Origin of the sequence: Paenibacillus sp. NPDC056933, assembly GCF_042674385.1 — a bacterium.
In the GTDB taxonomy this organism is placed as follows: domain Bacteria; phylum Bacillota; class Bacilli; order Paenibacillales; family Paenibacillaceae; genus Paenibacillus.
Map to the genome: position 1 here is coordinate 679,748 of NZ_JBHUQN010000003.1, position 57,671 is coordinate 737,418.

The 57,671-nt window shown below is 49.1% G+C and carries 56 protein-coding genes and 1 riboswitch (2 of these 57 running past the window's edge); of the genes, 42 read left to right on the forward strand and 14 right to left on the reverse strand.

The window, feature by feature from the left end; translation table 11 throughout:
• The 3 genes from ACFTRD_RS23175 to ACFTRD_RS23185 all read left to right on the forward strand — a co-directional run.
• Window positions 1-1,177 carry the 3' portion of an ABC transporter substrate-binding protein gene (locus ACFTRD_RS23175; RefSeq protein WP_379384145.1) on the forward strand. It extends 104 nt beyond the left edge of the window, so 1,177 of the gene's 1,281 nt are visible here — the last part of the coding sequence; its start codon lies off the left edge, out of view; it ends in the stop codon at window positions 1,175-1,177.
• A gap of 78 nt (window positions 1,178-1,255) precedes the next feature.
• Window positions 1,256-2,140: a carbohydrate ABC transporter permease gene (locus ACFTRD_RS23180; protein ID WP_379384147.1), complete on the forward strand. Its 885-nt coding sequence runs from the start codon at window positions 1,256-1,258 to the stop codon at window positions 2,138-2,140.
• Window positions 2,137-2,964 carry a carbohydrate ABC transporter permease gene (locus ACFTRD_RS23185; RefSeq protein ID WP_379384149.1) on the forward strand — a complete coding sequence of 276 codons (828 nt, stop codon included), beginning with the start codon at window positions 2,137-2,139 and terminating at the stop codon, window positions 2,962-2,964. Before ACFTRD_RS23180 ends, ACFTRD_RS23185 begins: the two co-directional genes overlap by 4 nt.
• A 99-nt stretch (window positions 2,965-3,063) precedes the next feature.
• On the opposite strand, the gene ACFTRD_RS23190 is transcribed toward ACFTRD_RS23185, so the two are convergent.
• Complete coding sequence (locus tag ACFTRD_RS23190; RefSeq protein WP_379384151.1) at window positions 3,064-4,557, reverse strand: aminotransferase-like domain-containing protein; 1,494 nt, start codon at window positions 4,555-4,557, stop codon at window positions 3,064-3,066.
• A 171-nt stretch (window positions 4,558-4,728) separates the two neighbouring features.
• On the opposite strand from ACFTRD_RS23190, the gene ACFTRD_RS23195 reads away from it, so the two are divergent.
• Entirely contained in the window at window positions 4,729-5,337 is a 609-nt protein-coding gene (locus tag ACFTRD_RS23195; protein WP_379384153.1) for a LysE/ArgO family amino acid transporter, read from the forward strand.
• A gap of 121 nt (window positions 5,338-5,458) precedes the next feature.
• Here ACFTRD_RS23195 and ACFTRD_RS23200 read toward each other — a convergent pair whose 3' ends face one another.
• The 3 genes from ACFTRD_RS23200 to ACFTRD_RS23210 form a co-directional block, all read right to left on the reverse strand.
• Complete coding sequence (locus ACFTRD_RS23200) at window positions 5,459-6,295, reverse strand: methyl-accepting chemotaxis protein (protein WP_379384155.1); 837 nt, start codon at window positions 6,293-6,295, stop codon at window positions 5,459-5,461.
• Between the two features lie 320 nt (window positions 6,296-6,615).
• Window positions 6,616-7,617, reverse strand: a complete 1,002-nt coding sequence (moaA, locus tag ACFTRD_RS23205) for a GTP 3',8-cyclase MoaA (RefSeq protein WP_379384157.1) — start codon at window positions 7,615-7,617, stop codon at window positions 6,616-6,618.
• 118 nt (window positions 7,618-7,735) lie between these two features.
• Window positions 7,736-9,958, reverse strand: coding sequence for a methyl-accepting chemotaxis protein (locus tag ACFTRD_RS23210; protein ID WP_379384159.1), 2,223 nt, complete (start codon window positions 9,956-9,958; stop codon window positions 7,736-7,738).
• A 684-nt stretch (window positions 9,959-10,642) separates the two neighbouring features.
• On the opposite strand from ACFTRD_RS23210, the gene ACFTRD_RS23215 reads away from it, so the two are divergent.
• The 12 genes from ACFTRD_RS23215 to ACFTRD_RS23270 all read left to right on the forward strand — a co-directional run bounded on the left by ACFTRD_RS23215 (window position 10,643) and on the right by ACFTRD_RS23270 (window position 23,174).
• On the forward strand, window positions 10,643-11,458 hold the full coding sequence (locus ACFTRD_RS23215; RefSeq protein WP_379384161.1) for an ABC transporter ATP-binding protein: 816 nt from the start codon (window positions 10,643-10,645) through the stop codon (window positions 11,456-11,458).
• A complete protein-coding gene (locus tag ACFTRD_RS23220) occupies window positions 11,439-12,005 on the forward strand; it encodes an ABC transporter permease (RefSeq protein ID WP_379384163.1) in 567 nt (188 codons plus the stop codon). The genes ACFTRD_RS23215 and ACFTRD_RS23220 overlap by 20 nt, the downstream gene beginning before the upstream one ends.
• Window positions 12,002-12,250, forward strand: coding sequence for a hypothetical protein (locus ACFTRD_RS23225; RefSeq protein ID WP_379384165.1), 249 nt, complete (start codon window positions 12,002-12,004; stop codon window positions 12,248-12,250). Before ACFTRD_RS23220 ends, ACFTRD_RS23225 begins: the two co-directional genes overlap by 4 nt.
• Entirely contained in the window at window positions 12,247-13,197 is a 951-nt protein-coding gene (locus ACFTRD_RS23230) for an ABC transporter permease (RefSeq protein WP_379384167.1), read from the forward strand. Before ACFTRD_RS23225 ends, ACFTRD_RS23230 begins: the two co-directional genes overlap by 4 nt.
• A gap of 103 nt (window positions 13,198-13,300) precedes the next feature.
• Complete coding sequence (locus ACFTRD_RS23235; RefSeq protein ID WP_379384169.1) at window positions 13,301-14,377, forward strand: ABC transporter substrate-binding protein; 1,077 nt, start codon at window positions 13,301-13,303, stop codon at window positions 14,375-14,377.
• Between the two features lie 86 nt (window positions 14,378-14,463).
• Window positions 14,464-15,837: an aspartate aminotransferase family protein gene (locus ACFTRD_RS23240; protein ID WP_379384171.1), complete on the forward strand. Its 1,374-nt coding sequence runs from the start codon at window positions 14,464-14,466 to the stop codon at window positions 15,835-15,837.
• A gap of 107 nt (window positions 15,838-15,944) precedes the next feature.
• Window positions 15,945-17,231: a M20 family metallo-hydrolase gene (locus ACFTRD_RS23245; RefSeq protein ID WP_379384173.1), complete on the forward strand. Its 1,287-nt coding sequence runs from the start codon at window positions 15,945-15,947 to the stop codon at window positions 17,229-17,231.
• 30 nt (window positions 17,232-17,261) lie between these two features.
• A complete protein-coding gene (locus tag ACFTRD_RS23250) occupies window positions 17,262-18,143 on the forward strand; it encodes a nitrilase-related carbon-nitrogen hydrolase (RefSeq protein ID WP_379384175.1) in 882 nt (293 codons plus the stop codon).
• A gap of 164 nt (window positions 18,144-18,307) precedes the next feature.
• Window positions 18,308-19,675: an NAD(P)-dependent oxidoreductase gene (locus ACFTRD_RS23255; RefSeq protein ID WP_379384458.1), complete on the forward strand. Its 1,368-nt coding sequence runs from the start codon at window positions 18,308-18,310 to the stop codon at window positions 19,673-19,675.
• A gap of 534 nt (window positions 19,676-20,209) precedes the next feature.
• Window positions 20,210-21,505 (forward strand): NAD-dependent dihydropyrimidine dehydrogenase subunit PreA, encoded by a 1,296-nt coding sequence (gene preA, locus ACFTRD_RS23260; protein ID WP_379384177.1) that lies wholly within the window; start codon window positions 20,210-20,212, stop codon window positions 21,503-21,505.
• Window positions 21,502-22,941, forward strand: a complete 1,440-nt coding sequence (gene hydA / locus ACFTRD_RS23265; RefSeq protein ID WP_379384179.1) for a dihydropyrimidinase — start codon at window positions 21,502-21,504, stop codon at window positions 22,939-22,941. Before preA ends, hydA begins: the two co-directional genes overlap by 4 nt.
• A gap of 5 nt (window positions 22,942-22,946) precedes the next feature.
• A complete protein-coding gene (locus tag ACFTRD_RS23270; protein ID WP_379384181.1) occupies window positions 22,947-23,174 on the forward strand; it encodes a hypothetical protein in 228 nt (75 codons plus the stop codon).
• A gap of 4 nt (window positions 23,175-23,178) precedes the next feature.
• Here ACFTRD_RS23270 and ACFTRD_RS23275 read toward each other — a convergent pair whose 3' ends face one another.
• The 8 genes from ACFTRD_RS23275 to ACFTRD_RS23310 form a co-directional block, all read right to left on the reverse strand.
• Window positions 23,179-24,855 (reverse strand): PucR family transcriptional regulator, encoded by a 1,677-nt coding sequence (locus ACFTRD_RS23275; RefSeq protein WP_379384183.1) that lies wholly within the window; start codon window positions 24,853-24,855, stop codon window positions 23,179-23,181.
• 431 nt (window positions 24,856-25,286) lie between these two features.
• Window positions 25,287-28,532 carry an efflux RND transporter permease subunit gene (locus ACFTRD_RS23280; RefSeq protein WP_379384185.1) on the reverse strand — a complete coding sequence of 1,082 codons (3,246 nt, stop codon included), beginning with the start codon at window positions 28,530-28,532 and terminating at the stop codon, window positions 25,287-25,289.
• 39 nt (window positions 28,533-28,571) lie between these two features.
• Window positions 28,572-29,519 carry a TetR/AcrR family transcriptional regulator gene (locus ACFTRD_RS23285; RefSeq protein WP_379384187.1) on the reverse strand — a complete coding sequence of 316 codons (948 nt, stop codon included), beginning with the start codon at window positions 29,517-29,519 and terminating at the stop codon, window positions 28,572-28,574.
• A 277-nt stretch (window positions 29,520-29,796) separates the two neighbouring features.
• Window positions 29,797-29,928: a hypothetical protein gene (locus ACFTRD_RS23290; protein ID WP_379384189.1), complete on the reverse strand. Its 132-nt coding sequence runs from the start codon at window positions 29,926-29,928 to the stop codon at window positions 29,797-29,799.
• 378 nt (window positions 29,929-30,306) lie between these two features.
• Window positions 30,307-30,621, reverse strand: coding sequence for a DMT family transporter (locus tag ACFTRD_RS23295; protein ID WP_053782822.1), 315 nt, complete (start codon window positions 30,619-30,621; stop codon window positions 30,307-30,309).
• Window positions 30,621-30,962 (reverse strand): DMT family transporter, encoded by a 342-nt coding sequence (locus tag ACFTRD_RS23300; RefSeq protein WP_379384191.1) that lies wholly within the window; start codon window positions 30,960-30,962, stop codon window positions 30,621-30,623. Before ACFTRD_RS23300 ends, ACFTRD_RS23295 begins: the two co-directional genes overlap by 1 nt.
• Window positions 30,959-31,582 carry a TetR/AcrR family transcriptional regulator gene (locus ACFTRD_RS23305; protein WP_379384193.1) on the reverse strand — a complete coding sequence of 208 codons (624 nt, stop codon included), beginning with the start codon at window positions 31,580-31,582 and terminating at the stop codon, window positions 30,959-30,961. The genes ACFTRD_RS23300 and ACFTRD_RS23305 overlap by 4 nt, the downstream gene beginning before the upstream one ends.
• Window positions 31,583-31,705: 123 nt before the next feature.
• A complete protein-coding gene (locus ACFTRD_RS23310; protein ID WP_379384195.1) occupies window positions 31,706-33,181 on the reverse strand; it encodes a phospholipase D family protein in 1,476 nt (491 codons plus the stop codon).
• A gap of 341 nt (window positions 33,182-33,522) precedes the next feature.
• Here ACFTRD_RS23310 and ACFTRD_RS23315 point away from each other — a divergent pair, with 341 nt between their 5' ends.
• The 3 genes from ACFTRD_RS23315 to fni all read left to right on the forward strand — a co-directional run bounded on the left by ACFTRD_RS23315 (window position 33,523) and on the right by fni (window position 35,449).
• Window positions 33,523-33,882: a hypothetical protein gene (locus ACFTRD_RS23315; protein WP_379384196.1), complete on the forward strand. Its 360-nt coding sequence runs from the start codon at window positions 33,523-33,525 to the stop codon at window positions 33,880-33,882.
• Between the two features lie 72 nt (window positions 33,883-33,954).
• Window positions 33,955-34,113, forward strand: coding sequence for a hypothetical protein (locus tag ACFTRD_RS23320; RefSeq protein ID WP_379384197.1), 159 nt, complete (start codon window positions 33,955-33,957; stop codon window positions 34,111-34,113).
• A gap of 268 nt (window positions 34,114-34,381) precedes the next feature.
• Window positions 34,382-35,449, forward strand: coding sequence for a type 2 isopentenyl-diphosphate Delta-isomerase (gene fni, locus ACFTRD_RS23325; protein ID WP_379384199.1), 1,068 nt, complete (start codon window positions 34,382-34,384; stop codon window positions 35,447-35,449).
• A 683-nt stretch (window positions 35,450-36,132) separates the two neighbouring features.
• On the opposite strand, the gene ACFTRD_RS23330 is transcribed toward fni, so the two are convergent.
• Window positions 36,133-36,369 (reverse strand): helix-turn-helix domain-containing protein, encoded by a 237-nt coding sequence (locus ACFTRD_RS23330; protein WP_379384201.1) that lies wholly within the window; start codon window positions 36,367-36,369, stop codon window positions 36,133-36,135.
• A 247-nt stretch (window positions 36,370-36,616) separates the two neighbouring features.
• On the opposite strand from ACFTRD_RS23330, the gene ACFTRD_RS23335 reads away from it, so the two are divergent.
• The 3 genes from ACFTRD_RS23335 (at window position 36,617) to ACFTRD_RS23345 (ending at window position 38,962) form a co-directional block, all read left to right on the forward strand.
• On the forward strand, window positions 36,617-36,973 hold the full coding sequence (locus tag ACFTRD_RS23335) for a hypothetical protein (RefSeq protein ID WP_379384203.1): 357 nt from the start codon (window positions 36,617-36,619) through the stop codon (window positions 36,971-36,973).
• A 172-nt stretch (window positions 36,974-37,145) separates the two neighbouring features.
• Entirely contained in the window at window positions 37,146-38,528 is a 1,383-nt protein-coding gene (locus ACFTRD_RS23340) for a transcriptional regulator (protein WP_379384205.1), read from the forward strand.
• A gap of 260 nt (window positions 38,529-38,788) precedes the next feature.
• Window positions 38,789-38,962 (forward strand): aspartyl-phosphate phosphatase Spo0E family protein, encoded by a 174-nt coding sequence (locus ACFTRD_RS23345; protein WP_379384207.1) that lies wholly within the window; start codon window positions 38,789-38,791, stop codon window positions 38,960-38,962.
• A 79-nt stretch (window positions 38,963-39,041) separates the two neighbouring features.
• Here ACFTRD_RS23345 and ACFTRD_RS23350 read toward each other — a convergent pair whose 3' ends face one another.
• On the reverse strand, window positions 39,042-39,473 hold the full coding sequence (locus ACFTRD_RS23350) for a hypothetical protein (protein ID WP_379384209.1): 432 nt from the start codon (window positions 39,471-39,473) through the stop codon (window positions 39,042-39,044).
• 166 nt (window positions 39,474-39,639) lie between these two features.
• Between ACFTRD_RS23350 and ACFTRD_RS23355 the strand changes: the two genes are divergently transcribed.
• From ACFTRD_RS23355 to ACFTRD_RS23450, 20 genes are all read left to right on the forward strand, one after another.
• Window positions 39,640-40,110 carry a GNAT family N-acetyltransferase gene (locus tag ACFTRD_RS23355; RefSeq protein WP_379384211.1) on the forward strand — a complete coding sequence of 157 codons (471 nt, stop codon included), beginning with the start codon at window positions 39,640-39,642 and terminating at the stop codon, window positions 40,108-40,110.
• Between the two features lie 191 nt (window positions 40,111-40,301).
• Window positions 40,302-41,402 (forward strand): redox-regulated ATPase YchF, encoded by a 1,101-nt coding sequence (gene ychF, locus ACFTRD_RS23360; protein ID WP_024632737.1) that lies wholly within the window; start codon window positions 40,302-40,304, stop codon window positions 41,400-41,402.
• A gap of 550 nt (window positions 41,403-41,952) precedes the next feature.
• Complete coding sequence (gene prfA / locus ACFTRD_RS23365; RefSeq protein WP_024632736.1) at window positions 41,953-43,020, forward strand: peptide chain release factor 1; 1,068 nt, start codon at window positions 41,953-41,955, stop codon at window positions 43,018-43,020.
• A 24-nt stretch (window positions 43,021-43,044) separates the two neighbouring features.
• A complete protein-coding gene (gene prmC / locus ACFTRD_RS23370; RefSeq protein ID WP_379384460.1) occupies window positions 43,045-43,929 on the forward strand; it encodes a peptide chain release factor N(5)-glutamine methyltransferase in 885 nt (294 codons plus the stop codon).
• A gap of 85 nt (window positions 43,930-44,014) precedes the next feature.
• A complete protein-coding gene (locus ACFTRD_RS23375) occupies window positions 44,015-45,235 on the forward strand; it encodes an FtsW/RodA/SpoVE family cell cycle protein (protein ID WP_379384214.1) in 1,221 nt (406 codons plus the stop codon).
• Window positions 45,236-45,571: 336 nt separating this feature from the next.
• Window positions 45,572-46,792 carry an FtsW/RodA/SpoVE family cell cycle protein gene (locus ACFTRD_RS23380; protein WP_379384216.1) on the forward strand — a complete coding sequence of 407 codons (1,221 nt, stop codon included), beginning with the start codon at window positions 45,572-45,574 and terminating at the stop codon, window positions 46,790-46,792.
• A gap of 322 nt (window positions 46,793-47,114) precedes the next feature.
• The gene (gene spoIIR, locus ACFTRD_RS23385) at window positions 47,115-47,774 is read left to right on the forward strand and encodes a stage II sporulation protein R (protein WP_379384218.1); all 660 of its coding nucleotides are present in this window, start codon (window positions 47,115-47,117) and stop codon (window positions 47,772-47,774) included.
• A 236-nt stretch (window positions 47,775-48,010) separates the two neighbouring features.
• Window positions 48,011-49,204 carry an L-threonylcarbamoyladenylate synthase gene (locus tag ACFTRD_RS23390; RefSeq protein ID WP_379384220.1) on the forward strand — a complete coding sequence of 398 codons (1,194 nt, stop codon included), beginning with the start codon at window positions 48,011-48,013 and terminating at the stop codon, window positions 49,202-49,204.
• A 173-nt stretch (window positions 49,205-49,377) separates the two neighbouring features.
• Window positions 49,378-49,938: a manganese efflux pump MntP gene (locus ACFTRD_RS23395; RefSeq protein ID WP_192271297.1), complete on the forward strand. Its 561-nt coding sequence runs from the start codon at window positions 49,378-49,380 to the stop codon at window positions 49,936-49,938.
• Window positions 49,939-50,059: 121 nt separating this feature from the next.
• A complete protein-coding gene (locus tag ACFTRD_RS23400) occupies window positions 50,060-50,632 on the forward strand; it encodes a low molecular weight protein arginine phosphatase (protein ID WP_379384222.1) in 573 nt (190 codons plus the stop codon).
• 89 nt (window positions 50,633-50,721) lie between these two features.
• Window positions 50,722-50,803, forward strand: a riboswitch (ZMP/ZTP riboswitch).
• A gap of 139 nt (window positions 50,804-50,942) precedes the next feature.
• Window positions 50,943-51,536, forward strand: coding sequence for a TIGR01440 family protein (locus tag ACFTRD_RS23405; RefSeq protein ID WP_379384224.1), 594 nt, complete (start codon window positions 50,943-50,945; stop codon window positions 51,534-51,536).
• A 43-nt stretch (window positions 51,537-51,579) separates the two neighbouring features.
• The gene (locus ACFTRD_RS23410; protein ID WP_175381407.1) at window positions 51,580-52,827 is read left to right on the forward strand and encodes a serine hydroxymethyltransferase; all 1,248 of its coding nucleotides are present in this window, start codon (window positions 51,580-51,582) and stop codon (window positions 52,825-52,827) included.
• Between the two features lie 424 nt (window positions 52,828-53,251).
• On the forward strand, window positions 53,252-53,881 hold the full coding sequence (upp, locus tag ACFTRD_RS23415; protein WP_017691929.1) for a uracil phosphoribosyltransferase: 630 nt from the start codon (window positions 53,252-53,254) through the stop codon (window positions 53,879-53,881).
• Between the two features lie 38 nt (window positions 53,882-53,919).
• On the forward strand, window positions 53,920-55,077 hold the full coding sequence (wecB, locus tag ACFTRD_RS23420) for a non-hydrolyzing UDP-N-acetylglucosamine 2-epimerase (protein ID WP_192271289.1): 1,158 nt from the start codon (window positions 53,920-53,922) through the stop codon (window positions 55,075-55,077).
• Between the two features lie 186 nt (window positions 55,078-55,263).
• Entirely contained in the window at window positions 55,264-55,518 is a 255-nt protein-coding gene (locus ACFTRD_RS23425) for an AtpZ/AtpI family protein (protein ID WP_379384228.1), read from the forward strand.
• Window positions 55,511-55,891, forward strand: a complete 381-nt coding sequence (locus ACFTRD_RS23430) for an ATP synthase subunit I (protein ID WP_090903511.1) — start codon at window positions 55,511-55,513, stop codon at window positions 55,889-55,891. The genes ACFTRD_RS23425 and ACFTRD_RS23430 overlap by 8 nt, the downstream gene beginning before the upstream one ends.
• Before the next feature lie 41 nt (window positions 55,892-55,932).
• Window positions 55,933-56,751 carry a F0F1 ATP synthase subunit A gene (gene atpB, locus ACFTRD_RS23435; RefSeq protein ID WP_090903512.1) on the forward strand — a complete coding sequence of 273 codons (819 nt, stop codon included), beginning with the start codon at window positions 55,933-55,935 and terminating at the stop codon, window positions 56,749-56,751.
• Window positions 56,752-56,827: 76 nt separating this feature from the next.
• Window positions 56,828-57,052: a F0F1 ATP synthase subunit C gene (gene atpE, locus ACFTRD_RS23440; protein ID WP_090903513.1), complete on the forward strand. Its 225-nt coding sequence runs from the start codon at window positions 56,828-56,830 to the stop codon at window positions 57,050-57,052.
• 115 nt (window positions 57,053-57,167) lie between these two features.
• On the forward strand, window positions 57,168-57,656 hold the full coding sequence (atpF, locus tag ACFTRD_RS23445; RefSeq protein ID WP_063568355.1) for a F0F1 ATP synthase subunit B: 489 nt from the start codon (window positions 57,168-57,170) through the stop codon (window positions 57,654-57,656).
• Window positions 57,653-57,671 carry the 5' end (the start) of a F0F1 ATP synthase subunit delta gene (locus tag ACFTRD_RS23450; RefSeq protein WP_379384232.1) on the forward strand. Its footprint extends 530 nt past the window's final position, so only the first 19 of its 549 coding nucleotides appear in the window; it begins with the start codon at window positions 57,653-57,655; the stop codon falls past the right edge of the window. Before atpF ends, ACFTRD_RS23450 begins: the two co-directional genes overlap by 4 nt.

Genomic DNA, 57,671 nt, shown 5'->3' on the forward strand with positions numbered 1-57,671 from the left:
GGGCAGCACGGTGTCCCTCAAAATATTCATTGCGCAGCCGAGGCTGAAAGAACATTACGATAAATATATAGAACAGTTCAAAGCCAAGGAGAAAGCCGAAAAGAATATTGAGGTCAACGTACAGCTGGAGATGCCGCCAGCAGATAATGCGCCGCAGATTCTGAAAACACGACTTGCCTCCAATGATGCACCAGACGTGTTCGCCCTTCATGCGGTGAATGAGATTCCACCGTTCAGCAAAGCGGGTTATCTGGAAGACCTGTCGGGTCAACCTTTTGTCGATAAATTACTCGATTCCGTTAAACCTTCCGTAACGGATGCAGCGGGCAAAGTCGTGGCAGTTCCGCTGGAAACGTTATCATGGGGATTCCTGTACAATAAGGATATTTTCAAAGAACAGGGGCTGGAAGTTCCTACGACTTTGACGGAAATGAAAGCGGTCGTGGAGAAGCTGAAAGCGGCGAACATTACACCGTTCGAACTGTCCTACAAAGAAGCCTGGATTCCACAACTCTTCCTGCCACTCACGGTGGGTGCACTGACCCAGTCAGAACATAAAGACTTCATCGACAAGATGAATCAGGATCAAGGGTCCTTCGCGGATATGAAATCGTTGTTCGACATCTTCGATCTCGTTAATGCCAATGGAACGGAGAAAGCGCTGGAAGTGGGCGGCGATGATGGATCAGCAGCCTTTGCAACAGGCAAAGCAGCGATGTGGATTCAAGGACCGTGGTTCGCGGAGACTATCCTGAAGTCCAATCCGGACATCAACTTCGGTGTGGCACCACTGCCGATCAATGACAACCCGGATGATACCAAAATCAATTTGAGCACATCGACGTCGCTGGCCGTATCTTCTACCAGTAAAAACAAGGAAGTGGCACTCGACTTCGTAAACTATGTTCTCGATGACAAGGATTCAAGTGCCTTCTATGAAGCACTCAAATTCAATCCGGTGGCGAAAATCCATGATTTCAAAAGTTTCCCTTGGGTAGACGATGCCCTGAAATATGTCAATGAAGGCAAAGCCTATCAGGATCCATCCATTCCTCAAGCGGTTAAAGATGAATCAGGCAAAGCGCTGCAAGGATACTACTCCGGACAACTGAATCAACAGCAGGTAATTGATGCGCTCGACAAAGCGTGGAAATCCTACAACAAAGTCAACAAGTAAGCAGATGAAACGGCTGGCAGAACGGTCATCGTTCCCCCGTTTACACGAGTCTGCTTATAGTGAAAAGGGGGAGAACCTATGGCTACGAATGTGTTCAAAAAGTATCTGTCGCTGCTCGCGTTCACTGCGCCTGCCTTTGTCATCTATGCCATTTTCCTGCTGTATCCCACATTTAGCGGCTTGTTCTACAGTTTGACAGACTGGAATGGTCTGAACCGGGATTACAGTTTTATCGGTCTGGGGAACTTCGTGGAACTGTTCAAGGAAGATCCCGACTTTCTGAATTCCCTGTGGTTCACGTTGAAATATGTGGTGTTTATGCTGATTCTGCAAAATGGAATTGCCTTGCTGCTCGCCGTGTTTATTGAGACTCGGACGCGCAGCAAGGGGTTATTCCGAACTCTGTTTTTCATGCCGAACATGATCAGTACGATCATCAGCGCTTTTATGTGGACGTTCATCTTCTCCCAGGTGCTGCCGCAGCTGGCCGAGAAGTTGGCCGTGTCTTTTCTGGACCAGCAGTGGCTGGGTGATCCGAAATTTTCATTCTACTCCATCCTGATCGTATCGCTCTGGAATGGTGTGGGGTATATGATGATCATCTATCTGGCTGCACTTCAGGGTGTACCGAAGAGCCTGAAGGAAGCGGCTGTCATTGATGGAGCCAATCCGTTCCAGGTACTGCGTAATGTCGTATTGCCGATGATTACACATGCTGTGACGATCTGTTTCTTCCTGACACTGAACGGAGCCTTCAAAGTATTCGAAGTTGTGTACGGTCTGACCGGTGGCGGTCCGGGCAGAGCTACTCAGGTGATTACGATGAATATCTATGAAGAGGCATTCTCCAACAATTTTAGATACGGATATGCCAGTGCCAAGTCGGTTGTGTTGTTCGTCATCGTTCTCATCTTCACGCTCATTCAGATTACGGTGATGAAGAAGAAAGAGGTGGAAGCATGAGGATGCAACGAATCAACAGCTACCTGATCCGACTGCTGCTGGTGCTGGGCTCTCTTGTCGCAATGCTGCCCATCTACATGGCAATTGTGAACTCGTTCAAAACACAAGGGGAGATGTTCCAGTCCTTTATCGCTCTGCCAACGACACTGCATTGGGAAAACTATTCGGATGCGTTTAACAAAATCAACCTGCTGGGCAGCTCGATGAACTCGGCGATCGTGTCCTTCCTGGGCATTGGCGGTATTGTGTTCTGCGCTTCATTGGCCGGATACAAGCTGTCGCGTACCTCAGGCAGATTGAGCAACCTGATCTTCTTCCTGTTCGTCGCTTCCATGCTCGTTCCTTTTCACTCGATCATGATTCCGCTGACACGGGTTGCCAAAGGATTTCACGTCCAAGGAAGCACTTACGGACTGGCCCTGATCTATATCGGACTTGGTGTGAACATGGCCATCTTCCTGTATCACGGGTTTGTCAAGTCCATCCCGCGTGAATTGGAAGAGTCGGCACAGATGGATGGATGTAATGAGTTCCAGACGTTCTTCCGGATTATCTTCCCGTTGTTGCTGCCGATTACGGTCACCATCGCGATCTTGGACTTCCTGTGGATCTGGAATGACTTCCTGTTGCCACTGCTCATGCTGACGGATGTGAACCGTTATACGCTGATTTTGTCCACCAACATGCTGTTTGGCGAGTACAACAAGGAATGGCCGCTGATTCTGTCTTCCCTGGTACTTACCGCGATTCCGGTTGTTCTCATCTATGCGTTTTTCCAAAAATTCATTATGGAGGGCATTGCAGAAGGTGCGGTAAAAGGGTAAGGAAACCTCTAACCTAGACGCATCGGCCTCATGTATACCAAAATTCGAAAGAACCGCCTTGCTCTGAGGGATCTTATTCCTTCTGATCAAGGCGGTTTTTCATTTCATTGATGTCATCAGCTTTGTGACGGCCTGTGCCAGTACGTGAAGACCACGTTCCATCTCATCCGGTGAAGCATAGGCGTAGGACAGACGAATGTGGTCTGTATCCAGACGGTCATAGAGATAACCCGGATGAATCAGCACATTCTTTTCCAGACAGGCATGGAACAGTTCACGAATGGAAAGAGGACTGTCGATAAATCGGAGCCAGATATAAAAGCCTCCGGCAGGTACGCTCCACTCGGCAAGTTCGCTGAAATCGCGTTGCAGGAGCTCCAGCATCACGTCTCTGCGTCTTCGAAGTTCCGGCCGCAGACGATCCATATGCTGCGCATGGTATCCATCGGCAAACCAGAGCGCAGCAGCCTCCTGGGCGAGGGAGCTGGTGCCATAATCCGTCTGCATCTTGATGTCAGCGAGGCGACGGATGACCGGCTCCGGCCCAACCAGCCAGCCGAGGCGCAGACCGGGGCTGACCGCTTTGGACAGGGTGCCCATATGCAGCACCCGTCCTTCCTTGTCCCGCGCCTTCAGCGATAGCGGCGGGGGTTCGTCCAGCCACAGGTCGCTGTAGGCGGCATCCTCCAATATGGAGATGCCGGTATTCCGCGCTGTGGCGAGCAGTTCTTCCCGGCGGCTGTCACTCATGACCAAGCCGGTAGGATTGTGGAAGCTCGGAATCGTATAAAGCAGCGAGATGCTGTCTCTGTTAGCCACGTTCTGGATGGCATCTTCCAGACGCGAAATGTGCAATCCTTCAGCATCCATCGGGATTCCACTCATTTTCAATCCGGCAGATTGGAAAGCATGAATGGAGTACAGATAAGATGGTTTCTCCAGCAGGACTGCCGATCCGCGGGGCAGGAGGCCAACGGAGATAAGGTGCAATGCCTGGAGAGAGCCGGATACAATCAGAATGGAGTCAGGGGAGGCTTGTATGCCATTTGTCCGTAAGTAAACGGACAAAGCCTGCCGGAGCTCCAGACTGCCCTGGGGTTCGAGGTAGTTTAGTGTGCGGGAACGGCTGGATAGAGCGTGGAGAATGTTATTAAAAGCCTCCTGGGGCATCAGCTCAGGGGCAAGCTCGCCTGTACCAAGCCTAATGATGCCTGGCTGGAACTCTGCCCGATTAATCTGCTGCACCTCTGGCATATTGGGGTAATACCAGCCTTCTTCGATGGCTTCCTCCCAGTTGGGCATGGCTCCGTGAGCCAGCGCATGCCAACCGGAGCCGCAGACATACGTGCCGCCGCCATGTCTGCCTTCAATCATGCCTGCGGCGGCCAAGTTTTCCAGCGCAGTGACCAGCGTGCTGCGGTTCACATCCATGGATTGAGCCAATGTCCGTTGTGAAGGAAGCCGGTATCCCGCCGTCCATTCCCCGGAAGTGATTTTCTCACGAATAAAGACCTCGATCTGACGGTACAGGGGTAACGCATGGGAGTGGTCCGGCTTCCAGCCGATTTCAGGTCGAGCATCGGAACGATTCATGAGCAGGTTCGCCTCTTTTCTTGAATGAATGATGGTATCCCGTTTTCTTTCCTTTCCTTTCCTTTCCTTTCGAACACTATATCATTTGGTTGGGTTTGGTGCCATCCAAGTGGTTGGTTACGCCTGACGTTATCTCTATTACTATGGAGACATGTCTAAGGGGGATGAACGATGGGTGTAATTATTCACGCGGTGGTGCTGGCGTTTGGCCTGATCTTGCCACTCGGTGTACAAAATGTATTTATTTTTAATCAAGGCATGAGTCAGCGAAGTTACGCGCGGGCGCTGCCAGCTATAGTAACCGCAGGACTCAGTGATACGTTGTTGATTGGCGCAGCAGTTGGAGGGGTATCTCTCATTTTGCTGCAATGGCCGCTGCTGGCGAATGTATTGTATGCAGGAGGGAGTGTATTTTTGCTCTATATGGCATGGAGTATTTGGAGGTCAGCCGGATCTGCAAATGATTCAGCAACCGTACTGTCTGCGGGGCAACAGATCGCCTTCGCTGCTTCCGTTTCCTTGCTTAACCCGCATGCCCTGCTGGACACAGTAGCTGTGATCGGCACCAGTTCGCTTCAGTATGATGGACAGGCACGCATTTATTTTGCCATCACGGCGGCCGTGGTATCATGGGTATGGTTTCTGGGACTTGCGGCTGCAGGCAGGCTTATAGGGAGTAAAGATCGTACAGGCCGGGTCAGTATTTTGTTCAATCGGTTGTCCGCTGTGGTGATGATCGGAATGGCGGGCATGATGCTGTGGAAGCTGGTCTTCTCGTAATGGAGTGGAGTGTATGGGAAGGGTATTGATTTTGAAAATAGAAAAGAATCCCCTCATGTTAAACGTGCAGGGATTCTTTATATGCTTGCGTGATGCGCAGCGCCAAATGAATCTTTCTATATTAGTCTGCCTTCAGCAGCATGGATTCAATGAATGCTTTGAGATCTCTGGATGCGTTGTTCAGTTGATCAATCACCTCGCTGAACTCGGTGACGAGCTCGGCTTGCTGGCTGCTGAATTGGGTGATGGATGTAATCTCCTGTTCCATCTGACGAATGGAATGCTGTACTTCCTTCAAGGAGCGTTCAATGTTCACCGTGGCTTCTTTGGTTCCGGTGGATAATTTGCGTACTTCGGTAGCCACGACGCCAAAACCGGCTCCTGCTTCTCCTGCTCGAGCCGCTTCAATGGCAGCATTCAGACCTAGCAGGTTCGTCTGCTCTGAAATTTCGCGAATGAATGAAGCCACTTTGGTGACTTCACTGGAATTTTGCACCGCAATCCGTGTGTTGTCCAAAATCTGTGAAGATGATGCGGTCAGCTGCTGGGATTGGGCAGCTACGGTCTGCACCATTTCCGTCAGTCTGCCACTGATGCCGCCGATCAGTTCGGTAAGATGTTCCAGTTGTTCCTCGTTTTTGAGTGAAAATCCAATCGCGAGTGCACCGACGATATGGCCTGCTTCATCGCGAAGCGGGGTGGCCGCCGAGTTGATAGGGGTACCATAAAATTTGGCATCGATACGATTGGCTGATGTCTCACCATCTATAAGTGCCCGGCGCAGAGTAGGATCTTCCAGTGAGATGGGATCTCCGGCCTGGATGCCCAGATCGAGATCTTCGCTTCGTACGTAATACCGGAACTGCTCCATATCGGTAACAGCAATCATCAAATCATTTTCCTTAAGCATGATTTTAAAATACGGGCTTGCTGCCACAAGTGCTTCAACAATATTCAATCGAATCAACTCCTATATATGGGTACGTTTGATCGTGATGTTGTATATATACATCGTCACAATTGAAGCATTCCTGAAGGCCTGGCGAGGGCATGGAGAGATTTATTTTAACGATAGAATCAGGAGAATCAATCGACTATATTGAGCAGGGATGATGATATGAAAAAAAAGCTGCTGAGGGCCGTAGGTCTTCAGCAGCTTAGGGGATAACGATGGTCAATACGAACGCTACGTAAAGCGGACCATGATGTTTTTTGATATTGGCCTGCTCAGATGCATGCAGATGGAAATGAACATGCATTCAGGAGTGAAATGTTTGTTTATCCACCGATCTGGGACATGCGTCGTACGGTCGGCGTATGACTTTGCATTTTTTGTTCCAATGCCAATGCCATTTCATGGTTCTTCGGCTTGGTGCCAAGAGCCTTGAGGAAGAGTGCTGCCATGGCATCGGGATCATCTGCGAAGCGACGAACATTGTATTCATCCGACCAATACAGGCAAGCTTTGATATGTCCGTCTGCTGTCAGGCGGAGACGGTTGCAGTTGTCACAGAAGTGATCACTCACCGGATGAATCAATCCGAATGTACCTTGTGAGCCGGCAATCTTCATATTCCGAGATGGACCATTCCCTGCCGGACCTGTTGTATTTTCTACCGTCCAACCAGCTTCTGCACATACATCCGTAACGGCTTCCAGCGGCAAATACGATTTGCGCCATGAATCTGAAGCCTGCCCAATCGGCATGTATTCGATGAAGCGCACATGCAGTGGCTGATCGATCGTCATGGCAATGAAATCCTTAATCTCATCGTCATTGATGCCCTTCATTAACACGACATTCAGCTTGATCGGAGCAAGTCCAACTGCCGTGGCGGCTTCAATGCCTTTCAGCACCTTGTTTACATCCCCGCCGCGAGTAATCATGGAGAAGCGGCTGGCTTGCAGGGAATCCAGACTGATGTTAATCCGGTTCAGACCTGCGTCTTTAAGGGCCTGTGCCTGTTTATCCAGCAACAATGCATTGGTAGTCAAAGCAATATCTTCAATCCCGTCAATGGCCGAGATCATGCCGACAAGTTTATGCAGGTCTTTACGTACCAGCGGTTCGCCTCCGGTCAGACGCACTTTGCGCATGCCCATTGGAGCGAGTACTTTGAGCACCTGGGTAATCTCCTCGTAGCTCATAATTTGGTCATGCGGGGCAAATTCCATGCCTTCTTCGGGCATACAGTACACACAACGCAAATTACAGCGGTCCGTAACAGAAATCCGGATGTAGTCATGTATCCTGCCAAAAGAATCCTGGAGCATTTCCATGCAGACCACCCTTTCATACCTCAGATTCGAGAGCTTCTATAATAAATGAACCGACAATGTCTAAATGAACAGTTGCATCAAATTTTAGCTATTTCTCCAATCCGCGTCAATGATGACGTCAGGTAATTACGTTTTTATCGGGATGGGTCAGTTGGAATTGTCCCACAAGCTGTTGCAAGAAGACCGTGATGGCTTCTACATTGTGCGATGAATGCTGAACGTGCAGCATGTCGTTAATAAGCTCGACCATCTCGGCTTCCACCTCGGAAGACGTGGAACGGTTATTGTGGCTGATCGCGGCGATATTCTCCATTAACACCACAACCTGATCCACAACCTGTGTCCGTTGGGGTTCATCAGCTGTAGCACTTTGGAGTAAACGTGAAGCGGCCTGAACGAGCGTGGTTCCCTCAGCCAGCACCTGATCACCTTCCTTAATGGATTGCGAGGCTGCTCTTGCCGCTACAGAGATATTATCCAGAATCTGATGAATGTCTTCCGTGGAGGAACGTGATAATTCAGCCAGCTTGCGGATCTCACCTGCAACAACAGCAAATCCACGTCCGTGTTCGCCGACATGGGCTGCTTCAATGGAAGCATTCAGTGCGAGCAGGTTCGTCTGTGCAGAGATTTCATCAATGACAGCGAGCGCGCGGTAGATATCCTGCATGGTCGCCATAAAGGACAGGATCGTTTGGTTGGTATCGGACACGGCTCCCGAAATCTGGGTCATTTTGTCACCGATGCGCTCCACTTCCTGACGAGCTACGTCAATCTGTTCTGTAGCAGACACTTCAAGCTGCTGCAGGGTGAGGCGCATATCGTCTGCGGCTGCTTTGGCCTGGTCCAGATCCTCAAGCTGCTTGCGGATTCCCTGAATCATGGAGCCAAGCTTGAGATTTACACGTTCGGTTGTCCCCTGTGTAGTCTCCGTTGAGGCCCGCATCTGATGCTGGTTGTTCATGACATCTACCGTGGCAAGCTGTACCTTGAGCATGATTCCTTCCAGCGAGTCAATCATGTTGTTGATCCATTTTGCCAGTTCCCCCGATTCATCCTGGGTAAAAGCAGATGTATCCAGACGCTGGGTCAGATCCCCCTTGCCTTCGGCGTTAATTCGAATAAATCGGCTAATGCGGCGTAAATCCTCATGAACCCGGCGAACCTGTTTTCGTTGCAGCTGGCTTGCAGTCAGGAATCCATAGATGACATTGAAGGCAGCAATGGCTGCTGCGCTCCATGCACTTCCAGTCAGCGCATATACAAGTGCCGCTCCCGCAATGCCTGATAACAGGATGTACAAGCTATGCTGTTTGAATTGGCGCCAGCCAATGCTGCGTATCCGATACACTTCCTCCAGATCACCTTCACACATCATGCCCCACAGATCCGGACAGTGGGGTAACTGGAATGTGATGCCTTTGCCAATAACCGAAATATGACGATAGTCCGAGTAACCCGGGAATGCCACAAACAGATTGGAGCCATTACGAATCGTATTCGCTACACCAGGATGCAGGTCGTTGGTGGAAGGATCGGTGAACATCAGTTCCAATTCGGTATGCTCTTTAACGGATACAACGCCCCATTCGGTAGTTACGCCATCTTTCAGATTCTCCCCATGGGTGAATGTATGATCCTCGAAGCGACTGCGGGACAAGGCGGTTCCGGGCTGCAGTTCGGGGCGAAGTCTTGATTCAGCCATAAAAAGATAATTATCCCCGGAATCGGGGTAGATGTGGCCTGATTCACGCTGGATCAGATCACCTAATACATCATTTGGCACGCGGCTGCACAGTGAACCGATGTATCGATCTTGTTCCATAATAGGTACGATAAACATCAAGGTTACATCATCGTGAAACGTGGAAGAACGGGGTCCGATTTCTAATGTGAGTGGATCTGGATAAGGTCCATACAGGCACTTTTGTCCGTTGATATCTGCCTGGGCATACCTCAGTCCTGGCCCGATCAAAGTATTTCCATCTTCGTAGATCTGTCCAATATGTTGCTTGTATGTAGAAAATACAACCTGGTTTTGCTCGTTCACCATAAAAAGCTCCGTACTATCCGAAGCACGTATATAACTTGCTGCGAACCATGTATCTAGTGTCTGGCCGTTGGCCGAGCCTTGCAGCATACCTTGTGGCTGAGCTGCCCGTACTTGCTGAAGCAATCGATCCAGATGATTCCACTGCTCATGTGTCCAATCCATCAAAAGCTGCCGCCGGGTCTCGGCGATTCCCTCAAAGATTTCCTCCACATCCTGCTGAATATGTGCATTTAACCGGTACGACCGCCACAGCGGCCACCCTTTTCTCCATCCCAGCCAATCAAACATGCGGACCACCCCGATTTCTGATTTTAAAATTCCTTTGCGAGACTGTGCGGAAACGTAATTCCCTAGCCAGTATGGGTGACGGAGAGGGATCAATGACACCGCCTTCATTATTCCAGAACCAGACACCGTATCGAGGCAGGATTTCGCGTCCTTCTGTACAAGCATTTTGCATCCCGATAGCATCACTCTGCCAGCAAGATATGGATCGAATGATGCAATATGCTGTTATCAATGTTTATACAAGAAAATCAACAAGAATACGAGAGTATATGTCATATTTTCCGAATCTTTATTCAATAAATACAAATGAATATGCGCCTTTGTTTGGAGAAAAGTCTGCTGCATCCAGGTTTCATCGGAAAATAGGGAGATAAATCCGTATAGAGGGAGTGTTGCCTCTTCTAGGGGGAAGAATTTTTTAGATTACAAGAGTTCTTTATGTGAGTGAAGCAGATGTTAGACAACATACATGGAAGTTAACATGCTTATTACTGAGAATGGGTCTCGTTTTACACTTTGTAACATGAACAAGCCCAACCTTAAAACAGTCTGTATAATGTAATCTCTGCCCAAAGTTATATAGTATTACCTAACAAGCAAAACCTGTTACGTTCGTGTATATAAACCTTCCATTCAGCCTTGGTGTGAACAGATTGCCAACTTCCCGCGAAAAGGAGAATGCCCATGTCCTCCATGACTGTCCCCGACATCTGCCATATTGAGCTGGATCACGTGTCCGTTGTATTTGGCAGTGGAACACAACAGGTTACCGCCCTGTCCGACGTTACATTTCAAATCCATTCCAATGAATTTGTCTCCCTGCTCGGCCCGTCAGGTTGTGGCAAGTCCACACTGCTTCGACTCGTAGCCGACTTGCTCCAGCCAACCACAGGCAGCATCCGTGTTGCCGGGGAGGAACCGGAGCGGGCGCGATTACAGCGCCAGTTCGGTATTGTCTTCCAGACTCCAGCTCTGTTCGATTGGCGCACGGTACGCCATAATATTGAACTTCCACTGGAGCTGCTTGGCACAAGCCGGAAGGAGTGCCGCCGCATGAGTGGTGAATTGCTTGAAATGGTTGGGCTGACCCGCTTCGCTGACCATTATCCATGGCAGCTTAGTGGGGGCATGCAACAGCGTGTAGCCATAGCGCGAGCACTTGCGCTTGATCCTCCATTGCTGCTTATGGATGAACCCTTCTCCGCGCTCGATGAATTCACGAAGGAGAAGCTGCAACTGGAGCTGCTTGATATTAAGCGTTCTACAGGCAAGACATTCCTGTTTGTCACACACAGTATCCCCGAAGCCGTATTTTTGTCTGACCGCATCATCGTCCTCTCTGCACACCCCGGACAGGTGCATTCCATTCATTCCGTCGCATTGCCTGCCGAGCGGGATCGAGAGCTGAGGGAAACCGAAGCCTTTTACCGCATGATGACGACCATCCGCAATTGTTTCTATGAGGAGCGTGATCCAATCCATGTTCCTGCACACAAGTAAGCCAGGTTTTCGTTCCTGGGTAGCCATCTGGATTTTGTCCGTTTTGCTGCTGTGGGAAGGTATTGCCTGGATTCTCCACTCCTTCATGTCGCCCCAACAGGCAGCATCCCGTCTGCCTTATCTTCATGAAGTTCTCAGAGCTTTATTCCTTTACTCAGGCACACTGATTGAACAGGGAGCTGTAACGTTTGGCAACGCAGCGATTGGTTTCATGGGAGGAACAGTACTGGGTCTGCTGCTGGCTCTGCTCATGAGTGTGGCGGTTTGGGTGGAGCGCACCTTGTCTCCCTATGTCATCTCGTCACAGATGGTGCCCGTTATCGGCCTTGCACCCATTGTCTACGGCATTATCCATAACGCCGAGTGGGCCCGGATTGTCATGGCGGCTTATGTTACGTTCTTTCCGATTATCATTCACACGCTCAAAGGATTGAAAAGTGCAGCGCCGGAGCATCTGGAGCTTATGCGTTCCTGCGGAGCTTCCCTACCCGCGCGTTATATCAAATGTCTGTTGCCTTCTGCACTGCAGGTCTGTTTTCCGGTATGAAAATAGCTGCACCGCTCGCGGTTACCTCCTCCATTGTGGTGGAACTGATGGGAGCTCCGGACGGACTTGGCGTGCTGATGGTTAGTTCCCTGTATTATGGCAGTGCCCAAATTGGCATGTTCTGGGCCACCATCATGCTCAGCATTGGTATTGGACTCATCTCGTATCTTGCCATCAGCCTCGTTGAGCGCTGGCTGACCCCCTGGCAGCCTGAATTCAGGACCAAAGGAGGGCGTGCGGCATGATGAATGAAAATGTGGTCGTAAGCCGCAAAGGTGAGGAGGGTACGACGGTCAGTGTCTCTGCCACGGCATCCATGGGGAACTCTGTTGCGGATTCGGTTAGGGTACTATCGCCTTCAAGTACGGACATCGCTGGACAACAGGGACGAGCTGGGAAGAGACGGATGGGCAGTAGCGTTAGCGGAAGCTCCATTGGCCTGCGTCTGCTGCCGTGGCTTGCCGGAGCCATATTTCTTGCCCTGTGGCAGTTCCGGGTGTTTCATCAGCTATTCTCCCTTGAAAGTTACCAACTGCCTGTACCATCGGCGATTGCAGCGTCCATCAGGGAAAATGCGGAGATGTTATTCCGATATGCTCTCTATAGCGGAACGGAAATGCTGGGTGGCTTTCTGCTCGGTTCCCTGCTGGGAGCCCTGACAGCCGCGGGGGCATCCTTTTTTCCGACAAGCGGCAGGGCGGCAGTTGCCGTGATGTCAGCTCTGAACGCCGTTCCGATTGTTGCGCTGGCCCCCATTATGAATAACTGGTTTGGTGACGGAATATGGTCCCGTATCGCTGTCGTGGCTGTGATTACGATGGCTGCCATGGCTGTGAGTTTATTCAAGGGATTGACCTCCATCCAGCCGCAATACAGTGATCTGATGGGTTGTCTTGCCGCCAGCAGGATGCAGGTTTTTGTGAAGCTGCGCTTCCCTCATGCGCTGCCTTCCCTCTTTGCAGGTCTGAAGATTAATATGTCGACCAGCATTATTGGCGCCATTGTGGGTGAATTTTTCATCGCCTCTCAGGGGCTGGGGTACTTGCTCTCGGATCAGATTCGACTGGCGAACATGCCGCTTGCCTGGTCCTGTATCGTCATTGCTGCAGCTCTCGGAATTTTGTTGTACGAAGCGGTCGCTCTGGTCGAAAGACGGCTGATCCCGTTGAATCGTCCGCATACAGATCCGTAAAGCTCATCCAGATGCCAACCATCCACAGATCGATTGACTCGTGAAGCAGCGCTTCACAGTACCTGATTGAAAATCCTTATATAAACAGGGGGGTGTTCTGTATATGTACAAAACGTTAAAACCGGGTTTTCTGGTGTTGGTACTGTTGATCGTTGCGATGCTGGGAGCGTGTTCCGCGAAATCGGAGCCGTCCGTCACTCCTGCTGCTGCCAGCTCAGAGGGAGCGGGAGGGGCAGATCAGCCCTTAACCAAAGTGAAAATTCAGCTCAAATGGGTGCCGCAGGCTCAGTTCGCGGGAATATACGCCGCCAAGGAGAAAGGTTTTTTTGCAGATGAAGGTATTGATGCCGAGATCATTCCGGGTGGCCCGGATATCGTGATCGAACAGCAGGTGGTCAATGGCGCAGCCGATGTGGGCATCACCGGGGTAGACAGTTTGCTGGTCAGCCGCGATAACGGTCTTCCGCTCGTCTCCCTCGCCCAGATTTCGCAGAAGAGCAGTTATCGATTGATCGCCAAGAAGTCCGCAGGTATTACCGATCCCGCCCAGATGAAGGGCAAGAAGGTCAGCACATGGTTTGGCAGTCAGCAGTTCCAGGTCCTCGCTTTTATGGAGAAGAACGGCCTTGATCCAAAGAAGGATATAGAACTGGTTAAACAGGGATTTACGATGGATCAGTTCTTCAATGATCAGGTGGATGTCGCCACGGCGACGATCTATAACGAATATCACGTGGTACTGGAAAGTGGAACGAAGGAATCCGACCTGGATATATTCAACATTGAGGATGCCGGGGTAGGCATGCTGGAGGATACGCTGATCGCGAAGAAGGATTGGGTAGACAGTAATAAAGAGCTCGCGGTAAAAGTGACCCGTGCCGTTCTGAAAGGCTGGAACTACGCCATCGACAATCAGAATGAAACGGTGGATATCGTCATGAAGAACGTAACGGACGGCAGCACGACCCGCGAACATCAGGTAACCATGCTGGAAGAGATTGCGAAACTCATTCGTCCAGAAAGCTTTACGGAGAAACAGGTGGGCAGTTTTGTGGATGACTCGTTTACCCGGACTGCGGATATTGCCCTGAAATATGGTCTGATCAAGAAAGCCGCCAATCTGGACGAAGCGCTGGAAAAAAGCATCTATGAAGAAGCGGTGAAGGATGTGACGAAATAAATAACCGTGGAGCGTTCAGAAGAGGATACTGCAATCGGAGTGGTCAAGTGTAAGTCTATAGTTCAGCTTGGAGAGGAGGGTGACGAATGAGCTCAGTGGATCAGCAACCTCAGCCGCTTGGCGGTACAAAGGAAGAGTGGCTGGAAAAGGATCGCAAATATGTGTGGCATCACATCTCGCCTCATAACGATCATCCGATGATTGCCGTAAGCGGGGAGGGCAGCTGGATTACGGATCAGGATGGCACACGTTATCTGGATGCGATGTCGGGACTGTGGTGTGTGAACGTCGGACATGGACGCGAGGAGATTGCCCGAAGTGCCTATGAGCAGATGAAAGCACTCGCGTACGTGCCCATGACCCAGAGCCATGAGCCGGCGATTCTGCTGGCAGAGAAGCTGAACGACTGGCTGGAGGGTGAATATCGCATTTTCTTCTCCAACTCGGGTTCGGATGCCAATGAAGTGGCGTTCAAAATAGCCCGTCAGTTTCATCACCAGAATGGTGAGCCAACTCGTCACAAGTTCATCTCCCGTTACCGTGCCTATCACGGCAACTCCATGGGTGCACTGGGCGCCACGGGGCAAGCCGCCCGCAAAATCAAATACGAGCCGCTGGGCGTAGGCTTCTCCCATGTACCGCCTCCCTATTGCTACCGCTGTCCGTTTGGGCGAAACAAGGACGGATGCGGTCTGGAATGCGCCACCATCTATGAGGAGGTCATTCGCTGGGAAGGGCCGGAGACGGTAGCTGCGGTCATTATGGAACCGGTCATTACAGGGGGCGGCATGATCGTCCCCCCACCAGATTACATGCGCACCGTGCAGGAGATCTGTCAGCGCCATGGTGTGCTGTTGATTGTGGATGAGGTCATTTGTGGGTTTGGCCGCTCCGGGCAAAAATTCGGCCATCAGAATTATGGAGTACAGCCCGATATCGTCACAATGGCAAAGGGCATGACAAGCGCGTACGCTCCGCTATCCGCAACAGCTGTGCGAACGGACTTGTATGACACGTTCAGGGAACCCGGACCTGATTCACACTTTCGTCATGTGAATACGTTCGGGGGCAATCCTGTATCCTGCCGCGTGGCACTGGCGAATCTCGAAATTCTGGAACGAGAGAATCTGGTCAGCCGTGCGGATGAACTTGGATACTTGCTTCGGGATAAGCTGGAGCCGCTGCTGGAGCTGTCGGTGGTCGGGGATATCCGCACATTCGGCTTCGCCTGCGGGGTGGAGTTAATTGAAGCAGATGGTTCCCCGGCGGCTGCGGATAAGGTCACGAAGGTGCTGGCGAGCTGCAAAAAGGACGGCGTCCTGATTGGCAAGAACGGCGATACCGTGCCGGGATTTGCAAATATTTTGACGATTTCCCCGCCGTTTGTCACGACAGAGGAAGAACTGGATCTGATCGCTGGCAGCTTGCTGGCTGCACTACGGAGTTTGGATGCAGGCTAGCTGTCAGAGTGGTTTCTGAAGAAGAATTTGAAGAGAAACAAGAGAAGAGTGTACTGCCGGAAAGCCAAGCTTCTTATCATCGAATTTGTGTAAGGAGGCGAGAGAGGGTGCAGACCACCACCGGAAGAATCATTAATCAGCTGCGTCTGGATGATCGAATTGAACAGTTGTCCCGTATTGGTCGAATTGGGGAGACGGGTGTCTGCCGACTCGCGTTGACTCCGGAAGATATGGAGGGCATTATCCAGGTTCGTCTCTGGATGGAAGAGGCTGGACTTGCGACTCGCCTGGATCCGTTTGGTAATCTGATTGGTCGCCTTGAAGGTACAGATCCGTCCCTGCCGATCCTCATGATCGGTTCGCATATCGATTCCCAGCCGTATGGGGGTCGGTATGATGGGGCCATCGGCGTCCTTGGCGGGCTGGAAGCTGTTCAGTGTCTGTTAGAACAAGGCATACGCCCTGCGATGCCGATTGAGGTTATTGCCTTTTGTGATGAAGAGGGCTCGCGTTTTAACAAAGGATTGTTTGGCTCGCGCGGCATAACCGGACAGCTGGAAGCGGGAGAACTGGGGCGGCAGGACAAAAACGGCGTGACCCGACGAGAGGCACTGGAGGCCTTTGGCTGTTCACTGGAACAATTTGAGGATGCGGTCTATCCGTCAGGTTCCATTGGCGCTTATCTGGAACTGCATATTGAGCAAGGGCCTGTACTCGAATCGCTGGATGCTCCGGTTGGCCTGGTGACTGGCATTTCGGGCCCCCTGTGGCTCACGGTGACGATGAAAGGCATGGCAGGGCATGCTGGTTCCGTACCGATGAGGATGCGGCAAGATGCACTGGTGGGCAGCGCCAGGGTGATTGCGGCATTTGATGATATGGTCAGAGAAGACCCGGAAGCTCCGACAGTAGGGACCGTGGGAAGTCTTCGTGTCTTCCCGGACTCACGCAACATCATCCCCGAGCAAGTCAGCTTTACGGTTGATTTGCGTGATATGGAGATGGAGCGCAGAAATCGGCTGGAGGGAAGGTTAATGTGCCTTTTGAATGACATTAGCTCGGAATACGGCCTGGCCTACTCCCTGACCGAAGATACCAACAGCGAGCCGCGATATTGTGCAGAACGGATCAAGAATGCCATTCGCTCGTCTGCCGAAGAGATCGGTCTGCCTTTGCCTGAATTGATGAGTGGTCCGTTCCATGATGCGCTTGCCCTTTCGTACGTGTGTGGCTATGGCATGATCTTTGTTCGCAGCAAGGATGGAATCAGCCATCATCCAAGTGAATATTCTTCGCCAGAGGATATTGCTCTGGGTACAGAATTGCTATACCGCACGATCAGACAGATGTGCAGCTCGAGCGCGGAAGCTACAGATCACGGGAAGGACATATAACAACCTTTGCAGAGGAGGCGATGTGGCATTATGGGCAAAATCAGCATTGGAATGATCCAGGCTTCACACGAGGTTGAAGGCTCGGCACCAGTTGAAGTACACAAGGAGGCCGCCATTCAGAAACATATTGCCCTGGTGCGTGAAGCGGCTGCTCGGGGAGCGCAGATTATTGGCTTGCAGGAAGTGTTCTACGGACCTTATTTCTGCACGGAGCAGAGCCCCAAGTGGTATGCATCTGCCGAGCAGGTGCCGGAAGGACCGACGACGAGGCGTTTTCAGGAGCTCGCGAAGGAGCTTGGCGTGGTGATCATTTTGCCTGTATACGAGGTGGACGGAATCGCATCGTATTACAATACGGCTGCAGTAATTGATGCGGACGGCTCTTACCTGGGGAAATACCGTAAACATCATATTCCGCAAGTGGAAGCGGGCGAAGGCACGAATGGGTTCTGGGAAAAATATTATTTCAGGCCCGGCAACCTGGGGTACCCGGTATTTGATACAGCCTACGCCAGAGTGGGTGTGTACATCTGTTATGATCGTCATTTTCCGGAAGGAGCAAGACTGCTCGGGCTGGCGGGTGCGGAGATTGTATTCAACCCTTCCGCAACGGTAGCCGGAACATCGGAATATTTGTGGAAGCTGGAGCAGCCTGCCCATGCGGTGGCTAATGGCTATTATGTGGCTGCCATCAACCGAGTGGGCGTGGAATCGCCATGGAATATGGGTGAGTTTTATGGTCAGTCGTATCTGGTGGACCCGCGAGGCAGGATGGTTGCCATGGGCAGCAGGGATCAGGATGAGGTCATTATTGGCGAGATGGATACAGAGTTGATTCGGGAAGTGCGCAATGTATGGCAATTTTACCGCGATCGACGTCCTGAAACTTACGAACATCTCGTTAACCTGTAGCAGATGGCCTGGGGTGAAGAAATCTGGAGAAAAGTCTGAGGTAACTGCAATTAATCTGGGGATGGACTATCATTCCGCTTCCGGGTGCACGTCAGTCGTTCAGCTTTAATCGCCGATGAAAGAAAGGGTAAACAGAGATCAACCTTATGGAGGTGTAGAGCATGATGAACAGCGCAGGAGCAATGGTGTCCGATTACGGATGGGAGAGCCGTTTTACTGAAATGAAGCCTGCAATGACGGGCAAGGAAGCGATGGAGGAATCGAACCGCTGTCTGTACTGTTACGATGCCCCCTGTATCAAGGCGTGTCCAACCGACATTAATATTCCTTCGTTTATCCGAAAAATCTCGACTGGTCACCTCAAAGGTTCGGCTCGGACCATTATGGAAGCCAATCCGGTAGGTGCAAGTTGTGCACGGGTCTGCCCGACAGAGGAACTGTGTGAAGGCGCTTGTGTACTGAATGAGTCATCCAAACCGATTCGGATCGGTGACTTGCAGCGATATGCAACAGACTGGGCACGAACGAAGAACGAGCCGTTATTCCAGGCAGCGCCTGCCAACGGAAGAAGCATTGCAGTTGTAGGAGCAGGGCCTGCGGGATTGTCTGCGGCCAGAGAGCTGGGGCGTGCAGGGTACGAGGTGACGATCTATGAAGCCAAAGCGAAAGGCGGAGGGCTGGGCACGTATGGTATTGTGTCCTTTCGCCTGCCGGAATCCGTAGCTTTATGGGAAGTCGAACAGGTGCAGGCACTTGGTGTACAGATCCGCTATGGGGTACGCATCGGGGTGGATGTACCCGCTGAGGAACTATTGGAACAGCACGAAGCCGTTATTCTGGCATGCGGGATGGGGGCGGTCCCGATGCTTGGTATTGAAGGAGAGACGCTGGAAGGCATCTATGATGCCATTGAACTGGTGGAATCCACGAAGCAGGGTGTTCCGCCAGCCTTGAACGGACTGAAGGTTGCCATTATCGGTGCAGGCAATACGGCGGTGGATGCAGCGACCTGTTCGGTACGCCTGGGGGCCGAGCGTGTGCAAATGCTCTATCGGCGCGGGGAGAGCCAGATGACCGCTTATGCTTTTGAATATACATTTGCGAAGCAGGAGGGTGTGGAATTCCGCTGGTTCACCATGCCGCAGCGCATTATAGGAGACGAGAACGGGCGGGTTCAGGCGATAGAATGTGTGAAAATAAAGCTGGTTACTCCATCTGGAGGCGGCCCGGCATTGCCTGTTCCGATTGACGGATCGGAGTTCTTAATTGAATGTGATACCGTTGTTCGAGCCATTGGGCAGAACCGTTTGCTGCCATTAATTGAGGCATTTGGCCTGCGTCATCACTGGGGTGTTGTTGAAGTGGAGCCACAGTCGTACCGCACCTCCCATCCACAGATCTATGCGGCTGGGGATGTGATCTTCGGACAGGGGCAGGGCGAAGCCATGGTTGTCTCGGCAGCACAGCAGGGCAAGTTGGCGGCTGCATCGGTGATGAAGGCGTTGCCCGGACGGGTGGAAGAGACGGCGTAAGGATAAGAATAGCGAGCCGAACGGATAGAGAAGGTGGCAGAGTGATTGGGCAGTGGTGAAAAGGTATGAAGTATCGAGCGTGAGAAAAGAGGAAGGGGGCTATGGACTAACGGACTACGGACTGTGCTAACGAACCTTATGCATCTTATTGAGATGATTAACGAGTGTTGGGAAACCTAACGAATCACAGCCGCCTTATTCTGATGGGAAACCCGCTAAACTGAAGAGAAATGAGCAAAAACAAAAAAATAGGACGTATACGATTCGTTAAAATGCTCACCCTGCGTATTTTCGCCAAATAGAAGGTGTGCAGTTCGTTAGAATATGTACCAACAGATTATACCTAGAGATTATGCCAACAGGTTGGCGACACTACCCCCTCAAATTATCCCTGATAAAGCAGGATTCCTGGGAAATGCGTAAGCTTGCAGCGTAATACGTAAGGTTGCAGGATAAAATTTGAGGTTCCAGTGTAACTTGTGAAGTTCAAACAAACACCACTGCAAGTGCAAACAACACCAAGGAGGGATCGTTATGGCTGACTTATCCATTAATCTGGCAGGTATTCGATCACCCAATCCATTCTGGCTGGCCTCTGCGCCGCCGACCAATACCGGGTATCAGGTTCAGCGTGCCTTTGAAGCAGGCTGGGGCGGTGCCGTCTGGAAGACGTTGGGCGAGCCGATCATCAATACCTCTTCACGTTTCGCGGCCGTTCATTTTGGTGGGCAGCGTGTTGCTGGTTTTAATAATATTGAATTGATTTCCGATCGTCCGCTGGAGGTGAATCTGCGCGAAATTGCCGAGACCAAGAGGCGTTTCCCGGACCGGGCAGTAGTTGCTTCTCTCATGGTGGAACCAAAACGCGAGAAGTGGCATGAGATTGTGAAGAAAGTTGAGGCTGTCGGTGTAGACGGGCTGGAGCTGAACTTTGGTTGTCCGCACGGCATGGCCGAGCGTGGTATGGGGGCAGCGTCTGGTCAGCAACCGGATCTGGTCGAATTGCAGACGATGTGGGTGAAGGAAGTCGCGACCACGCCTGTTATTGTGAAGCTGACGCCCAATATCACCGATATTACGGCGACCGCCCGTGCAGCCGTTCGCGGCGGTGCGGATGCCATCTCCCTGATTAATACGATTAACTCCCTGGCAGGTGTGGATCTGGACTCCTGGAACACCGTGCCGCATGTTGGTGGGAAAGGAGCGCATGGCGGGTACTGCGGTCCGGCGGTGAAGCCAATCGCGCTGAACATGGTTGCCGAGTGTGCGCGCAATCCGGCAGTGGGTGTACCGATCTCCGGGATCGGAGGCATATCCGATTGGCGGGATACCGCAGAATTTTTACTTATGGGCGCAACGGGGGTTCAGGTATGTACTGCAGCGATGCATCATGGCTTCCGCATTGTGGAGGAAATGATCGATGGTCTGAACGATTATCTGGAGGAAAAAGGCCTGCGCAGTGTAACGGAATTAATTGGTCAGACGGTACCGCGGTATTCGGATTGGGGCAATCTCGATCTGAATTACAAAGTGGTGGCCCGCATCAACCACGATGTCTGCATCAATTGCAACAAATGCCATATTGCCTGTGAAGACACCTCGCATCAATGCATTGATATGCTGACCGACCCCTCTGGCTCTTATCTGGAGGTAGTCGAAGAAGATTGTGTCGGTTGTAACCTGTGCTCTATTGTCTGTCCAGTGGACGGAGCGATTGAGATGTTAGAGATTGCACATGAACAGGAACCGTTAACCTGGAATGAACGTCAGTCTGCGATTGCCTTGCTGCAATCGGCCAGAGATCAATCCACCAAGGAGGCGATATCATGAGTACTCGCAAATTGATTCGTAACGGAATGTTGGTCACGGCGTCGGATACGTTTGAAGCAGATGTATTTATTGAAAACGGAAAGATTGTGCAGATCGGGATGGGACTTGTACCCGATGAGCCAACTGAAATTGTGGATGCTTCAGGCTGTTATGTCATCCCTGGCGGGATTGATCCTCATACGCATCTCGATATGCCGTTCGGCGGAACGGTGACAGCGGATGATTTTGCAACGGGGACCGCAGCAGCAGCCTTCGGCGGCACAACGACGATCATTGATTTCTGTTTGACGCAAAAAGGCCGACCTCTGCTGGAATCCCTTCAGGAATGGCATGCCAAGGCCGAGGGCAAGGCAGCCATTGATTACGGGTTTCACTTGATGATTGGCGAGATGAATGATCAGGTGCTGGAGGAACTGCCACAGATCATTGAAGAAGAGGGTGTGTCTTCCTTCAAGGTATTCATGGCGTACAAAAATCAGTTCCAGGCTGATGACGGCATTCTCTTCCAAACGCTGCAAAAGGCCAAAGAATACGGCGCACTTGTCATGGTACACGCCGAGAACGGCGATGTTATTGATCTGCTGGTCCGGCAGGCGCTGGCGGATGGAAGAACAGAGCCGATCCACCATGCACTTACCCGGCCTTCCACGCTGGAGGGCGAGGCTACAGGGCGTGCGGCACGATTGGCGGCACTCGCCGATTCACAACTGTATGTGGTGCATGTTACCTGTGCTGAAGCGGTAGAGCAGATCGCACGTATGCGAGACATGGGTTATCGAATCTGGGGCGAGACCTGTCCGCAGTATTTAACCCTGGATCAATCGAAGATGGAGCAACCGGATTTTGAAGGCGCAAAGTACGTCTGGTCCCCACCGCTGCGTGAAGCCCCTCATCAGGAAGTGCTGTGGAACGCACTGAAGAACGGTCAATTGCAGACAATCGGCTCGGACCATTGTTCGTTTAACTTCAAGGGACAGAAGGATCTGGGACGGGATGATTTCAGTAAAATTCCAAATGGGGGTCCTGTCATTGAGGATCGACTCAGCATTTTATATTCCGAAGGGGTAATGAAGGGACGGATTTCGCTTAATCAATGGGTGGATTTATGCTCTACACGAGCAAGCAAGCTATTTGGCCTATTTCCTCAGAAAGGAACCCTTGCTGTGGGGACGGATGCGGATATCGTCATTTTTGACCCATCCATCTCAAGGGTGATTTCGGCAGCTACCCACCATATGAATGTGGATTATAGCGCCTTTGAAGGCATGCAGGTCCAGGGATGTCCGGTGACAGTGCTGTGCCGCGGGGAATACGTAATTCGGGATCGACAGTTTGCCGGTGTGGCAGGGGCGGGTCGCTATGTGAAGCGTGACAAATATGATGCTGGTGTACCCATACCTGTGAGGCAGCCTGTGACCGCAGTGAGCGGAGGGTGAAGCGGATGTCGGATCATGATGCATTTGAGATGGAAAAGATGGCGATCGAACGAATGGTGGCGCAAGGTTATCGCATCTATGCCGTTCGGGAACATCTGGAGGGTGCTCACGTGGTTTGGGGGCACCCCGATCTTCCCGAAGAGAAGCAGGAGCAATACGTGGGTACGGCGTCTGGGCGGAAGTGGTTCAGTCATATCCTGATCAGGCAGCTTCAGGAGCATCGAGGCGCGTAGAGGGTCATGCGAGTGGCCCGTGAACGTATTCGTACGCATAGATGGCGAGTTCGATGGCGACGCGTTTCTCGGGTAGGGTATAGTCGTCACCCAGGAGTGTCTCAATTTTGTGCAATCTGTGATACAGCGTCTGTCGGACGATAAACAAAGCCGTGGCCGTCTCCTGTTTGGAGCAGCATAGAATAAAATATTGTTTAAGCGTACGTAACAACTGGCCGCCTTTATCGGCATCATAACGAATGACTGGCCCGAGATATTCCTCAATAAAATCATCCAGACTGCCGCTCTGCTTCATGCTGGCAATAATGCGGTAACAGTGAAGGTTGCTGTAAAAGGGCTGCTGCATCACACCGATGTCCTTCTGAATGCGCAGGGTATCCTTGGCTGCCTCCAGGCTGTCTTTCAGACGTGATAGATCAGCACAGCTGTGACCGATGCCGAACAGACCCGAGAAGAGGCGATGGGTCTGTTCCTGTTCATGCTGCTGCAGCTGTTCAATGCAGCGCCAGAGACTGTTTTTGCGCTGGGATCCTGGCTGTGGGTCGAGAATAATAAGAATGATCTGGTGGTTTAGAACTGTGCTATATAAGGCGAAGCCCTCTCGAGAGAAAACAGAACGGGCAACGATGTTGCGTTGAATCAACAGCTTCTGCAGCTTGAGACTGTCTGTGTAGCTGGGGTGGCTATCGAACAAAATGACGGTACCTTTTCCGGCAGCAAGCTGGGCGTTGGCAGCAGATACATATTCATGAATTTCTTTCGCAGAATGATGTCCGTTAAGCCAGTCAATGACCCACATATCTTCCTTGTAGCGTCGTTTTTCCTCCATGTATTTGGTACGCATCCAGTCCTGAGCAATGGCGGCTGCACAACGTTCCAGTGCCTGGATGATGAACTCATCAGAGAGTCTGTTAGGGGCTTCCGGTTCGTGCTCAGGCCGCTTATCGAGCATCAGCACCAGATCGGCAAATGCATAATCAAGGGCCTGAACAGGCAAGGCGAGCGCATCCAGTGGATGCACCGAATGATTCGTACGCACCACATGATCTCCATCGTCCGAATGACCACGATGGATCAACCACTCCTGCCGACGAGTCTCCAATTGGGCTGGAGGGCAGTAGGGAACCGCACTTGCTTCCCCGTCCAGTGGATATAACGCTACAGGGTAACCCGTTGTTCGAGACAATAGTCGGAGCAAGGGTAGCACACCGTCTCCATTCAGAAGAAGTTGGTTGAACGAGGTGGTGAGGCTGTCAAGCTCGGCAAGCATACGCTGGTGGCTGCGAATCAGGGCGAAATGCAGGTCCTGTGTAATATCGATATAACGTACTTGTTCGTGGAACCAGATCAGCGGAAAATCCTCTTCTGCTGCAAGTTCCTTCAAGGGTCCAAGCTGGGACCTGGTGTGAGCCCCCAGTTCGATACAAAGTCCCGCAGCCCCGCGAGCAATCAACTGGCGCAGGAAAGACAGCCCCTGCTTCTCATCATCCTGCCAGCCAATGCCGGTCGTCAGCACCAGTTCCCCGCCATTCAGCAAATTGCCGACTTCGGTAACCTCCATGATATGTACCCAACGCACATATCGCTCCAAGGCCCTTTCACTGGCGAGCACCTCAGCCTTGCGGAACACCGGACGTTTCAGCATGTCTTTCACTTGAATGTGAAGCGTCGTTTCCCCCACATAACCACCGTCCTTCCTCCAATTGCAAGTTGTTTGCAATACCCGCTTCGCGATGCGGGGCAATGAAGAGCTTCTGCTGCGATGTGATCTATGAAAGGCACTGCCTGTCTGGAATCTGCTAACTTACATAATTAAGCCATATTATAAATGTGATTACAGCAGATGGGCTGAAATCTCACGTTTATTTGTTTTATTTTACAAAATGGTGCCTTTCTTTTGTGATTTTGGTCAAACAGGATCACTTCTATGTAGTTCTATCTAACATATGGGTGTGGCTGTAATTCATTTTAAAAATCGTAGATAAATGTAAAACACCCCTTAACCGGATATCAAAATGTACAACCATTCTGATTTGGGCTAAGAGGCGTTTTAAGTTAAAAGATCATATCAATGTTGCTTCATATTCCAATTCAATGAACAGAAGTTATCAATTAATCTTCGATTCTTTTCTTTTTGAACTTCATCAGGAACTCATACACGATTGGCACGATAACCAGAGTCAGCAGCGTGGAGCTGATCAGGCCGCCGATAACAGTAATTCCGAGACCTTTCGAGATGATCCCCGCGCTTTCCTCGAGTCCGGTAACCAGTGGCAGCAAGGCACCGATGGTAGCCAGAGCTGTCATCAGAATTGGACGCAGACGCGTTGCTCCAGCTTCGAGCAAGGCTTCACGAGTAGGCATTCCCTCTTTCTCCTTGTGAATAACACGGTCAATCAGGACGATGGCATTGGTGACCACGATCCCGATCAGCATCAGTCCGCCCATCATGGCAGAGACATCTAGCGTACCGCCAGCCACGAACAGGCCGACCATAATACCAATGACAGTAAATGGCAGGGAGAACAGGATGGCAAATGGCGCCAGTCCGCCGCCGAACGTAACGACAAGTACAAAGTACACAATCGCAATGGCTGCCAGCATGGCCAGACCAAGTTGGGTAAACGTGTCATTGATCTGTTCGGTTGTACCGCCAAACTTCACTTCAACACCATCAGGCAGATCCAGCTTGTCGATGTTCGCCTGCAAGTTTGAAGATGCTTTTTGCACATCGGAAGCCAAAATGTTGGCTGACACCTGAACGACGACTTTGCCATCAATACGCATGATGGAGTTCGGTGAGGTGCCTTCTTCCACTTTGGCGACATCCTTGATCGGTACTTTGATGCCAAGCGGTGAAGTGACTTTTTCGTTTTCAATATCAGCAATGCTGGTAAATGTCTTTTTGTCCGTCTCTACATAGACTTTATACGTTTTGTTGTCGATATCCACTTCTGTGAGTACAGGGCGTTCACGTGCAGGGCTGAGCGTCATAGCCAGTTGGCCTGCAGTCAGACCCAGCGAGCTCAATTTTTCCTGATCCGCAACAAGCGTGTATTGCCCGTAGGTATCAGAGAGTGTAGTGTCGGCTTTTTCAAAAGATTCGGTATCTGCTTCAACCAGTTTCAGAATTTCATCCGAGACAGGTTTGATCTGCTCTACACTGTCACCATAGATGGAAAGGCTCAAGCTGCTGCCTCCCAGACCTCCGGACATATCGAGCTCATTCCAGGTTCCTACGGTAACTTCCTTCTTCAGACCTTCCACAAGCTGTTCTTTCACTTTGGTAAAGTCTTTTGTATCTTCGTTATATTCGATATAGAAGAGCGCAGAGTTGGAGCTTCCTCCACCCATGCTGCTCAGTGGGTTGCTGCCGCCGATGGAATATTGCATTTTCTCCAGACCTGGCTGCGTCAGCAACCATTTCTCGGCAACGAGAGCTTCTTTTTCAACATCTTCACGCAAAGCTCCAGTTTCCGGGCTGTACGTTATCGTCACATATTTATCCTGTTGCTCCGGCAAGAAACTTGCACCGATGAACGGATACAGGAACAAGCTGCCGACGAGCAGCAATACAGCAGCACCGACGGTGATGAGTTTGTGTGACAATGTCCAGTTCAAGAGTCGTTTGTAACCTTCCGCCATCTTGCCTGGTTTCTCATGATTCTGCTTGTTCTTCAGACCTTTGCGGAACAGCGTGTGTGCCAGCATAGGTACAATCGTAACAGCCACAATCAGGGATGCCACAAGTGCAAAGACCATTGTCAGGGCAAATGGCATGAACAGCTCACCGACCATACCACTCACCAGTGCCAGCGGCAGGAATACCGCAATGGTTACGATGGTGGAAGACAGGATCGGAATGAACATTTCCCGGGTGGCTTCCCGGATCAGATCACGGCCTTTGAGTTTTTCTCCCTTGAGTGTCAGTCTGCGATAGATATTCTCGATCACGACAATGGAGTCATCGACAACCCGACCAATCGCGACCGTCATGGCACCCAGGGTCATCATGTTCAGTGTAATATCCATCATATTCAGTGCTGTCAATGCAATGAGCAGGGAGAGCGGGATGGAGATAATGGAAATAATGGTGGAACGAATATCACGCAGGAACAACAGAATAATCAAAATGGCAAACAAAGCACCAAACATTGCTTTGAACAACATCGTGTTTACGGAGTCCTGGATAGGTTTACCTTGGTCGAGCAAAACAGTCAACTCGGCGTTTTTGAACTGCGTCTGCAATTCTTCCGCTTTGTCTTTAACCGCCTTAACGACGTCAACTGTATTGGCATCATTGGACTTGACGATGGAGATCCCGATAGATTCCTTACCGTCTGTCCGGGAGATCGATTCCGCCTGACCAATAACTTCAATTTTGGCGATCTCGCTTAATTTAACCGTTGGAATTCCAGGTGCGTTAGCGGCGCCTGAAGGGCTACCCACACTGGCATTTCCGCCTGCGGCTTGTCCTACAGCCTGGTCTGAACCCTGCGCAGATCCTGGAGCTGTACCTTGTGCCGCCCCGCCAGCCTGTACGGAAGCATCGCTTGGTGCGCCCGCGCCTTGTGGAGCTGTTGCAGAACCGCTGCCTGCTCCTGCACCGCTTGGTACAACCGGAATGGCGAGGTTTTTCAAATCATCCAGATCGATGATATTGCCGTCCACAACAACCGCTTTCTGTGCTTTGTCCAGTTCGAACAGTCCCAATGGTACCCGGACAGAAGAACCTTGAACGATGCCGTTGACTGTATCTTCGGTCAAACCAAGTTGATTCATTTTTTTCTGGTCAAACTTCAGTTGAACTTCCTTAACATATTGGCCGGAAACTTGGACTTGAGCTACACCGTCGATATCTTCGAGTGCAGGCTGGATATCCGTTTCAACCAGTTTTGTCAATTGTTCCAGATCGCCGCCGTCTTTGTCAGACAAGCTGAGTGAGACAACCGGGAAGGAGTTGATGCTGAACTTGGAAATGGTTGGTTTCTGTACACCATCCGGCAATTGTACCTCATTCAACGCTTCACGTACCGCTGCTGTAGCGTTGTCCAGATCGGTACCATAATCAAATTCGAGAGTGATAGATGAAGCATTCTCCATGGAGGTAGAGGTAAGTGTCTTAATTCCTTCTACATTTCTTAATGTCTGTTCCAGTGGTTTGGTGACATCCTCGACAATACCTTCTGGAGCTGCCCCCGGATCAATGGCGGTGACGCTCAGGAATGGCACATTGATGTTTGGAATGGTTTCCTGCTTCATCGTCAGTCCGCTGTACAAACCGGCGAAGGAAACGATGATGGTCAGAATCCAGATCGCAAACTTGTTGTTCAGTGAAAAATTAATAATCCCTTTCATACGGTGGTTTCTTCTCCTCTCTGTTCTCCCTGTATTTCTTTATGGTTGTGACGAGTCAGCCTGGATGAACCGGCTATACATGGCATCCATAATGTGCTGAAGCTCGGAGTGCAATGGCTGGATGACAGGAATGTGATCCAGATTGTGCATCATGCCCAGAATAATGGCACGTCGCGGTGTGAATTCCATCATTTCCTGTCTCAGGATAGCGATGGTCTCTAGTGCATCGTTGCGCAATTGCCCTGGAGGCATATCCGAAGTGATGATATCCTTCATCTGTTTGATGATGTGAATGGGATGACGCATCATTGTAGGATCTGTATCTGTATCGCTGCTCCATGCGGGCCAATGTTCCAAAGGAATCAAAGGAGCAGGGCGTTGTTCTAGCAATCCGCGAGCTGCATAATCGATCGTTTGCAGCATGTTGGTTGCCATCTTGGAGACGGTAAGGGAAGGCATTTCCGTAAACCAGATTTTGATGTAGGAGAGGAACAGACCATGCGTGAGCAATATAAGGTCAATGACATAGGGTTCAATCTCCGGTCCGTACAGATTCTCCAGTCTGTCCTTGAACCAGTGCAGGGTGCGGATTTCTAGATCCTTGTGCTGCGGGTTGCACTTTTCCTTACGATACTGCTCTTCATCCATCATCATGCTGCGCATTTGCACACGTAAAAATTCCTTCAGCTCGGATACATGGACAAGCAGTGTTTCAATCTGTTTGTGCAGACGTTCTCTCGAAGTGAGCCCAGCTTCATGTTCAATCTGGGACATTTCGTCCATGAGCGTGAATATGCAGTATTCCATCGTACTGGCCTCTAATTCCTCTTTGGATTTGAATATGAGGTAGAGGCTGCCTTTCGACATCCCGCATATTTCTGCAATTTCCTGCATGGATGTTGCAGCACTGCCTTTGGCTGAGAACAGTTTGAGTGCTGTGGTAATAATGAGCTTTTTCTTCTCATTCATTTCATGGATAGGGTTCATTAACGATTCATTCACCTCATCTGCGGAACTTATGAGTTCTGGAATTGACTTTAGGGTCAAAACAAGTATAAGCGATATGAACAATGAAATTCAAATGGGAGAAAAATGGAAAAAGAGGTGGGGCATGATAAGGGTTCTGGGGCATTTTCCTACAGCATGCAGACGCCATAAAGGCAATGTAATGAGTGATGAATGTGTTTTGCAATATGTATCAAATAAGGAGTATTCAGGTTAAGGCAGAGACAAGTTGAGGGTGATAAGTTCACCATGATCGATTTCAGGCCCCGCCCCTAAACACGTAAATGGCCAGAAGAATAATGGCTATAAGAGCAATCAAATAGAAGGCTCCCACTGCGATCAGAAAGAGGTATCCGGTAAAAGAACCCATGCGCGCGAACCATTTTTTCATTATCACGACATCCTTTCTTACGTAACAGAGTGTTAGGAGGTTCCCTACTTACATCATATCCCAAAAAGACGACTTCCTGTTAGAAGTCGTCTTTTTTTATAACTGAGCTTGAAGCGGTGTAACGAACCGAGCACACGCTATTCGTTCCTATTTGCACAAGTATGAGTTCTAACGAATCGCAGAGACTTTATTTCGCCAAGTTTGTTGTTTTTGCAGGTCCTGCTGCAGTTTTGTACCACAATAAGATGCCTGAAGTTCGTTAAACTTTACAATTTGCTAAAATCCACCTTTTAAGGTGCGGTAGGTTCGTTAGCATCTTGACCCGAGTGAGAAATCACCTCTGGAAAAACCTCTCTGTGTTTCCTTACATTATATCTTTTATGTGATCAGTTTCAATCCAATCGCCGCCACCAAAATCATGGCAATGAACAGCAGCCGCTTGGCTTCCTTCCGCTCACCGAACAGGAACATGCCTGTTAGCGTACTGCCCACCGTACCGATTCCAGTCCACACTGCGTATGCAGTGCCCATGGGAATAGAAGTCATGGCATAAGACAAGAGTGAGAAGCTGATTACGAACGATACAAGCATAAGCACGATATAAGGCCAGCCCTTGCGAGACGAAGCGCCATTGATGCCGATCACGCCAAAAATTTCACATATACCTGCACCTACAATTGCCATCCAAGCCATTATGCTTCACCTCCTTTTGCCGATTGTTGGTCCGTGACCAGTTTCAGTCCAACCACTCCGCATAGCAGCAGAGCGATTAACAAAACCTTGGCAAGGGAGAATGCCTCACCAAACAGCAGCATTTCGGTCAGTACCGTACCTGCGGTACCTATCCCGGTAAATACGGCATACACCGTACCTACAGGTAACCTTTTGGAAGCAGCGATAATTAATCCAAAGCTGAGAATGATGGCGACGGAAGTCAAGGCCCATTCCCAAACATTTGAGGCGTGTTTCAGCCCGCTTACCCATACAATCTCAATGATTCCTCCGATGAATACATATAACCAGTTGCGGTTCATGATGATGAATCTCCTTCCGGCACCTTCGTCTGTGCCTCTACTTTCAGATATTGAATGCCGTGCCAATACACAGGCCAGGACGCTTCAATACGTCTCTTGTATCGACGAGAGCTTCCATAAATAATCTCGACCGTAATGCCATCGAGAAAAGTCATAAAAGCAATTGCAGCTTGTTCTACCGGAACAGCCGGCATGCCCCCGTTACGAATCTCACGCTGCAACTGCCGAGTGAGTGAGCGTTCCATCCCGTCCAGAAATGGATACACCAAATCCATTACTTCGCTATATAGTGCAAGCGGCGGAAAGTAACACATACGCAGCATAAAGCGGGCGGAGGCGTTGGAGTTGTACTCTAGCTCAAACCACATCAGTAACCCCTTTAACCGCTGTTCCAGAGGGAGACCGGAATGGTCACGGAAGTATTCCAGCGTTCGACGCTGAACATCCTTGAACGCATGCGCAAGCGTGTGCAAAAACAAGTCATCCTTGCCGCTAAAATGTGCATAGATGGACGGTTTCTTAATCCCGACTTCGTCAGCAATTGCTCTTAAGGATGCTCCTTCATAACCATCTCTTGCAAAATGGATCAGGGCAGCATCCCGAATCGAATGTGCAGTCATTAACATCACCTTCCTAACGGTCGTTAGGTAACCTATATTTTCACATTTCACATTCGCTGTCAAGCCACAAAAAACGCCTGCACGATGTGTACAGGCGGATGAATGTGTGGTGATTCAATTCATTTAGAAGGTTGTCAAACCCAAGATCAGTTGCAGCTTATATACGATTTTTTTCAAGAATGTCGTTTTCTCTTGAAACTCATCCAGGTTCAGGGTGAACTCGGCATCCTTATTGTTCCATATTCGATAAAAATAATTCGCGACATTTTGCGTAAATGAGTTGTCTGGTGGGGCAGCAACCCATAGTTCATTTTCCAGATTATAATCATTCAGGTTTCTGGGGGTGAAGTTGCTTGAGCCTCCAAGGACGATATGATCTCCTGTGGCTCTGGCAATGTACATCATCTTGGTATGGTATTGCTCCTTGGTTGTGTTATACCAGCGAATCTGGATCTTGCCATCCGATTTATCATGCAGCTCTGCAGCTACAGGGCGATTTGGAATGCCGATCTTCTCCTGACCAAAAGCATTCTCGTTCGGGTCGAGGACAAGCCTTATCTCGGTACCGCGTTTCGAGGCTTCGAGCAGGGCATCCAATACTTTGGGGGAAGCGATGTAGAACATGCCCATCCATAAGGTGTCACCTTTTACTGATTGATTGATCTCATGGAGCACAGCGTCATTCACTTTGCCCTCGGTCAGATAGCGAATTCGCACATCTCCCTTATTCGGGTCTGTGGAAGGAGCTGTATAGGAAGGGAGCTTGCCTCCGCCCGAGAAATTCAGCACAGCCTGCTCTGATTCAAGAATATCCCCAAGGATCGGTCCGGTCATCTCAAAACCAATGTTTGAATGATAGGCACTGGCATCATGAATATTGCCGGAAGAGATAATCGCTGTCTTCTCGCTAACGACAACTTTACGATGGTTGGCCTTCACATTGAGCAGCTTGAGGTAGGAACGTACGGTGACATCCGGACCATCCGTTGCCATCAGATTCGGAATCCAGCCATTCCCGGATTGTCCAAACCACCGAAAGAAGGTGCGCCATACAGCAGAATACACGGGAGTGGAATCGCGTAAAGGGTCCACATCTGTGATGACAACATGAATTCCGGCCTGTTTCATCCGCTCCAGCAGCGGATTGGGCGCAGAGTTGTAGTTGGTGTTCACCTCATCCGTAATGAACCAGATGTCCATATCCGGTTTCTGATTTTTTTTGGCGACCAGGGCATCCGTAAACTCTGTGCTGACAGGTGGAAAATGCTGGCCTTTGTGCTGGTAGTTATTGAATAAAAACATATCAACCACGACAAACTGTTCCGCGTCCTCGACCACCTGAAGCATGCGTTGGAAGATCTGCTGTTCGTGCTCCATCTGTCCGTCAGTGGAGGGGTAGGTCAGATCAGTGAGAAACTGCACCTGATCCACACGGTATTCCGGACTTTCATAAGAAATGCCGGGTGGTAATGGCTTATAGGTCTGGTAGAGCATAACGGCAATAAGCCATAATACCAGTAATCCGAGACCTGTTCGTATGTATGGAAATTTGCCGCGTGAAGACTTGCGGTCTGATGTCTTGCGGCCAAAAGAAAACAATGTTAGCTCCCCTTTCTGTGCTTGCTGACTTCTATTACCACCCGGATAACAACATTGACGCAGAGAGAATGACGGATTATTTAATGTAGTCAGGAAAGGTAAAACCAATTCAATCGACTCAATCGACGGGAATATGACCGTCAAGGACGGGATAAGGAAGGGTAATAAGGTGATCTACGACTCGCTATACAACTTTCAGGGTGAACGGGCCAATGGGCTAATTGATTTGGCTTCACAATGTACGGATATGATTCGATGTTTTATCATGAGCCGGTGCCATTCTGGTCCGGGTTGGAGATGCATGGGAGCAGGGCAGGACTTCGGTTGCACAGGAGCATTTCATGACGCAGCTGATATCACAGCGCATCTATCAGTTTTTCCATCTGTTCCCGATCTATCCGCATCTGCTCAAAGTTCTGGCTATGTGTCCGGAAGGGGAGCATCATCAGGTGGGATTATTGTTGTTCTCCCTATTTATGCGTAAAAATGGTGCCGAAGTGCTCTATCTCGAAGCCAACACACCGGAAGAGGGATATTCCAATTATTCGGGAAAATGCCCGAAGATTCAGCGGATTGTCAATCGTGGATGGGACGTGAGTATTTGGCAGATCGGCCGGCGGGATTTGGGTATTGATTCCTATGTTTCTAAAGATAGTTCTTTAAATAAATGTATAGGTCAGTGTATACAGGACATCCTTTGACGCAAGAGCGCGAGGGGTGTTTTTTTGCATTTCATTTGTCCATATTTAAACAACTGGGTGAAGCAGACCTTCATGCGCCCCGGCAACAAAAGCAAGGATGTTAAAGGGCTATGGTACGTGGGCGGAATGACGCATCCGGGCGGTGGCACACCCATTGTGACGTTATCCGGACAGCTCGTTGGTGAACAGCTTGCATCGGAAATCGACGATAAGATGTGGGTGAGGATATAGTGGGAAATCTTATCCATGCTTATAAAATAAAGTCTGATAGCGTAGAGAGGTGTGCCCTGAATCTCAAGCCGAAATTCCGTTTGGGGCGCCCTTTCCATCACTAGTGTGGAACGGTATACTGGATAGAGTTGACCCAAGGATGTGCTTAAACCATGAATAACATAGTAGATCCAAATCATACAGTTTGTACGTTACATAGAGGCAAGGAATCTGAGATTGACAGGTTATTCTGTCCATCAGCACTATTCTCACATAAGGAGGTCTCATCATGAATGAACAAGAACGGGCCAGCGAACGGCTGCTTCCCGAGGTGGCCACGGGAGAACGGAAGCTGGAGCATGTGCGCCTCTGCCTTGAGGAGAATGTTGCAGGAGAAGGGGTAACCAGCGGGATGGAGCGGTATGCTTTTCGTCATAACCCGTTACCTGAATTGAATTTTAACGACGTGAGCCTGGAAACTTTTTTTATGGGTCAAAACGTGCGTACGCCGCTGCTCATCAGCTCGATGACAGGCGGAAGCAAGACAACAGGCGCCATTAACGAACGGCTGGCCCGTGTCGCGAATGCCCGAGGCTGGGCACTTGGTGTAGGATCGATTCGAGCCGCTGTAGAAAACCCGGAGCTGGCCAATACCTTCGATGTGCGGCGCTGGGCACCGGATATTCCGGTCATCGCGAACCTCGGGGCGGTGCAGCTGAACTACGGCTTCAACACGGCCGATTTCCAGCGGGCCGTTGAGATTGCTGGAGCGGACATGCTTGTGCTTCACCTGAACAGTTTGCAGGAGATTTTCCAGCCTGAGGGAAATACCGACTTTAGCGGGTTACTTCAACGGATCGAGAATTTGTGTCACCAGTTGGATGTGCCTGTTGGCGTGAAAGAAGTGGGCTTTGGCATGGACGGAGTGACGGCACAGCGATTGTATGAAGCAGGCGCAGCTTTTGTCGATGTGGCTGGAGCGGGTGGCACCAGTTGGGTACAGGTGGAGAAGTTCCGAAACAACAATCCGGTACGCCGGGCTGCAGCAGAGGCATTTGCCGATTGGGGCATTCCTACAGCGGAAAGTATTCAGGAAGTGAAAGCACTGAATCCGGATGGTGTCTTGATCGGCAGTGGTGGACTATATAACGGTGTGGATGCGGCCAAAGCGCTAGCGCTAGGTGCAGATCTGGCGGGGTTTGGCCGATCGTTGCTGGAGTCTGCGGTCGCTTCCGACGAGGCACTGGATCAGCGGCTGGAACAAGTTGAGTTTGAACTGCGTACCGTCATGTTCGGCATCGGCGCCGGACGGATCGAGGAGTTGCAAGGGACGCCACGTTTGGTCGAGCGGCGTTAGAGGGAGGGTTATAATGCAGGTGCGAACCCCAAGCTCACACGATTTCCCTGGGGGATTCGCACCACGAAGTTTGTCGAAAACATCGTTTTTATGACCTTTTGGCAACACCAATGTTCGATTTAGGGTGTTTTTTATCATAAATATAGATAAGATTTGATATAACTATTGGGAACACGTAATAATGTCTGAATTTTGCGACTTTATTACGTGTGTTTTCGCTGTCGCACTCCGTATGGAGTGCGTGGATTGAAATTTTGATTTTCCATCCGTTTTGCTCTGCTTTTTGTGGTCGCACTCCGTATGGAGTGCGTGGATTGAAATTTTTTCTTGTTCAGCAATATATTTAACAGATTCAGTCGCACTCCGTATGGAGTGCGTGGATTGAAATCTCTGCTGGAAGAAGGTAAGAAGATTGTGAGTTGGGTCGCACTCCGTATGGAGTGCGTGGATTGAAATACTTATGACTGTTCTTCCTCCCTCAAATTAAGTGGTCGCACTCCGTATGGATTGCAACTTATCAAATCCTTAAAGCGCCTTATCTATTTCGTGCTTGTTTTAACATAACCAGAAGTCAGTAGTAAGCCAAACAAACCGTCCAAAGTAAGCATGGACGGTTTGTTTGTGTTTCTCTTTGAAAGTGAGAAGGTGAAGGCTCCATGGACAATGCTTAGCCCAGTTGTTTTTTACCCCTTGTCGTCATCCGGTATGTACTCTATTACATCTGTAAGAGTGTAGTCATTTCCTGTCATTGCCCGCAGTGTGTTTACAATATTATTTAAGGTATCTAAATCAAGCCTTTTCGTTTTTCCTTCGCACAAATCATATATAAGGTTCGGTCTGACTTTTGCTTCCCTAGCCAGTGCATTTTTAGTGACGCCAGCTTCATCTAAAGTGTAGCCTAATCTTATTTTTATAGACATAGCTAATTCCACCTTTCACTTTAATCATAACCTAACGTTAAATTGTTTTGAATAATCACTTGACGATTATCAATAGACGTTATAAAATTCTGGTGATGTTATCATTAGACGTTAAACTATAAACGTTAAATTTTTCATAGTGACTTTAAATCAAATGATCAATAATATGTTGAATTCAACAATGGTTATTTCGTCATAAAGATTGTGAATATTGAGTTTTATTCTATATTGGGAGGGAAATAGTGTCATGAGAACCTCAAACTATTTTGAACTTGCTTCGATAGTACTTGGCCCCTTTGACCAAGATCGAGAGTTGTATATTTTCCAAGGATATGTCATGAATGAGCGCTATATCTTTTTTGTGGATGAAGGTACTTTATGGCTTCGGCATGTACAGAAGGTCGCACATATAGATCATTTTTATATTGATGGAGATACCGGAGGGTTAATCCTGGCTGAGCATATCACAGGAGATGCAAAAGAGATGTTGGAGTTAATTGTGGGTAGATTAAGTGGGATGGATGCTTTGACATTTCTTACGGATGTCTTATTGTGGACTCCAGACCGTGTCGATATGAACTTGAAGCTTGATCGCTTTCAATGATAAAGTCTCGCTATCCCCTCTGCGACCATACTTTACAGCAGTTGGGCAATGAAAATAAGTATTTTTATATTAAAAGTAAATTATTTACAAGTAAAATATTGATATTAACTTCAAAAATATAGTATTATTTTATTGACCATTGCTTAATTTTTCTTGGAAAGGTGGTGTACCTTTGAAATCAGTAGCCACAATACGTGATCATTTAGCAGACTATTTAAAAACTAACCATATGACACTCAATCAATTCTCTGAGATATCGGGAATTAACTCAGGAACGTTGAGTGGTACGCTGAACGGCCTGCGTCCCATAGGCATGCAGCAGCTGGATCGACTTACTGCCGGGATGGGTTTAACTGAGGGTTACTTCTATGAATTATACATAAATGAATGTTTTGTACATACAAGTCCGGATTGGCGAAGACTTGGGCCTTTTCTATACCGTTGTGCCGAACTCGGTAAGGTTGATTATATGGAAGAAGCTGTTAATCTAATTATGGATAATCTTTCCTATGCACCTCTTTTGTTTGAGTTGGCTGAGCAATTATACCGTGAAGGGAAGTGGGAAGCGGCCAAGCCCCTGTATCTTTGTGTAGCTGAGGGTGAGAAAATGCAACATTCTGAACGGTTGGCTCTAAGTCAGTATCGTTTGTTCACGATCGGACTTTCCAAGGATCAGATGAGCAATCTTACACTTGCTACGCAGTTTGAGTTTTTTGTAGAGCGGCTTGACGAGCCTTACCAGCTTGATGGATTGAACGATCTGATTAATGTGTATGCTTCATTGCGCCGATGGGACAAGTTATTGGAATTGGGTGAGAAACTGAAGGTAAAAGCAACTATTCATTATGAGATGAATGGCAACATCAAGCCGAGAGAGATTAAAAAAGAGATTATATTTTATGTGTTGTATTCCTATTTAGTGATGGGAAGTGCTTGGTTTTATCTTGAGGATTACAAGAGCGCCCTCAATTATGTCACACAGTACATTGACCATAGTTGGGTAGAATCCCCCAGTAAAGCTGAACAAATTGTGATGAAACAATTCCAGGAATGGGCTGAGGCGAATCGTTTTATGTATATGCTGAGAGATGGACAATTGCATGTACTACCCGAATATCTGGAGTATATTTCAAACAAAGAAAATGAAGTGTTCCCAGCTTTATGTGAGATTGTGGCTGCCGCTAATCAATTTCACTTGGATATTGATTATGTACTTTACCAATATGAATCATTTGTGCTTTATCAGGAACAGGGTAGCCGAATTGGAAAGATTAGCAGTCAACTTACTGGTGACCGTTACGTTCGTTTATTATTGGGATTAAGTGAGTATTATTTAAAGAAAAAAGATTATGAGAAAGGTTTCAAAGCGTTAATAGATGGTTTAATCTTTTCTCTTGAAATTAACAGCGGTTTATCTATGCTTAAATGTGTCGGAATATTTGAAAAATATCGAAGGTATGCGTCTAGTACAGTGACTTTGCAGTATCAAAATCTAATCGGTGAGGTGCAAAATCTCAATGAGAAAAAAATTAGTTTCGCTTATAGCGATTTGTAGTATTGTTATCGTGATGTCTGTTCCAGTAACGACTCAGTTAGATACTGGACAACAACAACCGGCTGTCCGAATGACAACGAACAGTCATGGACTTGGAAGCTAACAAACATTTCTAAAAAGACGTTCTATAAATATGAGCTGCTCCCTCAAGTAGAATGGTGAATTGCCTACTTTGAAGGGAGTTTTTTCGTGTTGGAGTTCGCCTAATTTCCTACTAATTAGCAGAACGGACTAAAATGTTACAACAGGGAGGGGTGAATATGGATTATGGTGAACTCAAGTTGCAGATCGAAGCTGCGAGACAAAAGCTTTATCAACTAAAGATGGACTATAATGGATATCTGCTTCATCCTCATGTTATAAAGCAATCTATGGTCCTGGATGATCTCATTAATCAATACAATCAAGTTAAAATAAAAAAGCCGATGGGTTAATCCAATCGACTTTGGGCGAGAAACTTTGGCGGGTGCTCGCCCCTATATTTTAACATAGTTCATGGAGCGAAGTACGCTATTACATACATTCTTCTTTTACAGTAATCTTTTCGTTGGTTACATTCACATAGGAGTTGCCAGACAAGTATTCGGTATAACCGCATACCGTTTCGGTATAGATTTTACCACGGCTGTCCGTGAACTCCAGATAGATGGATGCTTCACCGGAAAGTCGCAACTGCGGAGCGAACTTCATTTTTTCACCGCTGGCTACACCTTTCTTTAAGGTGTGTATAGTACCCTCATTGTTTGTATTGAACGAGTCAATGCTGCTGCTTACGCGTGCTGTAATATTAGAGAGATCATAATCGGACTGATTATGAATCGTGATCCTTAAATGTCTGAAGGGGTCCATCGCCTGATAACCCATAGAAATAACTAAACCAATGAAGAGAATCACTATGGATAGGATGATTATTTTCCTTTTTGAAAAGGGACGACGTGTATTCATAAGTGATCTGCTCCTTTCTTTCATATAGATATAAACAGAGTCAGGTAACTAAAAGTTGTACACGATTTGCCTTGAATTGCATCATGCAGACCATGGGATAACAAGATACAATACTATAGAGTGCAAGAAGATCATACATAGAACACTCGAACTAGGAGGGAAACCAATGGAACTGATCCCAATGAATCAAGAAGAATATGCAAGTTTCCGTATTCGCTCGATTAAAGATTTTGCAGAAGAGAAAGTGGAGGCGGGTACTTGGGCTGCGGAAGAGGCGCAGGGACTTGCGGAGGCATCCTACGACAAATACTTGCCTGAAGGGCTGAATACCCCGGGTGCTTACCTCTATAATTTGGTGCATGAAGTGGACGGGAATGTGGGTTATATCTGGTTTAATGTTACGGATAACCGCCGTGGCAAGGACGCGTTTTTGCTGGACATTGTGGTCGAAGAAGCCTATCGGGGCAAGGGATATGGTACAGAGACGATGGAGGCACTTGAGAGGGAAGCCTTGAGTCTGGGCGTGGATCGCATTGGTCTGCATGTGTTTGGACATAATGTGCGGGCAAGCAGCCTGTATCGCAAGATGGGGTATGAGGTAACCGATCTGACGATGTATAAGGAAATCAAAGGGTAAACCTAAAAACGGATAATCTAAGCCAGACGTATGATCTACGCAAAACGAATCACCCGCAGTAACCGGGGATTCGGGAAGCGGATGGTGCTCTGGTCGAATTGGCGAAGTTCCTTGATGCCTTGGGGTTTGTCATATATAATGTATAGGATTATCCATACCGAACAAGTAATCAATGAGGAGTTGTCATATACATGGCTTTGAAAGCAGGAATTGTAGGGCTTCCGAACGTCGGAAAATCTACGTTGTTTAACGCAATTACACAAGCTGGTGCCGAATCGGCAAACTATCCGTTCTGTACGATTGACCCTAACGTGGGGATCGTTGAAGTACCGGATGAGCGTTTGGACAAATTGACAGAACTCGTTGTACCGAAAAAAACGGTACCAACGGCGTTTGAATTTGTAGATATTGCAGGTCTTGTTCGTGGTGCGAGCAAAGGCGAAGGTCTTGGTAACAAGTTCCTTGCCCACATTCGTGAAGTAGACGCGATTGTACACGTGGTACGCTGCTTTGTAGACGAGAACATCACACACGTCGATGGCAAAATTGATCCGGTAAGCGACATCCAGACGATCAATCTGGAGCTGATCCTGGCCGATATCGAGAGTGTCGAGAAAAAAATCGATCGCTCCAAGAAAAACATGAAGGGCGGCAACAAATCAGCTGCTCAGGAAGTGGAAGTACTGGAGAAAGTGAAGGCTGTTCTGTACGAAGACAAGCCAGCACGCAGCATGGAGCTTACGGATGACGAGCGTCTGATCGTGCGCGATCTGCACCTGCTTACCCTGAAGCCTGTTCTGTACGCAGCCAATGTAGCTGAGGACGAAATCGGCGATGTGGCGAACAATGCTTACGTGCAAAAAGTAAGAGAATTCGCAGCTGCTGAAAATGCAGAAGTGGTGCCAATCAGTGCGAAAGTTGAAGAAGAAATTTCCGAGCTGGAAGGCGAAGATAAACAAATGTTCCTGGAAGAACTCGGTATCGAGGATTCCGGTCTGAACCTGTTGATCAAAGCCGCTTACAAATTGCTGGGTCTGTACACGTATTTCACAGCAGGCGTACAGGAAGTTCGTGCATGGACGATCCGCAAGGGTACGAAAGCACCAGGAGCAGCGGGTGTTATTCACACGGACTTTGAGCGCGGATTCATCCGGGCAGAAGTCGTTTCCTACGACGATCTGGTTGCAGCCGGTTCCATGAACGGTGCCAAAGAGCGTGGACAACTTCGCCTTGAAGGTAAAGAGTATGTTGTCAATGACGGCGATGTTATGCACTTCCGCTTCAACGTTTAATTCATATTCAATCTACAATCAGATATAACATTACCCAAAGCCCTGTTGTCTTCCCGTGAAGATCGCAGGGCTTTTTTATATTCTAATCCTGCTGCAGATCGTTACTTATGCTGGATTGTTTGCCATTGGTGGATATAATAAAAACCAAGGGAGGCGGAAATGAGACATTATAATGGGAAATCATTATGTTTCGCCTTAGTGATAAAAGTAATATGATTGTCTGCCCGGTGAACTATTGCTATCCAGAAGCATAAGAATATGCTATAATTAAGAGTCGTATACCTATGTTAAATTTCACGCTCGGCTTAATGAGTTGAAGCGGGTTTTCAACCGGGTACGCGATTTCTTTTATATAACTTAAAAGTAAAGGATTTGATGACGTTGTAGCGATGTTATACGTCGATCATAAAATGAATCTTTCAGTCAGGGATTTCTGTGAATTCCGTGCCTTGTGAAATATAAATGGTCTGATGATGCATGAAATGAATGCCTATCAGGATCGAATGAATGATGAATGCTTGAACGAAAATAATGCGTGAGGTGACTATATATGTTTGATAAATTACAGGCGTTAGCCGACCGTTACGAGAAACTCAGCGAATTGCTGTGTGACCCGGATGTAGCAAGTGACAACAAGAAGCTGCGGGAATATTCCAAAGAACAATCGGATCTCCAGCCTACCTATGAAGCGTACAATGAGTACAAACAGGTAAGCCAGGATCTCGAAGCTGCAAAAGAAATGCAGGGCGAGAAGCTGGACGACGAGATGCGTGAAATGGTCAAAATGGAAATCGATGAACTGAGCACTCGCCAGAAAGAACTGGACGATCTGATTCGTGTTCTCATGCTGCCAAAAGACCCGAATGATGATAAAAACGTCATCGTTGAAATTCGCGGAGCGGCTGGTGGAGATGAAGCGGCGCTGTTTGCAGCGGATTTGTACCGGATGTACACACGTTTTGCTGATACGCAAGGCTGGCGTGTGGAGCTGATGGACGTGAATACGAACGACTTGGGTGGCTTTAAAGAGGTTGTTTTCCTCATCAATGGACGCGGTGCATACAGCAAACTGAAATACGAAAGTGGTGCACACCGTGTGCAACGTATTCCTACAACCGAATCGGGCGGACGGATTCATACGTCTACTTCGACAGTAGCGGTTATGCCTGAAGCCGAAGATTTCGATATTGAAATTCACGATAAAGATATCCGTGTAGATACGTTCTGTTCCAGTGGAGCTGGTGGACAATCGGTTAATACGACGAAATCGGCTGTACGGGTAACTCACGTTCCAACAGGAATTGTGGCGACGTGTCAGGATGGTAAGTCCCAGAACTCGAATAAGGAAAAAGCATTGCAGGTTCTGCGTACGCGTATCTTCGATATGATGCGTCAGGAAGAAGAAGCAAAAATTTCGAGTGAGCGGAAGAGCAAAGTAGGTACAGGTGATCGCAGTGAGCGGATTCGTACCTATAACTTCCCACAGAGCCGTGTTACGGATCACCGGATCGGATTGACGATGCACAAGCTGGATCAAATTATGAATGGTGAGATTGCGGATATCGTGTCTGCACTGACGATTGCCGAGCAGACGGATATGATGGATAGAGGAGAATAATCTGTGACCCGCGCGCAGTTTGTCATGACGCCGGAACAGAGCTGTCGGGAAGCCTTCGTGGAGGCTTCCTCTTTTTTGGAGAAGTGCGGCGTGTACGAGCCGCACAACAATGCCCGGCTGCTGCTTGAACATGTACTCGGCCGCGAAGGGGCCGAGTATTACATGATGCAGCCGGAGCCCTTTCCCAGCGAGCTTCGCAGCCGCTGGGAAGACGCCGTCACGCGCAAGGCTGCGGGTGAGCCGGCGCAGTACATTATCGGCAGCCAGGAATTCTACGGGCTGCCGTTCGAGGTCACGCCGGCCGTGCTGATCCCGCGGCCGGAGACCGAGCTGCTGGTCGAGGCTGTGCTGCGCGAAGCCGACCGCGTGTTTCCCGGCGGCGCTCCGCTCGCCGTCGATATTGGCACGGGCAGCGGCGCCATCGCGGTGACGATGGCTTCGCAGCGCCCGCGCTGGCAGGTAGGCGCCGGGGATATCTCGGCGGCTGCCCTGCAAGTGGCCGCGCGGAACGCGGCCGCGAACGGGGTACAGATCGACTTCCGTGAAGGCGATCTATTGGCCCCGTTCGCCGGGGCACGGGTGGACATCCTGGTGTCCAACCCGCCTTACATCCCGGCGGCAGATATCGCCGGGCTGCAGCCCGAGGTGCGCGATCATGAGCCGCGCACGGCACTGGACGGCGGCCCGGATGGGCTCGGGCCATACCGCATCATGCTGGAGCAGCTTGCGCTGCTGCCTGCACCGCCGCAGGTCATCGGTTTTGAGCTGGGTCAGGGACAGGCCGGGGACATCGCGGCCCTGCTTGAATCGGCCGGATATTGGCCGGAAATTATCGTCGTGCCGGACCTTGCGGGCATTGAACGGCATGTACTGGGTGTTCGCACTTCGGAACAGGTGACGAAAATGTAAGGTTCCGCGGGTTTTCCTTTTGCCGTGAAATCCTCTACAATGAGATATACCGGAGATTGCTGAATGCTTGGAGGAACATAATTACATGCTGCATAAATTCAAAAAAATAGACTACTCGATTGTTTTTATATTGCTTATTCTGATGGTCATCAGTATCTTGTCAATCTATAGTACCACCTTTGGCAGACCAAAGCTGGAGGGACTCACGAAAAGTGCAGTGATGTATTATATTTTGGGCTTCGTGGTCTTTTTTGGGATCTCGATGATCAATTACAAATTCATTATCAAAAATTATTTGTATATCTATGGCGTGGGTATGCTGCTGCTCGTTTTCGTTATATTCTTTGGTAAAGAATATTATGGAGCGAAAGGTTGGCTATCCATATTCGGAGTCAGTTTGCAGCCTGCTGAATTGTTCAAGCTATGCCTGATTGTGTTTTTATCAGCCTTTTTGGCCCGAAAGAAGAATCGTCCGCTATATTTCGGACGTGATGTCATTCCAATCTCACTCTGTGTACTGCCGCCATTACTACTCGTATTACTTCAAAATGACTTGGGGAATGCGTTAAGTTATGTGGTCATTCTTGTGGGACTATTATGGATTGGTAATATTAAATTCACCCATGCTCTTATTGGTTTTATCATCGCTGTGGCTGCTTTTATCGGTGGTATACAGGCTTATATTCATTATCATGATGAGATTGTGAAATTTCTGAAGGATGTTGGGCGTTCGCACTGGGCGGATCGTTTCGATCCATGGCTCGTGCCGGAACTGACCTCAAGAGATGTCCTCTGGCAGACCTATAATGCGAAGCTTGCGATTGGTTCTGGCGGCATTACGGGCAAAGGATATTTGGAAGGAACAACGATTCAGTCGAATCGGGTGCCATTGGCATATGCCGACTCGATCTTTGTACAGATTGGGGAGGAATTTGGGTTTATAGGCGCCTCTGTGCTGCTGCTATTGTACTTCATTCTTATTCACAGGCTGGTGCTGATTGCGCTGGAATGTAAGGACAGGGCAGGGCCCTATCTGATTGTTGGTATTATAGCGATGCTGCTCTACCAGATCTTTGTCAACATCGGTCCGTTCATTGGTCTGATGCCATTGACAGGGATTACGTTGCCGTTTATCAGTTCGGGGGGTACCTCAATTATGATCAACATGGTCAGCATGGGGATTGTGATGAGTATCAAGGTTCACACGGAAGAGAACGAGGACATCCTTGGTTCCTCAGAACAACCAGGCATTACAGAGCTGGTCATGAAGCTGTTTAGACGCAATCCATCCCAGCAGGAGCAATAGCGTTTATTCAAGGAATAGAACTAGACGATTTGCCGAAGTATAGTGAAAAAAGTAACCCTGAGACCAAACAGATCAGAGCAAGAGGATCTGTTGGACTCAGGGTTTTTCGTTTTTTTAAATCGAATGGTCCATGAAATAAGTAGGGGTGTTTAACTGTTTTTCTAAGGGTTCTGAAGGGTCTCACGCCCCATTATGCTACTGGATGATAGGAATATTCCATACTGGTGGTTAGTGTACGTAATTTCCAATTTGTCTCCCAATTATATACAATGGTAATATTAAAGACTACTGGAAATGATTAATGGGTTAATAAGCCTCAGGGGGATATGTGAGAACATGCTGAGAATGCTGAAGAAGATGGACGGGGTTATTTTGTTTGTGTTGTTGTTGCTTATGGTCATGAGTGTATTTACGGTGTACAGTGCAATTCAGTCCGATCCGAATCTTGGAAATCATCATATCAAAACGTTATTGTTTTACGTGATTGGATTCGTGGCCATCATTGGTATTGGATTGGTCAATTATAAACTGTATATCCAATATGCGTTTTATATTTACGGAGTCGGGATCGTTCTGCTGATTCTTGTCAACTTTGTTGGCGGGCCTATCAATAATGCGAATGGCTGGATCAAGATTAATGAATATCTTTCTTTTCAACCGGCAGAGTTGTTCAAAATGATCCTGATTCTGTTTCTGGCGCATGTATTGGTCAAAAGAAAAAAATCTACGCTTCGTTTCTGGAAAGATATCGTGCCCATCGGATTATGGACGTTCGTACCCTTTGCGCTTGTGATGGCTCAGAATGACCTGGGCAATGCCCTCGGATACATCGTGATTCTGGTCGCTGTGTTATGGATAGGGAATATCAAGTGGTCTCATGCACTAATTGCTCTTACCATTGTGGGAGTAACCTTTTTTGGATTTGTCAAAGCATATACGTCGTATCATGATGAGATTTTTATTTTTCTGGAAAAGGCGAACCGGGAACACTGGGCTGAGCGAATTGATCCCTGGCTTGTCCCGGATAAAGCCACGTCGAAGGCTTCCTGGCATACGAAAAATGCGGCTCTCGCCATAGGCTCAGGAGGTATAACAGGCAAGGGCTACATGCAGGGTACATCCGTGCAATCCGGGCGGGTACCGTATACGTATTCAGATTCCATTTTTGTGGTCATTGCCGAGGAGTTTGGTTTTGTAGGTGGATCTGTTCTGCTCTTATTGTACTTTATCCTCATCCATCGTATGGTGTTAATCGCTCTACATTGCAGGGACCGGGCAGGGCCTGTCGTGATTGTAGGTATTATTGGCATGCTGTTATATCAAGTGTTTGAAAATATAGGGGCTTTCCTTGGGCTGATGCCGCTCACAGGCATTACGCTGCCGTTTATCAGCTATGGCGGTACCTCATTGCTCATTAATATGGCGTGTATCGGGCTGGTGATGAGTATTAAATTATATGGTCAGGAAGAAGAGGACGAACTTCTTATGGGAGAACAACGACCTAACTTGCTGGAACGCTTATGGAGTATGGTCAAAAAGGAAAAGACAACAGCGTAATCTTTAATCTTTGTAGGATAAATCTTTGTTATGAACATTCCATATTCTAATCAGACTATGTTGGAGTATGACAATAAGGGTAAGCTAGGATTTAGATTTTTCAAGGTAGTGCCAGCCGATAAGTGTTCCATAGGCAGGCACTTCTTTGATTTCTATCGGCCATGGGCAAGAGAAAGGTCTTAACGATTCAAGTCTATCCTTTCTGTTCGAATTTTAATAGATTTATCGTTCTACCAGGTTTACTTCCAACTCTTCCGGGCATACTGATAGACATGAGAGAGTTACAGGAATCATGATCACGGGAGCCGAGGGGGAGAACGGAATGAGCAGAAGAATCGTAAAACAAATTGGACTTATTATGGTATGTCTTATGATGGTCATTATGATGTGGGAAGGTCAGAAAACCGATGCAGCTGTGGCAGCCACAGCGATTCCGGAACAATCCATTCGCTTGCGTATTCTCGCAAACTCGGATGCAGCGGGGGATCAATTGGTCAAACGCGAGATTCGTGATGCAGTTGTTGCCCAGATGGATGAATGGGTAACTGAGCTGGAGAATCCGCAAAGTCTGGAAGAAGCGCGTGGGGTCATTCGTCAGCATTTATCGGAAATCGAGGATCGTGTGGGCGAAGAGCTTGCCAATCGTGGGTTAACCTATTCGTATCAGGTGGAACTCGGCGTTGTTCCGTTTCCTACCAAATTATATGGGGGTACCGTATATCCCGCTGGAGATTATGAAGCGGTGCGGATAACACTGGGTAAAGGCGAAGGGCAAAACTGGTGGTGTGTATTGTTTCCGCCATTATGTTTCATTGATGCAGGGACAGGTGATGCCCTAGCGAAGCCTGCAACAGCATCAGCAGTGGCTGCAGAGCCAGGAGATGCGCAAGCATCCGTGCAGGCAGCCACACCGGAGGCACGTTTCTTCCTGTGGGATATGGCAGTAAAGTTGTGGGATTGGGTAACGGGATTGTTTGCATAACATGTGGGTATGCGTAAAAATGATCAGGGGGACTTCGAATTAGGGGAGTACCCTTTTGCTATTATTATGAATACATGTTTTTCACCCATGAAGCTAAATGGTTGTGAATGGGGCGCATCCCCGGGTGGAGCAGATATGTTATAATTATAAGAATCAGCCATAAAAGATAAAAAGGCATCGCGGAAGCGGGATGTCTTGCGTTTACTACCCTACTGAAGTTTAGGAATGATGGATATATGAATAGAGAGAACGAACAATTGCATCAGTCTTCCATGAAAGGCGTGGGGATGGATAGAAGTACAGGGCAACTGGTTACACATATTTGGGATGTCAATGTACTTGTAGCCAATAAAAACTCGGATGATGTGGCAAAAGGCAGCGCCTACCAGCAGGCGCTCGCGGACCTGCAGGCTGCGGCAGCCTGTCTTCGTCAAGGTCAGACCGTGGCTTTCCCGACCGAGACGGTATATGGTCTGGGCGCAGATGCACGTAGTACAGCAGCGGTGGAAGCTGTATTTGCAGCGAAGGGACGTCCTTCGGACAATCCGCTGATTGTGCATATTGCCCATCGGGACCAGCTGGATTCCCTGGTCACGGAAGTGAACAGCACAGCGGAGGCGCTCATGGCGGCCTTCTGGCCGGGACCGCTTACGATTGTGCTGCCGGTTAGGCCGGGGGCGGTATCCCCGCGGGTTACCGCCGGGTTGGATACGGTGGCCGTGCGCATGCCGGACCATCCGGTGGCCTTGCAGTTGATCGCGGCGGCGGAATGCCCGGTCGCCGCACCGAGCGCGAACCGCTCCGGGCGGCCAAGCCCGACACTCGCCGCACATGTGCGCGAGGATCTGGCAGGCCGCATCGGCGGCATCGTGGACGGCGGCCCCACCGGGGTGGGCGTCGAGTCCACGGTGGTGCAGGTCGGTGACGACGGTACCGTCACCATCCTGCGCCCTGGCGGCATTACGGCGGAGCAGCTGTCCGCCGTTGCCGCTCGTGTCGCCACGGACCCGGCGCTGCTCGCCGATGGGCCCGGTGGCGATGACAGCCCGGCGCCGCGCTCGCCGGGCATGAAGTACACGCACTATGCGCCCACAGGCGCGCTGTGCGTGGTGGAGGGGCCGCCCGCAGCGGTGGCGGCCTGGATCAGCGCCGCCCTCGCGGAGGCGGCGCAGCGCGGGGAGCGCACCGCGGTGCTGGCGTTCGCCGAGCACGCGGAGCAGTACCGCGCCGATGCCGTGTTCTCGCTGGGCGAAGCCAGCGAGCTGGAGGAAGCAGCGCGCCGGCTGTACGCCGCGCTGCGCAGCTGCGATGAGCAGGGCGCCACATATATTGTGGCTGAGGCCTGCTCGCGCGAAGGGCTGGGAGCAGCCGTCATGAACCGGCTGCTCAAGGCGGCGGGTCACCGACTCATACAGGTCGGTAACGGATAGCTCCCCTTTTTCTATAATATCGCTAAGAATATTTCCTTCTGCATCCGTCCTCTAGCCACGACTAGTCATTCATTCGTTGAATGCCAGTCATGCCAAAAGACTTCTCCGGTCATGTTTATGTCCTTGTCCGCATATGGTGTACAAGAACCTTTACGTGACTTGGGGGTATGGGGATGTGGGATGTATCTGCCCATGTTGGGCAGTTAGTAACCATTTTGATAATGGCCGTCGCTCTCGGACTGGATGCTTTCTCACTCGGAATCGGGATTGGCATGAAAGGTATCCGTCTGCGAGACATATTGCGGATCAGTACCGTAACGGCCCTGTTTCACATCATCATGCCGCTCATCGGCATGTATACGGGCAAATACGTCAGTTCTTTGCTGGGTGACATCACCACGTATGCAGCTGGCGGTCTGTTGGTGCTGCTTGGTGCCCATATGATTCTGAATGCTTTTCGTGAGGGAGATACCAAGCTGGTGGATCATCGATCTCTGCTCGGTGTGATTTTGTTCTCGCTCAGTGTCAGTGTTGATTCATTTTCCGTTGGTGTCTCGCTCGGCATGTTCAGCAGTGATTTGGTGTTAACCGTGCTGGCTTTCGGTGTATGCGGCGGAGTGATGTCTGTTATGGGTCTGCTGTTGGGACGGCGTGTGAGCCAAAATATGGGGGACTACGGGGAAGCAGTCGGCGGCGCGATCTTGCTTGCTTTTGGACTTTTGTTTATATTTTAGAATACAACGTTAATGACGACTACAGCCAAGTACAGTCTTCAATATAGAGTTATAGGTTTACTTGATTAGATGGGTTTAGAACATGATTCGACAATATTTGCAAAATGGGGAGGCTAACACAATGAAACATATTTTGTTTGTATGTACAGGAAATACATGCCGCAGCCCCATGGCAGAGGGGCTTATGCGTAAACTGGCGTCTGAGAGGGGCATTCAAGTGGATGTTCGTTCTGCAGGCGTAGCCGCAACAACGGGCATGCCAATTTCTCACCACGCGGAGGCCGTATTGAGGGATCATAACGTTGAGGGGCCACCCCATTCGACGATGCTTAGTCCGAACCTGGTCGGCTGGGCGGACCTTATTCTAACGTTAACACGGAGCCATAAACAGCATGTTATGCAGGTTTTTCCCGACGCGGTGCACAAGACGTACACTTTGAAAGAATATGTGGAGAATGATGAGAACGTCCTGAATGATCTTCAGGAACTGGACAGCCTGTTTGCCACACTGGAGATGAAACGTGCACTCGGTCAGGAGATCCTGGCGTCTGAACGTGAGCGGGCGATTGAGATCAGGCAGCGCATTCCGAGCTTTGATATTTCGGACCCGTTTGGCGGCAGTCGCGATGATTACAATGTAGCCGCGGCAGAGATTCGGACCGCGCTCGACAGACTTTTGGACAAGTTAGATTAATTCGAGTCATTTTTTATAAAAAACGGACACGGGATGTAAATTACCCGTTGATTTTAGACGCAGGTTGTTTTATGATGAAGGGGAAAACAGGGATCCGGTGTAACTGGCGACGAAGTGGGCATAACCACGATGGAGCACCGGAACAAACGGCCGGTCGCCTGGGCAAAAGAGCAATTCTGCGATACCCGCAGACTGCTCTTTTTTTCGTCTTTCATCTGAATATTCGCTATAATAGTACCTGAAATGCCGTGCAAGAATACGAAGGACAGCTAAGAGGAAGTCGGGCATGATTTTATCGGGAGGCGATAGGATGACTATTGAGTTGGATTCGGAACAACCCGGATTACGTGAACAGACCGCATCCATTCTGCGTGAATTGGCGCTTGCCGGACAGCTTGGACATGGACAGATCGTTGTGATCGGTACCAGTACAAGTGAAGTCGCAGGCAAACGGATTGGTACAAGCGGTGCGATCGAAGTGGCGCAGCAGCTTCTTGCAGGTATATCCGAGGTGCAGCAGGAGTTCGGTTTTGATGTTGTATTCCAATGCTGTGAGCACCTGAACCGTGCTCTGGTGATGGAGCGTTCCTTGCTTACACGTCTTGGATTGACTGAGGTAGGTGCTGTTCCTGTGCCAAAAGCAGGTGGCTCCATGGCATCCGCAGCGTATCGCTCACTGACTGATCCATGTCTGGCTGAACATGTGCAGGCCCATGCGGGACTGGATATCGGGGAAACCATGATTGGCATGCATCTGCGGCATGTGGCGGTGCCTTTCCGAACAGCGCTCCGCTACATCGGGGATGCCCGTGTAACTACAGCATTGACTCGTCCCAAGTTGATTGGCGGCGAACGCGCAGTGTATCGTATGGAAGAGCAACCAGATTCGACATTTTGTGACTAAGTTTATTCAACCATTTCACTTATAAACTGGGAGGAATTTAATCATGGAACAATTGCGCAAGAATGACCCGGCAGTACTGGAAGCGATGAATCTTGAACTGAAACGTCAACAAAACAACATCGAGCTGATCGCATCCGAGAATATCGTAAGCGAAGCGGTAATCGAAGCAATGGGATCTGTACTGACGAACAAGTACGCTGAAGGATATCCAGGCAAACGTTATTACGGCGGTTGTGAACATGTCGATATCGTTGAAGATATCGCACGTGATCGTGCCAAAGAATTGTTTGGAGCTGAACATGTCAATGTTCAACCTCACTCCGGTGCTCAAGCGAACATGGCAGTATACCTTGCGGCTTTGAAACCTGGTGATACTGTGCTGGGTATGAACCTTGCGCATGGTGGACACCTCACTCATGGTAGCCCGGTTAACGCTTCCGGCTTGCTGTACAATTTCGTGGCTTATGGTGTACAAGAAGATACGTTCCTGATTGATTACGATGAAGTGCGCAAAGCAGCATTCAAACATCGTCCTCGCATGATCGTTGCAGGTGCAAGTGCATATCCGCGTACCATTGATTTTGAAAAGCTTGCTTCCATCGCCAATGATGTAGGTGCTTTGTTTATGGTGGATATGGCTCACATTGCAGGACTGGTGGCTGCCGGATTGCATCCAAGCCCGGTTCCACATGCGCATTTTGTAACAACAACAACACACAAAACGCTGCGTGGACCTCGTGGTGGTATGATTTTGTGCCGCAAAGCATGGGCAGCAGCCATTGATAAAGCCGTATTCCCGGGTTCCCAAGGTGGACCTCTGATGCACGTGATTGCTTCCAAAGCGGTAGCATTCGGTGAAGCGTTGCAGCCATCATTCAAAACATATGCACAAAATGTCGTGAAAAATGCACAGGTTCTGGCTGAAACGCTGATTGCTGAAGGTTTGAACATCGTATCCGGCGGTACAGACAACCACTTGATGCTGATCGACACTCGCAGCGTAAACATCACAGGTAAGGAAGCCGAGCATGTACTCGATTCCATCGGCATTACCGTGAACAAAAATGCAATTCCGTTCGATCCAACCAGCCCGTTTGTAACGAGTGGTATCCGGATCGGTACACCTGCGGCCACTTCCCGCGGTATGAACGAAGAAGCAATGGTAGCGATTGGTAAGATCATTGCCAAAACATTGAAAAACCCTAAAGATGCAGCGAAATTGGATGAAGCTCGTGCGGAAGTGACGGCACTGACAGATCAATTCCCTCTGTACACCGACCTTAAATACTAAAAAACTTGCTCATGCTGTTTGTATTTGAGATGTTCTTAATGTAAACATGCAGACGGAGCAAACAGAATGAAGACGTAGAAGCGTAGCGTTCGCCTTTATTCCCGGATTTCCCCCTTAATAAGGGGGTTCAAAAAAATCCGGGGATAACAGCGATCGAAGGGTCATTCTGTTTGCGGAGCATCATCGTGTTTACATGCATTTCATCATCTCAACGACATAACAGCAGGAGCAAAAAGGACCGGAAGACTCATTTTTCCGGTCCTATTTTTATAGGATTCGGTTTTCTGTAATGATTAGGTGCCCTTTGATAGTGTAATTCGGTGTAGGTGATGATATAATATACAGGATTTATCGGGCCTATGAATGGTGATTAGGCATATTTGGAAATGCTGAACATGAAGAACTTACCGGAGGGACAAATTAGATGGGAAAATTAGTAATATGTGATCACCCTTTGATTCAACACAAACTGACGTTTATACGCGACATGCGTACGAATACGAAAGATTTTCGTGAATTGGTGGATGAAGTGGCAACGCTGATGGCTTATGAGATTACAAGAGATGTTGAGCTGGAGACTATCGATGTACAGACACCTGTAGCAGCCACACAGGGCAAAGTCATCTCTGGACGTATGCTCGGACTGGTACCGATTCTGCGTGCAGGACTCGGCATGCTGGATGGTGTTGTGAAATTGCTGCCAGCTGCAAAAGTTGGACATGTGGGTCTGTTCCGTGACCCGGAAACCCTGCAACCGGTAGAATACTACACCAAACTGCCTACAGACGTGACAGAGCGCCAATTGATTGTAATTGACCCGATGCTGGCAACTGGCGGTTCTGCCATTGCAGCTATTGACGTGTTGAAAAAACGCGGATGCACCCAGATCAAAATGATGAACCTTGTTGCAGCTCCTGAAGGGGTAAAAGCAGTTCAGGATGCACATCCGGATGTAGACATCTACGTGGCTGCGCTGGACGATCGTCTCGATGATCATGGTTATATCGTTCCCGGACTGGGAGATGCAGGAGACCGTCTGTACGGCACAAAATAAGCATATTGCATGCTGAATAGAAAAGGGGCTTTGCTTCAATGTCCAAGAAAATTAAAGTCATGACGATATTCGGGGTGCGCCCGGAGGCCATCAAGATGGCTCCGCTTATTTTGGAATTGCAGAAACATCCCGAATCGATTGAATCCATCGTTTGCGTTACTGCACAGCACCGCCAAATGCTGGATCAGGTTCTAGAAGTATTCGATATTCATCCAGACTATGACCTGGATGTGATGAAAGATCGCCAGACGCTGAATGAAATTACAATTCGTGTGCTGGGAGGTCTGGAGCCAGTCTTGCGTGAAGCCAAACCGGATATCGTGCTGGTTCACGGTGATACGCTGACTACGTTTGTAGCCAGCTATGCTGCGTTCCTGCAGCAGATCCAGGTGGGTCATGTGGAAGCGGGCCTTCGAACATGGAACAAGCTCTCTCCATACCCGGAAGAAATGAACCGTCAGTTAACCGGCGTACTTGCTGACTTGCATTTTGCACCAACGGACTGGTCTTCTTCCAATCTTGCCAAAGAAAATAAATCAGAGTCTAGTACGTATGTCACAGGCAACACGGTAACAGATGTGTTTCAATATACAGTACGGCAGGATTACACACACCCGGTACTAGATTGGGCAAAAGGCAAACGTCTTGTGCTGATGACAGCTCACCGCCGTGAATCCCAGGGCGAGCCTCACCGTAACATTTTCCAGGCCGTCAAACGGATTGCCGACGAGTTTGAGGATATTGCCATCGTGTACCCGGTGCATCCAAGTCCTGCTGTGAAGGAGCCGGCTCACGCGATTCTGGGGAATCATCCCCGTATTCAATTGATTGATCCACTAGACGTCGTGGATTTGCATAACTTTTACCCGCATACTCACTTGATATTGACCGATTCAGGCGGTTTGCAGGAAGAAGCGCCTTCGTTTGGTGTGCCTGTTCTCGTCCTGCGGGATACAACGGAGCGCCCGGAGGGCATCGAAGCAGGAACACTTGAACTGGTAGGCACCGAAGAGGAACGTGTATATGAACGGACCAGAGCTCTGCTTACAGACGAGACGCTGTATGCAAGCATGAGTCAGGCTGCCAATCCATATGGTGATGGACATGCTTCGGAAAGAATTGTCAATGCGATTTTGCACCATTTTGGTGTAAATAGTGAACGTCCGGAATCATTTCACAGAAAATTCAAAAAATAATTCATTTTTTCTGACGGATTATTAAAGGGTACAGCATACAGTTAAACTGTACGGTTTACGCGGGTTTATGGGCTCTGATGGCCTATAATCCCTTCGTTTTCCCCTTTAAAACGCTAAAATCATTCAATTGACAAAGGCTCTCATCATTCAGTAAAATTAACTGGGATTGCAAGGGTGGCGTGGAAAATGGCCGATTCGAACAAACCAAATTCATCCCGTAACCATGATGATAATGTGTGGAAAGCAATGGGGCTCGTGACAGCTTTTGGAATCGAGATTGCCATTCTCGCTGTTGCCGGATATTACGTTGGCTCCTGGTTGGACAAGACCCTCGGGGGTAGCGGAATATGGATCGCCGTAAGCGTTCTCTTTTTCTTGGCAGCAGGCGGCGTAAGCATCTACTTTATCGCGAAAAAATTCATGGGGGAAAGTGATGAGTGAACTAACCAGATACCGCAGATGGATGACTGTTTTCATCATGTACTTTCTTATGATTTGTTTTCTCGCAGCGGCCTTTCTGCCCCGTGTGGAAACAATAGCTTTGGGACTGGCCCTGGGAACGGTGATCAGTTGGATCAACGCTTCTTATCTGGGTCGCAAAGTCAGGAGAATGTTGGATGGTGCAGCGGAAGGAAACCTTAAGCGAGTGAACCTGGGATTTTTGACTAGAGCAGCTCTTGCAGTACTCGCTATTTTCATGGCGATGCAGTATCCGCAATACTTCAATTTATATGCGGTTGTAGCTGGCTTGGTCATAGCACAATTTTCCTTACTATTTATAGGGATATTGTTGTCCCGCAAAGCAGACTCATAGTGGTGCTGCAAGCTTTCGAATGAGAAAGGGGTGAGAAAAATATGCATGAATCTCCGATAATTAACCTGGGTGGGTTCCATCTGGATTTGTCTGTTCTGCTGATGCTGATCGTAACATCCGCCATTGTATTTATTGTTGCAAAACTGGCTACGCGGAACTTGTCGGTAGAAAATCCGGGCAAAATGCAAAACTTCCTGGAGTGGGCGATTGAGTTTGTACGCAACCTGATCTCGAGCACGATGGACATGAAGAAGGGGCAGCATTTCCTTACCTTGGCAACCACAATGATTATGTTTATCTTTGTGGGAAACATGTTGGGTCTCCCTTTGGGCGTCGTAACTGGGGCTACGGATGCAAGCCAAGCTGAAATCTTTGGCAAGCCAATCGTCTCGGTTCAAGAAGCGTTCCATGAAGCTCACGAGAAGGATCCTGAAGCTCATCCACATATCGAAGTTGCCTGGTGGAAATCACCTACGGCTGACCTTTCGGTAACCATGGGTCTTGCGTTGATTGCATTTGCTATCGCGCATGGATTGGGACTTTTCCGTAACACCAAAACGTATCTCAAGCATTATTTCCAACCACACTGGCTGTTCTTCCCAATCAACATTGTGGAGACGGCATCCAAATTGTTGACACACGGTATGCGTTTGTTCGCCAATATCTTCGCAGGTGAGGTTCTAATCTCCACGATTATGAAGCTTACAGCATTCAAATGGATTGGCGCAATTGCAGCAATTCCGCTGTTGACGGCGTGGCAGGGGTTCAGTATTTTCATCGGAGCCATACAGGCATTCGTATTCACGGTTTTGATGATGGTATACATATCACAAACCGTCGAGTCGCACGAGGAGCATTAAGATTCAAGTCCATTACGGTTAACCCTGTAGGGCTGAACTATAAAATTTGAACGAACATTCTAAGGAGGATATACAAATGGGAGCAATGGCATTATTGGCAGCAGCAATTGTTGCAGGATTGGGCGCACTTGGCGCAGGTATCGGTAACGGTTTGGTAATCAGCAAAACGGTGGAGGGTATTGCCCGTCAACCGGAAGCAAAATCCACTCTTCAAACAACAATGTTTATCGGTGTAGGTTTGATCGAGGTATTGCCGATCATCGGTGTGGTACTGGCGTTCATTTTCTACGGAGCGGCTTAATAAAATCAGTGCAGGTTTGGCGGGGAAGGCCACAGCCATCCGCGCCTTCTTTTTAGGTAGCGTCCGTAAACGCGGAGTTGCGGCCTGAGGATACCTTCAGGAAGGAGTGAACAGATTGAATTTCGTATGGGAAAATACAGTTCTGGCGATTATAGCATTTGGTATTTTATATTGGCTGCTTAGCCGTTATGCATTTGGTCCACTTTTCTCCATTATGGAAAAACGTCGTGAACTCGTATTGGCGCAAATGAATGAGGCTGCCCAAACGCGGGATCAGGCTATTGCCTATGTTGAGGAACAGAAGCAGGCTCTTGAAAAGGCACGTAAAGATGCATATGACATCATTGAACAATCCAAACAAACAGGCGGCAAACAGGCTGAAACGATTCTGGCGGATGCAAAAGCAGAAGCGAATCGCCTGAAAGACGATGCTGTGCGTGAGATTGAAAGCGAGAAGAACAAAGCGGTTGCAGCGCTTCGCAGCGAACTGGGTACAGCTTCCGTTCAAATCGCTTCCAAGCTGATCAAAAAAGAAGTTGAGAACGGTCCTGCACAAGAGGAGCTTGTGAACCAATACCTCAATGAGGTAGGAGGCCGACAATGAGCCGCGATACGATTG

Bases quoted from the DNA above. Each gene is read 5' to 3' on its own strand.
- spoIIR (WP_379384218.1), top strand. From the start codon at position 47,115: ATGAGCAGAAGAATCGTAAAACAAATTGGACTTATTATGGTATGTCTT.
- ACFTRD_RS23380 (WP_379384216.1), top strand. From the start codon at position 45,572: ATGCTGAGAATGCTGAAGAAGATGGACGGGGTTATTTTGTTTGTGTTG.
- ACFTRD_RS23315 (WP_379384196.1), top strand. From the start codon at position 33,523: ATGACGCAGCTGATATCACAGCGCATCTATCAGTTTTTCCATCTGTTC.
- ACFTRD_RS23240 (WP_379384171.1), top strand. From the start codon at position 14,464: ATGAGCTCAGTGGATCAGCAACCTCAGCCGCTTGGCGGTACAAAGGAA.
- ACFTRD_RS23345 (WP_379384207.1), top strand. From the start codon at position 38,789: ATGGATTATGGTGAACTCAAGTTGCAGATCGAAGCTGCGAGACAAAAG.
- ACFTRD_RS23190 (WP_379384151.1), bottom strand. From the start codon at position 4,557: ATGAATCGTTCCGATGCTCGACCTGAAATCGGCTGGAAGCCGGACCAC.
- fni (WP_379384199.1), top strand. From the start codon at position 34,382: ATGAATGAACAAGAACGGGCCAGCGAACGGCTGCTTCCCGAGGTGGCC.
- ACFTRD_RS23285 (WP_379384187.1), bottom strand. From the start codon at position 29,519: ATGAACCCTATCCATGAAATGAATGAGAAGAAAAAGCTCATTATTACC.
- ACFTRD_RS23405 (WP_379384224.1), top strand. From the start codon at position 50,943: ATGACTATTGAGTTGGATTCGGAACAACCCGGATTACGTGAACAGACC.
- ACFTRD_RS23290 (WP_379384189.1), bottom strand. From the start codon at position 29,928: ATGAAAAAATGGTTCGCGCGCATGGGTTCTTTTACCGGATACCTCTTT.
- ACFTRD_RS23410 (WP_175381407.1), top strand. From the start codon at position 51,580: ATGGAACAATTGCGCAAGAATGACCCGGCAGTACTGGAAGCGATGAAT.
- ACFTRD_RS23425 (WP_379384228.1), top strand. From the start codon at position 55,264: ATGGCCGATTCGAACAAACCAAATTCATCCCGTAACCATGATGATAAT.
- ACFTRD_RS23230 (WP_379384167.1), top strand. From the start codon at position 12,247: ATGATGAATGAAAATGTGGTCGTAAGCCGCAAAGGTGAGGAGGGTACG.
- ACFTRD_RS23185 (WP_379384149.1), top strand. From the start codon at position 2,137: ATGAGGATGCAACGAATCAACAGCTACCTGATCCGACTGCTGCTGGTG.
- ACFTRD_RS23225 (WP_379384165.1), top strand. From the start codon at position 12,002: ATGAAAATAGCTGCACCGCTCGCGGTTACCTCCTCCATTGTGGTGGAA.
- ACFTRD_RS23400 (WP_379384222.1), top strand. From the start codon at position 50,060: ATGAAACATATTTTGTTTGTATGTACAGGAAATACATGCCGCAGCCCC.
- ACFTRD_RS23270 (WP_379384181.1), top strand. From the start codon at position 22,947: ATGTCGGATCATGATGCATTTGAGATGGAAAAGATGGCGATCGAACGA.
- ACFTRD_RS23280 (WP_379384185.1), bottom strand. From the start codon at position 28,532: ATGAAAGGGATTATTAATTTTTCACTGAACAACAAGTTTGCGATCTGG.
- atpB (WP_090903512.1), top strand. From the start codon at position 55,933: ATGCATGAATCTCCGATAATTAACCTGGGTGGGTTCCATCTGGATTTG.
- wecB (WP_192271289.1), top strand. From the start codon at position 53,920: ATGTCCAAGAAAATTAAAGTCATGACGATATTCGGGGTGCGCCCGGAG.
- ACFTRD_RS23375 (WP_379384214.1), top strand. From the start codon at position 44,015: ATGCTGCATAAATTCAAAAAAATAGACTACTCGATTGTTTTTATATTG.
- ACFTRD_RS23255 (WP_379384458.1), top strand. From the start codon at position 18,308: ATGAACAGCGCAGGAGCAATGGTGTCCGATTACGGATGGGAGAGCCGT.
- ACFTRD_RS23180 (WP_379384147.1), top strand. From the start codon at position 1,256: ATGGCTACGAATGTGTTCAAAAAGTATCTGTCGCTGCTCGCGTTCACT.
- ACFTRD_RS23320 (WP_379384197.1), top strand. From the start codon at position 33,955: ATGCGCCCCGGCAACAAAAGCAAGGATGTTAAAGGGCTATGGTACGTG.
- ACFTRD_RS23215 (WP_379384161.1), top strand. From the start codon at position 10,643: ATGTCCTCCATGACTGTCCCCGACATCTGCCATATTGAGCTGGATCAC.
- atpE (WP_090903513.1), top strand. From the start codon at position 56,828: ATGGGAGCAATGGCATTATTGGCAGCAGCAATTGTTGCAGGATTGGGC.
- hydA (WP_379384179.1), top strand. From the start codon at position 21,502: ATGAGTACTCGCAAATTGATTCGTAACGGAATGTTGGTCACGGCGTCG.
- ACFTRD_RS23305 (WP_379384193.1), bottom strand. From the start codon at position 31,582: ATGACTGCACATTCGATTCGGGATGCTGCCCTGATCCATTTTGCAAGA.
- preA (WP_379384177.1), top strand. From the start codon at position 20,210: ATGGCTGACTTATCCATTAATCTGGCAGGTATTCGATCACCCAATCCA.
- prfA (WP_024632736.1), top strand. From the start codon at position 41,953: ATGTTTGATAAATTACAGGCGTTAGCCGACCGTTACGAGAAACTCAGC.
- ACFTRD_RS23300 (WP_379384191.1), bottom strand. From the start codon at position 30,962: ATGAACCGCAACTGGTTATATGTATTCATCGGAGGAATCATTGAGATT.
- ACFTRD_RS23350 (WP_379384209.1), bottom strand. From the start codon at position 39,473: ATGAATACACGTCGTCCCTTTTCAAAAAGGAAAATAATCATCCTATCC.
- moaA (WP_379384157.1), bottom strand. From the start codon at position 7,617: ATGGAAATGCTCCAGGATTCTTTTGGCAGGATACATGACTACATCCGG.
- ACFTRD_RS23210 (WP_379384159.1), bottom strand. From the start codon at position 9,958: ATGTTTGATTGGCTGGGATGGAGAAAAGGGTGGCCGCTGTGGCGGTCG.
- ychF (WP_024632737.1), top strand. From the start codon at position 40,302: ATGGCTTTGAAAGCAGGAATTGTAGGGCTTCCGAACGTCGGAAAATCT.
- ACFTRD_RS23235 (WP_379384169.1), top strand. From the start codon at position 13,301: ATGTACAAAACGTTAAAACCGGGTTTTCTGGTGTTGGTACTGTTGATC.
- prmC (WP_379384460.1), top strand. From the start codon at position 43,045: ATGACGCCGGAACAGAGCTGTCGGGAAGCCTTCGTGGAGGCTTCCTCT.
- ACFTRD_RS23250 (WP_379384175.1), top strand. From the start codon at position 17,262: ATGGGCAAAATCAGCATTGGAATGATCCAGGCTTCACACGAGGTTGAA.
- ACFTRD_RS23295 (WP_053782822.1), bottom strand. From the start codon at position 30,621: ATGGCTTGGATGGCAATTGTAGGTGCAGGTATATGTGAAATTTTTGGC.
- ACFTRD_RS23330 (WP_379384201.1), bottom strand. From the start codon at position 36,369: ATGTCTATAAAAATAAGATTAGGCTACACTTTAGATGAAGCTGGCGTC.
- ACFTRD_RS23335 (WP_379384203.1), top strand. From the start codon at position 36,617: ATGAGAACCTCAAACTATTTTGAACTTGCTTCGATAGTACTTGGCCCC.
- ACFTRD_RS23430 (WP_090903511.1), top strand. From the start codon at position 55,511: ATGAGTGAACTAACCAGATACCGCAGATGGATGACTGTTTTCATCATG.
- ACFTRD_RS23390 (WP_379384220.1), top strand. From the start codon at position 48,011: ATGAATAGAGAGAACGAACAATTGCATCAGTCTTCCATGAAAGGCGTG.
- upp (WP_017691929.1), top strand. From the start codon at position 53,252: ATGGGAAAATTAGTAATATGTGATCACCCTTTGATTCAACACAAACTG.
- ACFTRD_RS23355 (WP_379384211.1), top strand. From the start codon at position 39,640: ATGGAACTGATCCCAATGAATCAAGAAGAATATGCAAGTTTCCGTATT.
- ACFTRD_RS23220 (WP_379384163.1), top strand. From the start codon at position 11,439: ATGTTCCTGCACACAAGTAAGCCAGGTTTTCGTTCCTGGGTAGCCATC.
- ACFTRD_RS23395 (WP_192271297.1), top strand. From the start codon at position 49,378: ATGTGGGATGTATCTGCCCATGTTGGGCAGTTAGTAACCATTTTGATA.
- ACFTRD_RS23195 (WP_379384153.1), top strand. From the start codon at position 4,729: ATGGGTGTAATTATTCACGCGGTGGTGCTGGCGTTTGGCCTGATCTTG.